The sequence below is a fragment of the Proteus sp. G2673 genome (genome assembly GCF_009915125.1).
Classification (GTDB): Bacteria; Pseudomonadota; Gammaproteobacteria; order Enterobacterales; family Enterobacteriaceae; genus Proteus; species Proteus penneri.
In genome coordinates this window covers 57,672-115,342 of sequence record NZ_JAABLT010000021.1, presented here as the reverse complement: position 1 = coordinate 115,342, position 57,671 = coordinate 57,672, and the positions used below count along the sequence as shown (strand labels likewise).

Here is a 57,671-nt window from a genome sequence, read left to right as displayed (position 1 = left end):
ATGATATTTTATTACAAGGCGCCCATTTAACTGTTGATGGCAAACAGTTACAGCAAAAGGACACCGATACCGACAATCGTTGGTTCTATTCTTGGCAATATGATGTCACTAAAGAAAAAGAGCTAGTACAGCAAGTTGGTAGCCATATTGAGGCGAAAAATAGTGCAACATTAACAGCGACTAAAGGTGATGTCACACTTGAAGGTGCAAAAGTTAATGCAGGCAATATTCTGGCAATTAATGCCAATAAAGATATTAATATCAATGGATTAGTTGAAAAAGAAAATCGTAGTGAAAATGGCTATAAACGTAACCACACTTCTCGTTTAGAGACAGGAAGTTGGAGCAATAGCCATCAAACAGAAACCTTAAAAGCGAGTGAGCTGACCGCAGGTAAAACACTAGGTTTAAATGCCGAAGGGTCTGTTACCGCTCAAGGCGCAAAATTACATTCTAATGAGAATGTTGTCGTCAACGCTAAAGAGAACATCAATCTTAATGTTCAAAATACCAACAATGATAAAACCGTAACCGACAATCATGTTGTTTGGGGCGGGATCGGTGGTGGTAATAATAAGAACAATAACAACAAACAAGAAGTCAGCCATTCAACACAATTAACGGCTAATGGACAACTGTTACTTGCAGCAGATAACAGTGTCAAAGTTACAGGCAGCCAAGTGAAAGGCAACCAAGGCGCATTTGTTAAAACGACTCAAGGTGATGTTGTTATTGATAATGCGATTAGCGAAACCATCACTAAAACAGATGAACGTACAGGCACTGCATTTAACATCACTAAAAACTCCCACAAGAATGAAACTAACCAACAGCATTCGACTGGTAGTGAATTAGTTTCAGATGCAGAGTTAACTGTGGTCAGCGGCAAAGATGTTAATGTGATTGGTAGCTTAATAAAAAGTGCCGACGAGTTAGGTATTGAGTCTTTAGGTGATATCAACGTTAAATCTGCACAACAAACCACGAAAATCAATGATGAAAAAACATCATTAGAGATCACTGGTCACGCTAAAGAAGTTGAAGACAAACAATATAGTGCTGGTTTTCATATCACTCATACATCCAATAAAAGCAATAGCACAGAGACAGAACAAGTCGGCTCTACCCTCAGTGGTGGCAGTGTTAAAGTTCAAGCGGATAAAGATGTCACTTTTGCTGGTTCTGACTTAAAAACAACAGCAGGTAATGCCACTGTTTCAGGTGACAATGTTGCTTTTGTTTCAACAGAAAACAAAAAAGAGACTGACAGTACAGATAGAACCATTTCAGGTGGATTTAGCTATACCGGTGGCGTTGATAAAATCGGTAACAAAGCTGATTTCCAATATGACCAACAGCATACAACAACCGAAATCACCAAAAATAAAGGTAGCGAAACGCAAGTTGCGGGTGATTTAACTATCACTGCAAACAATGATGTAACACACCAAGGTGCATCACACAAAGTTGATGGCACTTATAAAGAATCGGGTGAAAATATCAATCACCTTGCTGCCAATGATAGTGCAACATCTAAAACAGATACTTTAAATATCGGTATCGATGTAGGTGTTAATCTTGATTATAGTGGTGTTACTAAACCAATTAAGAAAGCTGTAGAAGACGGGATTGATACCACAAAACCGGGAAGTAATACGGATTTAGATAAAAAAATCACCGCTAAAGATGCCATTAACAATCTTGCTAACTTAAGTAGTTTAGAAGCACCTAATGTAGGTGTTGAAGTTGGAGTGAAAGGAGGCGGAAGCCAGAAATCACAAAACGATACCCAAGCAGTTTCAACATCAATTACTGCCGGTAATATTAATTCTGGCAGCAATAACACCTTACATGACCAAGGAACTCATTATCAATCAACTCAAGGTGATGTTGCGCTAACTGCTAACACTCATACTAGTGAAGCAGCGCAAAATAAACACCAACAGTCCTTCCATGAAACAACGGGAGGTGGTCAAGTTGGTGTCAGTACCAAAACAGGCTCTGACATTACCGTAGCAATTAAAGGTGAAGGTAAAACCACTGACACTAGTTTAACGACAACAAAAGCTGAAGGTAGCCAGTTTAATTCAGCTGGCAATATCAATATTAATGTACGTGATGATGCGCATTATGAAGGCACTAAATTTGACGCTCGCGATGGCAAAACTGTCATAAATGCAGGCGGTGATCTAACGCTTGCACAAGCAACAGATACTCATTCTGAAAATCAACATAATGTAAATGGTAGTGCAAACCTGAAAGTAGGTACAACACCAGACAGTAAAGATTATGGTGGTGGCTTTAACGCAGGTGGGACAAATCATCAAAAAGATCAGACAATAGCGAAAGCGGGTTCAGTGAATGGCTCACAAGGTATTGAGTTAAATTCAGGTCATAATCTGACTTTGCAAGGAACTCATTTAACCAGTGAAAATGATGTTGCTCTGACGGCAACGAATAAAGTTGATTTCAAAGCAGCAGAATCTCAACGTACTGAAACAGGTAAAAACTTATCAGGCGGATTACAAGCAGGATTTGGCCAGAAAACGGGAGAGAAATCCTCTTCTGTCAATGGGTTAGGTGGCGCTGAATTTGCCATTGGTAAGCAAGATGAGAAAACAGTTTCTCGTGACGGTGGAACAATTGCTAATCAAGGCAATTTAACCGTTAACGGTAGCTCTGTTAATCTTCAAGGAACTAAAGTTAATAGCAAAGATACGCAATTAACTTCTCAATCTGGTGACACCACACTGACATCAGCACAATCCACGGATTACAAAAGTAATTGGGGAACAGATATCTCTTTAAATGGCAAACAAACCAATACCACGCCAAAAGAAGTGACCGAAGAAAACCCAGCCACCTCTATCCATAATATTGGTGGCAAAGTTTTAGTACACGTTGAAGATCAACAAAAATCTACTCACCAAAATGCCTCCGTAGAAACTGGCTCCTTAACTATAAATAGTGACAAAAACCTCACTCTTTCTGGTGCAAATGTTTCCGCGGATAATATAACGGGTAATGTAGGCGGTGATTTTACGGTAACGAGTCAAAAAGACAGAGATCGCCACGTTAATGTTGATGTAAATGTTGGTTACAACCACAACAATGATCCTAAATCTAGCCCAGTTAATAAAACCGCTGAAGCAGGTGGATCACTATTAGAAGACACTATCAAAGAAACTATTGATTCAGGTATTAAATCTGCAACTGATGTTATCTCTGATAAATACAATTCTCTTTCTTCTGCTATCGCAGATAAAACGGGGATCAGTGGCGAAACAAAAACCAAAATTGATAAAGGCGTTGGAACAATAGGTAATGGTATCAAAAATATCGTAACAGGCGCTGAAGGCCATACGGCGAACGCGGATATTAAAGTTTCTCATATTGATAATGATGCAGTTACCCAAACTACAACCTTAACAAGCAAAAATGCTATTTCATTAAATGTAAGTGGTACAACTCAACTTACAGGCGCTGAAATTAAAAGTGAGCAAGGCCAGGTTGATTTGGGCGGTAGCAGCGTTCAATTAAATAATATTGAAGGCCATCAATATGAAGCCGGAGCAGATCTTGATCTGAAATCATCTGCTGTTGATCTCGTGAAACAACTTGCAGGTGGTGACTTATCATTAAAATCACCTGTTAAAGTTAATGAAACAATAAATACAAAATCGTCTATTTCTGAAAAGTAATAGACACATGATAAAAGAGTAATGCCTATTCTTTTGTAAACTAAACCCGCTTGTTATTACAATAAGCGGGTTTTATAGATCAATTCAAAATAAAAAACAGAATACGATCTGTAAATAACAAAAAAGACCCACTGATGACTGAGTGGATCTTTTTTAATCCGTGCATTACACACTTGTTATCAGGATAAATAAATTAACCTAACTGACCATGACAATGTTTAAATTTCTTACCTGATCCACAAGGGCATGGTTCATTACGACCCACTTTTTTACCTGCAGCCACTTGACCATCAACTGCTGACATTTGAGACTCTTTTGTCACTTCATGGCTTAATTGTTGCTGTTTAGCTAAACGCTCAGCTTCTTCACGACGACGACGTTCTAACTCTTCAACTTCTTCAGGTAAACGAACTTGTACTTTGCTTAGTGTGCTGATCACTTCATATTTCAGTGATTCTAACATATTAGCAAACATCGCGAACGATTCACGTTTGTACTCTTGTTTTGGATCTTTTTGTGCATAACCACGTAAATGGATACCTTGACGCAAATAATCCATTGCTGCTAAGTGCTCTTTCCACAGTGAATCTAGCGTTTGTAACATCACGCCTTTTTCAAAGTTACGCATCATTTCAGCACTAACGATTTCTTCTTTCGCTTTATAAACTTCGATAGATTTTTCTAAAATACGCTCACGTAATGTTTCTTCGTGTAATTCAGGCTCTTTATCTAACCACTCTTTGATTGGAAGATTTAAATCAAAGTCTTTTTGTAGACATGCCGTTAAACCTTCAATATCCCACATTTCTTCCAGTGATTGAGGTGGAATATAGTTATCAATCATTGAAGTGAAGACGTCTTGACGAATGCTATCGATAGTTTCGCTTACATCTGCCACATCCAGTAATTCATTACGCTGAGTATAGATTGCACGACGCTGATCATTCGCTACATCATCATATTCAAGCAGTTGCTTACGAATATCAAAGTTGCGGTTTTCTACTTTACGCTGTGCGTTTGCTATTGCTTTAGTTACCCAAGGGTGCTCAATCGCTTCGGTCTCATTCATGCCTAATTTACGCATCATGCCAGACACTTTGTCTGAAGCAAAAATACGCATTAAAGAGTCTTCCATAGACAAATAGAAACGAGAAGAACCTTCATCCCCTTGACGACCCGCACGACCACGTAACTGGTTATCAATACGACGAGATTCATGACGCTCAGTACCAATAATATGTAAACCACCTGATGCTAATACTGCATCATGGCGCTCTTTCCATTTAGCTTTGATTTCTTCGATTTGCTCTTCCGTTGGCTCTTCAAGTTTAGCCACTTCAGTTTGCCAACTCCCCCCTAACACGATATCAGTACCACGACCCGCCATGTTAGTTGCAATAGTTACCGCTGAAGGTAAACCTGCGTTAGCAATAATATCCGCTTCCATTGCGTGGAATTTCGCATTCAGCACGTTATGGTGAACATTCGCTTTAGTCAGCGCTTTAGAAATCTCTTCTGATTTTTCAATTGAGATAGTACCAACAAGTACAGGTTGGCCATTCTTGGTACGCTCACGAATATCTTCAATAATGGCCGCAAATTTACCTTGCTCATTCATATAAACTAAGTCAGGGAGATCTTTACGCACCATTGGACGATTAGTTGGGATAACAATGGTTTCTAAGCGATAGATAGAGTTAAATTCAAACGCTTCAGTATCCGCAGTACCCGTCATCCCTGCTAATTTTTCGTATAAACGGAAATAGTTTTGGAATGTGATTGACGCTAATGTCTGGTTCTCATTTTGGATCTTCACACCTTCTTTTGCTTCAACGGCTTGGTGTAAACCATCGGACCAGCGACGGCCTTGCATTGTACGACCAGTATGTTCGTCAACAATGATCACTTCGCCATCTTTAACGATGTAGTCAACATCTTTAGTAAATAGAGCATGAGCACGCAATGCCGCTGTCACATGATGCATGAGCATAATATTAGCTGGTGAGTATAAAGACTCGCCTTCTTTCATCATGCCAGCATCGGCTAATAACCCTTCAATTTTAACCAGACCGCGTTCTGTGATATTCACTTGACGTGTTTTTTCATCAACAGAGTAATCACCTTCGCCTTGGAAAGTATCTGAATCTTCTTTTTCTTGAGAAACCAAATGAGGGATCACTTTGTTCATTTGGATATAAAGCTCAGAGCTATCTTCTGCTGGGCCTGAAATAATCAGAGGTGTACGTGCTTCGTCGATTAAGATTGAGTCAACCTCATCCACTAATGCGTAGTGTAATTTACGTTGAACACGCTCTTGAGGACTAAATGCCATGTTGTCACGTAGATAGTCGAAACCGAATTCATTGTTCGTACCATAAGTGATATCAGCATTATAAGCTTCGCGTTTTACTGGTGGCGCCATATTTGGCAAGTTGATACCAACGCTTAAACCTAAGAATTCAAACAGAGGACGGTTATTTTCGGCATCACGTTGTGCAAGATAGTCATTGACAGTAACAACGTGAACCCCTTTACCTGATAGCGCATTTAAGTATGCAGGTAATGTTGCCGTTAATGTTTTACCTTCACCTGTGCGCATTTCAGCAATACAACGCTCATTTAGAACCATACCACCAATTAACTGCACATCGAAGTGGCGCATACCAAAGACACGTTTACTTGCTTCACGAACAGTCGCAAACGCTTCTGGTAAAATATCTTCTTCTTTTTCACCGTTTTTTAAACGCTCACGAAATTCATTTGTTTTCGCTTTTAGCTCAACGTCTGTCAGTTTTTCAAACTCTGGCTCTAGTTTATTAATTTCATTAACAACTTTTCGCATACGACGGATTGTACGATCATTACGACTACCAAAAATTTTGGTTACAATTTTACCTAACATAAATCTTTATTCTCATTTATGGCGTGAAACGCCGAAAAAAGCCTCTGTATCGATAAACAGAGATAATCATAATCTTATTAGATTAAGTGACCCAATTAAGCTGTTAGGTAAGGCCCTGCACGAATACCGCGGATTTGTGCAAGCCATAATCCGGTATGATAAGAATTTGTATTCTGTACTAAAACATAGCCAGAAAGAGGAAGGTTGCTTAATGCAGATGATGGAGTCTCTGTTAATAAGGCATACAGCGTATCAAGCATAACCGCTGCAACATTAGAAACAGGTAACGGTTCATCTTTTACTTTAACCATCAATTCTGGTGAATTAATGGTGAATGCAAAAGAGAGCTGTTTAATCACATTTTTTACTGCGTGTTGTTGCCAGTAATTAAAGGTGAAGGATGAAGCAGGATTCTGTACACTTTGACGTAAGAATAAGTTATCAAACGCAATAAGTGCCTGACTTTGACGGTTTTGAGATGAAGGGGTATCAGTTTGCTGTGGATTCTCGGCATGAGCAGACAACAGCGAAGGTATTCCAATACCTGCTGCTACCATCCCTAAAAGCAGATGCGACCAAAAATATCGCCTGCCAAACTGTCGCCAAAAACTTATAATGCTCATTAACCTTCGTTGCTCATTAATTTTTATTTTGTGGAGTCAAAATCTATGCGGGATAGTTACCCACAATCATTGGAAAAAATCTTCATTGAACTTGAAGGTTCCAACAAGAGTACATTACAACTTATACAACAGCGCGCAACAATTTTACTAAAATTAAATCGCGCCGTCATGGCTCTTTTACCCATTCCTTTACGAGATAAGTGCCGTGTCGCAAATTATCGCAACGCTATTTTAATTATTGAAGTTGCAAACGCAAGTTGGTTAACTCGCTTACGTTATGAAACCCCATCATTACTTTCTGCATTGAGACAAGAAATTTTACCATCCTTATCCTCAATAGACATCAAAATAAATCCCTCTTTAGGAATAAAACAGGAAAAAAGATCTTTAATATCATCATTAAAAGAGCAAGCACCGATAAAGAGACGTCACTTAAGTTTAGAAAGCGCACAGTCATTAAAGTATTTGGCAGAAAAAAGCCCGAAGAAATTAAGAGAGAAATTAGAACGGTTGGCTGCACTTGCCGGAGAGAGTACAAGTACAGCCAAAGATGAACGTTAATTAGAGATAATTAACGTACTTTCCTTCACAGGAATTAAGCAAAGACCATTGAGGGAGCTTTGAAGGCTACTGGCATTTGCGCTTCGTCTTCAAATGTGACAAATTCCCATGCAGATTCTTTTGCTAATACAGCTTGGAGCAATTTATTGTTTAGTGCGTGACCTGATTTAAACGCGGTGAATTCACCGATAATGTTATAGCCACACATAAATAAATCACCGATTGCATCCAACATTTTGTGACGAACGAACTCATCTTCAAAACGCAGGCCATCATCGTTGAGAACACGATAGTCATCAACTACGATTGCGCAATCGAAGCTTCCGCCTAAACACAATCCTTTAGATTGCAGATATTCGATATCACGCATAAATCCAAAAGTACGAGCACGGCTAATTTGGCTCATAAAAGATTCAGCGGAGAAATCTAGTTTATAACGCTGTGTACTTGAATCAATGGCAGGGTGATTAAAATCGATAGTAAAATCTAATTTAAACCCATTGTATGGGCGCATCTCTGCCCATTTATCACCATCTTCTACACGTACGGTTTCTTTGATTCGAATGAATTTCTTCGCTGTACGAAGTTCTTCGATACCTGCATCAAGTAACAAGAAAACAAAAGGTGCCGCACTTCCATCCATAATTGGGATTTCAGGTGCATTCACTTCAATTACAATATTATCAATGCCTAAACCAGCCAGTGCTGCGTTTAAATGCTCAACGGTTGATATACGCACATCGTCTTCGTTAACTAAGCAAGTACATAACATAGTGTCACGAACTGATTTTGCGTCTGCTGGAAAATCCACCGGTGGATTTAAGTCAGTACGACGGTAGATGACCCCAGTGTTTGCTGGCGCCGGACGCATTGTAAGCGTAACTTTTTTACCCGTGTGAAGTCCCACACCAGTTGCTTGTACAATTCGTTTTAATGTCCGTTGTTTGATCATCATTTTATCTCGCAATGTTATCCGTCCTACCAATCATTATACTTATAATTGGCAGGACAGTTTAGCACAAAAAGCGGAGATGCCAATCTTTTTGGCGATTAATCAGCCTGTTTTCTCAAGAACGCAGGGATATCTAAATAATCCGGTTCTTTGTTTGACTGAGTAGATTGTTCGTTAACGGCTTTTGCAGCAGGCTTACTTTCTTCTACGGAAGAGAAAGAAGACATGCTGTTTTGCATTTGCTGGTAACGATTCTCCATTGCGCTTTGCTGATTCTGTTTATTAGTTACTAGGGTAATTTCTGGACGTTTGTCCATGCCAATACCTGTTGCAACAACAGTTACACGCAATTCATCATTCATTTCTGGGTCAAGAGATGTACCAATAACCACAGTCGCATTATCTGATGCAAATGCACGAATGGTATTACCCACTGTTTCAAATTCATCAAGACGTAAATCAAAACCTGCGGTGATGTTGACTAACACACCACGTGCGCCAGATAAGTCGATATCTTCCAATAATGGACTTGATATCGCCATCTCTGCGGCTTCTTCAGCACGATCTTCGCCTTTCGCAGCACCTGAGCCCATCATGGCATAACCCATTTCAGACATCACAGTTCTTACGTCAGCAAAGTCAACGTTCATTAAACCAGGGCGAGTAATAAGTTCAGCGATACCTTGAACGGCGCCTTTTAATACATCATTAGCTGCGCCGAACGCATCTAATAATGAAATTCCACGACCAAGTACTTTTAATAATTTGTCATTTGGAATAGTGATTAATGAGTCAACGTGTTTTGATAACTCAGTAATACCTTGCTCAGCAAATGCCATGCGTTTTTTGCCTTCAAAATTAAAAGGCTTAGTCACCACAGCAACAGTCAAAATACCTAATTCTTTCGCCACTTCTGCGACAACAGGCGCAGCACCAGTACCAGTACCACCGCCCATACCCGCTGCGATAAAGACCATATCAGCACCTTCAAGTGCTGCACGTAATCCTTCGCGATCTTCCTCAGCAGCATTACGGCCTACTTCAGGATTTGCACCTGCACCTAAGCCTTTCGTAATGGCATTACCAATTTGGATAGTCTGTCCGACCGCTGTTTTACGTAGCGCTTGAGCATCCGTATTGACTGCAAAGAAATCTACGCCTTCAATACGTTCACGAACCATGTGCTCAACCGCATTACCGCCGCCGCCACCAACGCCGATGACTTTGATCACCGCATCGTTGGTTAATTCCATAGGTTCAAACATAATTTCTCTCCGTTTTGTGCCTTCTCAGGGCCGCTTGCTCAAACGACCTCTTTTAAAATTTGTCTGATTATTAAAACTCTCTTTTTAGCCAGCCAGTGAGTTTCTTAAATAAACCACTGACAGCAGAGCGTTTCTCGGTTTCAGTTTCCTCACCAAAGTGAGACTCTTTACCGTAATGCAAAAGCCCAACCGCTGTTGAGTAGTAGGGGTCCTGCGCATAATCTGTTAGCCCGGTAATATTTAACGGTTTACCGATCCGTACTTGTGTGTGAAAAACACGTTGAGCACATTCAACAAGTCCATCAATCTGTGCAGCACCACCTGTTAGCACAATACCTGCCGCTAAATGATGCTTAATCCCTTGCTGGCGTAACTGTTCTTGAACTTTTAAAATCTCTTCATTAACAAGATTAAGCAGTTCGGTATAACGAGGCTCAATCACCTCAGCAAGAGTTTGTCGTTGCAGACTTCTTGGTGGTCTACCTCCGACGCTTGGAACTTCAACATTTTCATCTTTACCAACTAAAGATCCTAATGCACAACCATGGCGAACTTTGATAGCTTCAGCATCATTTGGCGGAGTGCCAAACGCATAGGCGATATCACTGGTTACAACATTTCCTGCATAAGGAATAACGCGGGTATGTCTTAATGCGCCACCGGTATAAATAGCGATATCCATTGTACCGCCACCAATATCAACAACACATACACCTAATTCACGTTCATCTTCTGTTAATACAGCGAAACTTGAAGCGAGTCCCGCGAAAATCAGTTGATCCACTTTTAACCCACAGCGTTCAACTGCTTTTACAATATTCTTTGCCATATCGTTATGGCAGGTAATTAAATGAACTTTAGCCTGCATACGCACGCCCGATAATCCAACTGGGTTTTTGATCCCTTCTTGATAATCAATGGCATACTCTTGCGGTATAACGTGTAAAACACGGTGTTCATCTTTTACTTTGACGGATTTTGCGGTATGAACCACACTATCAACATCATCTTGAGTCACTTCTTCTTCTGAAATTGGCACCATACCAATCTCATTTTGGCAACTGATATGCTTGCCTGATAACGCCAAATATACTGAAGATATTTGACAGTCAGCCATCAACTCAGCCTGATCTACCGCCCGTTGCACACATTTTACGACAGATTCGAGATCATTAACGCCACCTTTATCCATGCCCCGAGATGGACAACTTCCCACCCCGATAATATTCACTACACCATCAGGCAGGATCTCACCGACAAGGGTGGCTACTTTGGCCGTACCAATCTCAAGACCAACTACTAATTTTCTGTCCGTCGCTTTGATCATTATTGTTCTGCCTTCGCCGTCATCGTGTCATCTGCCACGTCTTGTTTATTCATTCTCAAGTAATAAAGGAGCCCATCCGACTGCACCACCGCTGTCATAACGCAGATCTACGTAATCAACACGTTTATCTGTTTGTTGTTGCAGTATCGGATACAACTCAATAAAGCGAGCGATCCGTTTTTCGTTATCCTTACGTCCTAGCTCCAATCGAACATCATTGTCTAAAACTAATTGCCATCCTTGACGGGCAGACATTGACGCCGCTTTTAAATTCAGGTTACTTGCAAGAAGCTGATCTCTCATTGCCACATAACCTGATAACACCATTTTTTCACTTCCTTGAGGGCCGTATAACAAAGGATAGCTTCCTTTGTTTTCCAACTGAGTTGGCAGACTGAAAACGCGCCCTTCTTTATCAAGAAAGTAAGTATCATTCCAACGGGTAAAGGGAACATATTCTACCAGATGGATTTTAAGTTCATCAGGCCACTGTTTACGAACAGTGACTAGCCTAATCCATGGCATACGTTCAATCTGTTGCTGAATGATATTCACATCCTGTGTCATAAATGTGCCCGGCTGTCCTAAAGACAAAATGGCCTGGCGCACATCATCATTCGTTGTGTAATGCCTTTCACCGGTTAATACAAGTTTTGAAATTGGCAGGCGATCTGCGTCTTTCATCCAATTAACCACTTGTATCCCACCCCAAACGATGGTGGCAATCACACATAAGAAAAAGATTAATCCTGATAAATAAGTACCATTACTCGGTCTGTCAGAATGTTGCTTCTCTTTGTGTTCTTTTATATTTAGCGCTGCTTGTGACATATTAACCCACTAACTCCTGAGCAACGTTTAAACAAGAGAATCGCCCATCCTTTTGTCCGATATTCCAGCGATTAATGTTTTTCCTACATATATATACTTTATGAACACTTTTAGGTTTGATAATTAAATCACTAAATTGTTCAATCTGTTGAGAATTATTTACTTTAAAAGAAGAAATTGCGAATTTTTCTTCGTTTTTCTTACTTTTTAACTGAAATTTCTTCTCAACACCGATTTGAGCAAGCGAATTCTCGATCATTTTTTTCGCTAATATCGTGTTAATTTTCTCATAACACGCCATCATTACAGTGACTTTATTGACTGTTTCACGATAAATGATGTTCACTTGCTCAAACATCCGCCTTAATCCTCGCTGAAAGATGGCTGTAATTTTGTATCGGCTAAGCGACGCGCTATTTTACCAATATTTCCAGCACCTTGAACTAAAACAAGATCATTATCTGTTAATACACCCGCTAATATTGACGAAATATTAGACACATCAGAAACCCATATAGGATCGAGCTTCCCACGTTGGCGAATAGTTCGACAAAGTGAGCGACTATCGGCACCAGCAATTGGCGCTTCTCCAGCAGAATAAACATCTGTTAATAATAAAATATCAACCTGATTGAGAACTGTGGCAAAGTCTTCATATAAATCACGAGTACGTGTATAGCGATGAGGTTGGAAAATCATCACTAGACGTTTATCTGGCCATCCTGCTCTCGCTGCTTTAATCGTTGCATCAACTTCTGTTGGATGATGACCATAATCATCCACCAGCATCACTTCACCTTCTTGACCATTAACATGCTCAAGCCCGTAGTTACCTAAGAAGTCGAAACGACGTCCAGTACCTTGGAAGCTAAGTAATGCGGCTAAAATATGTTCGTCAGCAATACCTTCTTCTGTCGCTACTGCAACTGCGGCTGTCGCATTCAAAGCGTTATGGCGACCAGGTGCATTTAATACAACTTGTAAATCAGGCATACCTTCACGAGAAATCGTGAAAAAGCCCTGAGCACCTTTTTGTTCATAATGCGTAATACGAACATCCGCATCTTCACTAAAGCCATAAGTCGTAATATAGCGACCCACTTTAGGAATAATTGAACGAATAACATCGTCATCCAAACACATCACTGCACGGCCATAGAATGGTAGATTGTGCAAAAAGGTAATAAACGTCTCTTTTAGATTGTCAAAATTACCGTGATATGTGTCCATATGGTCTGCTTCGATATTGGTAACGACCGCAACCATGGGTTGTAAATGTAAAAATGATGCATCGCTTTCATCAGCTTCAGCAATTAAATAACGACTGCAACCTAAGCGAGCATGTGTGCCAGCCGATTTAACAAGCCCACCATTAACAAAAGTAGGATCTAAACCTGCTTGCGCATAAATATTTGAAATCATTGCCGTTGTTGTAGTTTTGCCATGTGTTCCGGCAATCGCTACACCATGACGATAACGCATTAATTCAGCCAACATTTCAGCACGACGAATAACAGGAATACGTGCTTCTCTTGCTGCAATAATCTCAGGGTTTTCAGCACTGATTGCTGTCGAAACCACAACAACACTTGCGCCACGAATATTTTCAGGGCGATGATTGAAATAGACTGTCGCGCCTAAGGCAACGAGCTGTTGTGTGACTACGTTTGGCGCTAAATCAGAACCGCTGATTTCATAGCCTTCGTTAGCCAACACTTCGGCAATTCCCCCCATACCAGCACCACCGATGCCGATAAAGTGAATATGCTTAACTTTTCTCATTTCAGGCACAAACGATCTTAATTTTGCCAGTTGTTGTGTATTCACTATTTACTTCTTCACTCTAAGTTAATGGTTACAAGTTACGTTTATTTTTTTGCCACTTCGATTATTACATTTGCTACGCGCTCTGTGGCATCCGTAATCGCAACACTTTTTGCTTTTTCTGCCATCGCTAATAAGGTTTCTCTATCCCAATTTTTCAGGGTTTGTGCAATGACTTCTGGAGTTAAATCATTCTGTTCGATAATTCGAGCGGCACCCGCTTTTTCTAGCGGCAGTGCATTCCAATATTGCTGTCTATCTTTGTGCTGGAAAGGAACAAAAATAGCGGGTAATCCCGCTGCGGCAATTTCGCTAACCGTTAATGCGCCTGAACGACATACAACAACATCAGCCCATTGGTAAGCTTGCGCTATATCATCAATAAATTCAGTAACTTTATATTCAGATTTAACTGAATTTTTTGCTAATTCGTTCTGATAGCGTGTTTTTGTATCACTTTCGCCACCTTTTCCTGCTTGATGCCAGATTGTAACATGTTCACCGAGTAAACCTGCAACTATGGGTAAGGTGTGATTTAAAATTCTAGCGCCTTGGCTACCACCAATAATCAATACACGAACAGGCCCTGTTCTCTTATTTAATCGTACTGAAGGTGCTTCAAGTGCCAACACATCTTCACGAACAGGGTTTCCAACCACTGGTGCATTAGGAAATGCTCCCGGAAAAGCCTGTAATACGCGTTTCGCAATTTTCGATAGCCAGCGATTAGTTAATCCAGCGATACCATTTTGTTCATGTAAAATAACAGGTATCCCACACATCCAAGCCGCAACACCACCGGGACCTGAAACGTACCCACCCATACCAAGCACAGCATCGGGTTGATAGCGCTTCATGATGGCACGTGCTTGAAAAATAGCTTTAATAATACGAATAGGTGCTGCGATTAACGCTTTAATACCTTTACCACGTAAACCTGAGATACGAATAAATTCAATTTCTATACCGTGTTTAGGGACTAAATCGGCTTCCATTCTATCCGCGGTTCCTAACCATCGGATTTCCCAACCTTGAGATTGTAGATAATGAGCAACAGCCAGTCCCGGGAATACATGCCCCCCAGTACCACCAGCCATAACCATTAAACGGCGTCTACGTTCGCTCATTTCGGGCTCCTTACAAACGCCTGAGCTCGTGCTAGACGTGTTTCATAATCAATTCGTAATAACATCACGATGGCGGTTGACATAATAATTAAACTCGAACCACCGTAACTAATAAGAGGAAGGGTTAATCCCTTTGTTGGCAACATGCCTGCTGCTGCACCTACATTGACCAATGATTGGAATGTAAACCAGATCCCAATAGAACAAGCTAAAAAGCCTGAAAAACGTTGTTCGAGGAGCAGCGCACGTCGTCCAATTTGCATCGCGCGAAAAGCGATGAAGAATACCATTAAAAGCACTAAAACCACACCGATATAACCAAGTTCTTCAGCAAGAATAGAGAAAATAAAGTCGGTATGCGCCTCAGGCAAATACTCTAGTTTTTGCACTGAGTTTCCTAAACCTTGTCCAAGTAAATCACCACGACCAAATGCCATTAAAGATTGTGTAAGCTGATAACCACTACCAAATGGATCTTCCCAAGGTTCTAAGAAAGAAGTAATACGTCGAACACGGTAAGGTTCAACAATAATCAACATAACAACAGCAGCAATACCTGAGCCGATAATAGCTAAGAACTGCCAAATTTTAGCACCGGCTAAAAATAACAGCGCTAATGTTGTTACGAATAAAACCACAACGGTTCCTAAATCTGGTTGTAATAACAATAAAACAGCCAGTACTAACATCACCCCCATCGGCTTACAGAAACCCCAAAAGTTATTTCTAACTTCTTCAACTTTTCGGACTAAATAGCTCGATAAATAGCAAAACAGTGCAAGTTTTGATAATTCAGCTGGCTGGAAATTTAATGGCCCCACAGCAATCCAACGTGAAGCACCATTAACTGAACTCCCGACCCCCAATACCATCAATAAAAGTAGTATTGAACCAAACAACATTAAGCTGCTATAACGTTGCCAAATTGCCATTGGGATACGCATGGTAACTAACGCAATAAAAAATGCGACAACGATATAGATGCCATCACGTTTAGCAAATAAGAAAGGATCTTCTGCGAGACGTTGACCAACAGGCATTGAAGCCGATGTCACCATAACAAAGCCGACAACCGCTAATCCGAAAGTAAACCAGAGCAAGGTGCGATCATACGGCACAAATGCTGTATTCTCAGTTTGATAACTGCCCACTAGCCACTGTTTTAATCTTCGCATTGCGAATATGCTCATCAGCCAAGCTCCCTTGCTAAACGTGCAAATTCATCACCACGTTGCTCAAAACATTTAAACTGATCTAAGCTTGCACATGCAGGAGAGAGCAACACCATATCACCTGATTTCACAGTAGGCGCTAAGGCTCGCATGGCTTCTTCCATTGTCACTGTTAATAAAGAGACATCAGGTCGTAGATTTGCCAATGCTTGTCCATCTTGTCCAAAACAGTACAGACGTATATTGTCACCACTGATATAAGGCAATAAAGAAGTGAAGTCAGCCGACTTCCCATCACCACCTAATAAAAGATGTAATGTACCTTCAACTTCAAGTCCTCGTAATGCCGCTTCTGTACTTCCTACATTGGTGGCTTTCGAGTCATTTATCCAACGTACATTTTGGTGTGAATAAACTAATTGAAAACGGTGAGCAAGACCGTGATATGTTTTCAGTACCTCGATTGTCGCTTTACGAGAAATACCCACGGCATCAGCAAGTGCTAATGCCGCTAATGCATTGGTATAATTATGCTGTCCTGAAAGATACATCTCAGCCGTTGAAAGGACTTTTTCACCTTTCACTTTTAAAATGCGATTTATATTATCAAGCTGATAATCACCTTGCCCAACACCAAAACTAACACAACGATTATCTTTACCCGCTAAAGGTAACGTTAATGCATCATCTTCGTTATAAACACAGGCTTTTGCGTTATCGTAGATACGCAATTTTGCTTCACGATATTGCTCTAATCCTAACGGATAGCGATTCATATGATCTTCGCTAATATTTAATACCGTTGCAGCTGCTGCTTTTAAGCTATAAGTCGTTTCTAGTTGAAAACTCGATAACTCTAATACATATAAATCATGAGGCTCGGTTAATAAGGTCAGGGCTGGGACACCGATATTGCCACCGACTCCAACGCGAATACCATCCGCACTCGCCATTTCTCCTACCAGTGTTGTCACTGTGCTTTTACCATTAGAGCCAGTAATCGCTACAATAGGTGCTTTGGCTTCACGGCAAAACAATTCGATATCACCAACAATTTCAACGCCATGATTTGCTGCTTCAACAAGCGCAGGTGTCGAAAGTGCAATCCCCGGACTTGAGATAATTAAATCGGCATCATTAAGCCATGCTTGATGAAAACTACCTGTATGATATTCAACGTCAGCAGGAAGCTTATCTAAGCCTCCTGGTTTTTGGCGTGTATCAATAACCTTAGGTGTAACACCTTGGCGGATAAAAAAGTCAACGCAAGAAAGGCCTGTTATTCCAAGCCCAACAACAACCACTTTTTTTCCCTGATAATTTGCCATCTTAACGTACCTTTAATGTCGCCAGACCAATAAGCACTAACATCAGTGAGATGATCCAGAAACGGACAATAACACGAGGTTCAGGCCAGCCTTTTAATTCATAATGGTGATGAATTGGGGCCATACGGAAAATACGTTGACCGCGCAACTTAAATGAGCCAACTTGTAAAATTACGGAAAGTGTTTCAACAACAAACACCCCACCCATAATGACTAATAGGAATTCTTGACGTAATAACACCGCAATCGTTCCTAATGCGCCACCTAATGCAAGAGAGCCTACATCCCCCATAAAAACTTGAGCTGGGTAAGTATTAAACCAAAGGAAACCTAAACCCGCACCGACGATAGCAGTACAGACAATCACCAATTCACCCGCATGCATCAAGTAAGGAATTTTTAAATAGCTTGCAAAATTAACGTTACCAGTCGCCCATGCAACTAATGCAAAACCCGCGGCAACAAAAACTGTTGGCATAATAGCTAAACCATCTAAACCATCGGTTAAGTTAACTGCATTACTGGTCCCAACAATGACGAAATAAGCCAGTAAGATATAAAGCATCCCCAATTGAGGCATGACGTCTTTAAAGAATGGCACGACCAGCTGTGTTGCTGGCGTATCTTTGCCAATGGCATACATACTAAATGCAACAACAAGCGCTAATACGGATTGCCAGAAATATTTCCAACGTGCGATTAAGCCTTTGGTATCTTTACGAACAACTTTGCGATAATCATCAACAAAGCCAATCACACCATAGCCAATTAAAACCAGTAATACACACCAAACATAAGGGTTATCTAACCTTGCCCATAATAGTGTAGAGATGGAAATAGAGAACAGGATCATAATCCCGCCCATTGTTGGTGTACCACGTTTGCTAAAATGCGACTCAGGGCCTTCACTACGAACCACTTGTCCAATTTGCATTTTTTGTAACCATGCGATGAGATGAGGCCCCATCCACAACGCAATAATTAATGCCGTCAATAAACCAACAATTGCCCTGAATGTCAGATAAGAAAACACATTAAAAAATGTATGGTATTTAACCAAATATTCAGCTAGCCAAACTAACATTCAAAGCACTCCTTTAATGCGTTCACGATATCTTCCATCGCGGAGCTTCGTGAACCTTTTACTAAAACTGAAACAACATCATGCTGCTGTAATAATGGAATTAATTGAGCAAGTAAGTCGGCTTTAAATGCAAAATGCTGACCACCTTGATTTTCATCACTAATGAAATGGCTGTGCTCCCCAACAGTAAGGACGCTATCAATCCCTGCATTGTGAGCAAAACGCCCCACATCACGGTGACATTTCTCTGAGTCTTTACCTAGCTCAGCCATATCTCCCGCAACAAAAATCTTATATCCTGGCAATTGAGATAAAACTTGTAAGCCAGCAATCATCGAGCCATCATTCGCATTATAAGTATCATCTAACACCATTTTCCCTGTGGTTAACTCCACAGGGTACAATCTTCCTGGTACTGCTTTTAATGTCGATAAACCAAGGCGAATATCTTCAAGTGTTGCCCCAGCAGATAACGCAAGTGCGCTTGCAGCCAAAGCATTCGCGATATTATGACGCCCCGGTAACGGAAGCGTGACTTCAACACAACCTTCCGGTGTGTGTAAGGTGAAGTTTGTGATAAATTGCTTAACTACGATCTCGGTAGGATAAAAATCTGCGTTGCGTTGTGCAGATAAAGAGAACGACCATTTTGTTTGGCGCGCATTTAAATGATGTTCCCACAGAGGTAAGTCATTACTATCAAGATTAATAATGGCTGTGCCTTGCTCTTTTAAATGCGTAAAGATTTCACCTTTTGCCTGAGCAATTCCTTCCAGTGAGCCGAAACCTTCGATATGTGCAGAAAATAGGTTATTTACCAACGCACTATCTGGTTTCACCATATTTACGGTATAGGCAATTTCACCAATATGGTTTGCACCTAATTCAATAACCGCAAAACGGTGTTCAGGTGTTAAACGAAAAAGTGTTAAAGGCACACCAATATCATTATTTAAATTGCCATGGGTATATAAGGTTTCGCCGCAATGACGCAAAATAGATGCGGTCATCTCTTTAACAGACGTTTTTCCGGAAGATCCCGTCAGCGCAACAATCTTGGCGTGGCTAAGCGAACGAATATGTGCAGCAATCTCCCCCATTGCTAGATGTGTATCTTTTACAATGAGTTGCGGACAATCAACATCAATTTCACGATTAACTAAAACCGCAACAGATCCCTTTTCTTTTACATCAGCAATAAAGTCATGAGCATCAAAACGCTCACCAGCTAATGCAATAAACAAACAATCTTCATCAATTTTACGGCTATCAGTTGAAATCGATTTGATAATAAGTTGGTCTGCTTGGTTTTGAGCGATATTGCTCAATTTACCTTTGGTAATTTGTACAATATTTCCTAAAGATAGAGGGATCACGCTATCACCCCCAATAACCGAGCAACGGTTAATCTATCTGAATAATCAAGGCGACGTGAGCCAACCAACTGATAATCTTCATGTCCTTTACCTGCAACTAAAATCATATCATTGGTATCCGCTTGCATAATCACGTTAGTGACCGCTTCTGCTCGGCCTTCAATAGCTATCGCACGACCAGGGTCCATTAAACCCGAAAGAATATCTTGAATAATGGCTTGTGGCTCTTCACTACGTGGATTGTCATCAGTGATAACAACTTTGTCAGCCAGCTCTTCTGCAACAGCCCCCATTAGTGGGCGCTTACCTTTGTCTCTATCTCCACCACAACCAAATACACACCACAATTTGCCTGTACAGTGTAAACGAGCAGCTTGAAGTGCTTTCTCTAAAGCATCTGGAGTATGGGCATAATCGACAATAACTGTAGGGCGATTATTCGCGCTAAATACTTCCATGCGACCGCAAACAGGTGTCAATGAAGATGAAGCATTTATCACCGCATTTAATGGGTATCCTAATGCCAATAATGTCGCTAAAGCACATAAAAGATTACTGACATTAAAAGCGCCCATAAGTGGGCTTTCAATTATCCCTTCACCCCAACTAGAACTAAAGTGGATCGTTGCGCCCGCATCATGATAATTAATACGGGTTGTTTTAACAAAACGACCTTGCCAGTTTTGTGGCAAGGTGTTCTCCATTGTCACAGCAACAGCGTCAGGTAAACGAGATAACCATTTTTGACCAACGGCATCATCCGCATTAATAATTTTTTCACCACTATGATGAGTGGAAAAGAGTAACCATTTTGCTTCTTCGTAATTAGCCATATCACCATGATAATCAAGATGATCACGGCTTAAATTCGTAAATACACTCGCCACAAAAGGCAACGCACTGACACGACCTTGAACTAAACCATGAGAAGAAACTTCCATCGCTGTCAATGTCGCGCCTTGATTTAATAATTGCTGTAACTCTAATTGAATATCAACTGCAGAGCCTGTGGTGTTCATCGCAGGAACAACATGATCTAAAAGCCCGTTACCAACGGTTCCCATCACAGCACTTATTTCACCTAAACCTTGCGCCCACTGTGCTAACAATTGTGTTGTTGTCGTTTTTCCGTTAGTCCCAGTAACACCTATCAGCTTCAGCTTTTCCGCGGGTTGATGATAAAAATGTCCCGCTAACTTTGATAACTTGGCATTAAGATTATCAATATAAATAATTGGAATACCGTGGCTTTCACGGATTTCACCATGCGTTGCAACATCTTGTGCTTCCGCTAATACTGCTGAAACACCTTGAGCAATTGCTTGAGGAATATAGCGTCTACCATCAGTTTCATGACCTTTAATGGCGATAAAAAGATCACCACTCGCCGCTTTTCGGCTATCGAGTGTCATGTCTTTGAGCATCAATGATGGTGCTTGTATCCCGAGTGCCCCTAATAGGTCACTTAAGTTAGGATCGGCCACTTGTATCCTCTTCTTTTTTAATTACAAATTCATTTTTATCGTCTGGCGTCAATGCATCAGGTTCTACGTTCATTGTGCGTAAAACTGCGCCCATGATTGAGCCAAACACCGGTGCGGATACTGCGCCCCCATAATACTTACCAGCTTTAGGTTCATTGATTATCACAACCAACGCAAAGCGAGGGCGACTTGCAGGCGCAACACCCGCTGCATAAGAGATATATTGATTGATATATTTTCCGTCTGGCCCTACCTTTTTCGCTGTACCTGTTTTAATCGCGATGCGATACCCTTTAATAGCCGCACTTACACCGCCCCCACCAGGCAATGCAACACTTTCCATCATATGCACGACTGTTTTCATTACTGGCTCAGGAAATACGCGCGTTCCAGGTACAGGAGGGTCAACTTTAGTAATAGAGAGTGGACGGTAAATACCAAAACTACCAATCGTTGCATAGACACGCGCTAATTGTAACGGTGTTACCATTAGCCCATATCCGAATGAGAAGGTGGCCCTTTCAAGATCGGACCACCGTTGTTTTTTTATTGGAAATATGCCACTACTTTCACCAACTAGCCCCAAGTTAGTTGGTTTGCCTAATCCAAACCGTGAATAAACATCCACAAGTTCAGATGCAGGCATCGCTAACGCTAGTCGTGAAACACCAACGTTACTCGATTTTTGTAATATTCCTGTTATCGTTAGCTCATTATATCGCCCTACATCTTTGATTTGATGTCCGCTAATACGATAAGGAACAGTATTAATAACACTATTTTCTTGAATGATATGATTATGAAGTGCACTCATCACAACCATCGGTTTTACAGTGGAACCAGGTTCAAAAATATCGGTAATAGCACGATTACGCATCGCATCTTTAGGTGTACCCGTTAGATTATTTGGGTTATACGACGGACTGTTAGCCATCGCCAGCACTTCACCGGTATTTACATCAACTAAGACAGCGGTTCCTGATTCAGCTTTATTCTTAATAACCGCATTAGTTAATTCACGATAAACGACAGATTGCAAACGTTCATCAATACTTAACATCAGATTATGAGCTGCTTGGCTGTCTGTTTGAGCGATATTTTCAATAACACGATTAAAACCATCTTTACGAACAACACGCTCACCAGGGGCACCTGTCAGCCACTGGTTAAAACTTTTTTCAACCCCTTCAATACCATCACCATCAATATTTGTTACACCGATGATGTGAGCGGTTACTTCACCTGATGGATAATAGCGTTTTGACTCTTGGCGCATATTAATCCCAGTGATTTTTAGCTTACTAATATAATCACTAATTTCAGGATTAACTTGTCGAGCTAAATAGATAAAACGAGCAGAAGGTGTTGCGACAATTTTTTGCTCGATTTGATTCACCGGCATTTTCAATGCATCAGCAAGTGCTAACCAACGAGAGTCAGTCATATCAGGATTAGCATCTAATACAACTTTAGGATCTGCCCAAATAGCGAAAACAGGTACGCTAACGGCAAGAGGTCTGCCCATTCTATCGCTGATCATACCTCTTGCTGTTGGGACTTTTTGCACACGTAGAGAACGCATATCCCCTTCACGAATAAGGGGATCTGGATTAATAATCTGTAAATAGGCAACACGGATTAATAGCGCGACTAAAGCGATACCAATACCACCGCAAAGCAACGCAAAACGCCAACTCACAAATCCTGTTTTTTCTTCAGGCTTGCGTAGTTTGGCATTTGACTTTGTTTTTGCTTTCGCTTTTGCCGAACGTGAAAATTTCATACTTGCCTTATTATTTAGTCACCACGATGTTCTCTTTTGTTGGGTCAACATGGATCATCCCCAAGCTATCACTGGAAAAACGTTCAACTCGGCTATGATCTGCCAGCGCATTTTCTTCAAGAATGAGATTGCGCCATTCGATCTCCAATACGTTTTTCTCCAGCACTAAACGCTCTTTCTCTGCTGTCAATAAACGTGTTTTATGTGCTGTTGTTACAACATAAATCGCAGAAATAATCACAGCGATCAGTAAAAATACAGGTAATTTGCCATGACGCAGTAAATCCTGCCCTATAACTCTCGGTAGTGAATGTCGTTCGGTAGACATTTATTCCTCAATACGTTGTGCTACACGTAATACAGAGCTTCGTGCCCGTGGATTTTCTTCAACTTCTACGCCTGTCGGTTTCATCTTGTGAATACTTGATAAGCGAGCACTTCCTAACTCTTTTATCTGCGCTTCTGTGAGAGGAATACCCGCAGGGACAACAGGCCCCTTGCTCTCATCTCGAATAAAACGCTTCACCAATCTGTCTTCTAACGAATGAAAACTAATTACTGACAAACGTCCTTCAGGTGCTAAAACAGAAACCGCACCTTTTAATGCTTTTTCAATTTCATCTAATTCACTATTAATATAGATGCGAATTGCCTGAAAACTTCGTGTTGCTGGGTGTTTATGTCGCTCTTTTACCGGGCTTGCATCGCTAATTAAATCAGCCAATTGCTTGGTTCTAGTCAAAGGCTCTTCTGTTTTATTACGTGCAACAATGGCACGAGCGATACGCTTAGCAAAACGCTCTTCACCAAACGTTTTTAATACCCATGTAATGTCGTCTTCTTCTGCTGTCATTAGCCATTGCGCAGCAGATTGTCCTGAAGTGGGATCCATACGCATATCAAGTGGCCCATCTCGCATAAAAGAAAAACCACGTTCAGGATCATCAAGCTGAGGTGAAGAAACGCCTAAATCCAGCAAAACACCATCAATCTTCCCAACTAAACCTAACTCATTGACATACTGTTCAATATTTGAAAAAGGCCCATGAACAATAGAGAATCGTGCATCACCAATTTCATTCGCAACTGCTATAGCTTGAGGATCTCTGTCTATCGCAATCAATCGTCCTTGTTCCCCTAATTGCGATAAAATTAGACGCGAGTGACCTCCACGACCAAATGTTCCATCGATATAGATACCTGAAGGCTTAATATTCAGCCCATTCACTGCTTCATCCAGTAATACACTGGTATGACTAAAATTATTTGTTGTCATTATTTAAAGTGATAAATCCAATAGTCGTGTCGATAACGGTTCCTGTGAGGTTTGCTCGGCTACAATGTCTTTTTCGATCTGTTTGTACCAGATCTGTTCATCCCACAATTCAAATTTATTGAATTGACCGACTAACATGACCTCTTTTGTTAACCCCGCATGCTGTCTTAGCGTACTAGCTAACAAAAGACGTCCTGCGCTATCCATTTGGCATTCGCTGGCGTGACCTAATAACAAACGTTGAACTCGACGTTCCGCAGGGTTCATGGAGGACAAAGCCGCTAATTTTAACTCAATCTTTTCCCATTCTGGAAGGGTATATAGCAATAAACATGGCTGGTTGAGATCAATGGTACAAACCATTTGACCTTCAGAAATCTCACTCAGCGTTGTTCGATAACGGGAAGGAACTGTTATTCGCCCTTTGCTGTCAAGATTAACGAGTGTTGCTCCACGAAACATCCTCATTACCCCCAGCGTTATAATTTACACCACATTATCCCACAAATCCCCACAAATAGAGTTTACGGATGGTATGAAAACGTTGTCAAGCCGGATATAGGAAGCTTTATTTATATTTACAGTAAATTGATAAGCACACAGAAATGTTCAAATGATCGACAAAAAGAAAAAGGGGAATATTAACACTATGATTAATAGAGGTTATTTTTTAAATTCTATAAACAATCACGAAAAGTAATTATTTATAGCGATTACAAGCAAGAAAACCAGATAAAGAAATCATAATAAGTAAATCATGATTTTTATGATAAAAAACTAATTTATTGCAGTTCATTTACCTTTAGCCAACATAATAATTTGGGGTCGCTTTTATATAAGCAATAATAGCAAGACGAGAAAAAAATAATTCAATATCATAAAGATAGTTATTTATTTTTTTCTTACATTTTTCAAAATAAAATTAATTACTCATTAAATTTAAGCAGTACCACTTATAGATATGTCAAAATTTAATCTACTAACCTAGTAAAATTCGAAAAACAGTAAAAAGATGCTTAAGATTAATCTCAAATTTAATATTCTCTAAGCAATTCGACATTCTTAAATCCATAACTCATCCCCGCTTTAATTTAATAAAACGGGGATGAGTATAAACGTAGATAATTACCAATAAAGTGAGAGCAATTAACGAGTACGTCCTAAACTACCTCGACGACATAAATCACGACGAATACGTGTAATTCCTGCTTGTGGTTTTTGTTCTTCTTCAAGACTCGCAAGCACAAGTTCTAATACACGTTCAGCAATATCACGATGTCGCTGAGCAACAGATAAAACAGGACACTCAAGGAAATCCAATAACTCATGATCACCAAAAGTCGCAATAACCAATTGCGTTGGTAAACGACCACTACGTTGTAATGTCACATCCATAACCCCTTGTAATAAAGCAAAAGAGGTAGTGAATAGCGCATCAGGCATTGGATTGTTATTTAACCATTCAGAAAAAGCAGCCGCTGCAGCTTCTCGTTCATAACTATTTGCATATAGGTAGGTGACTTCTCTAGGATCATCTTTCCATACATTACGGAAACCTTGTTCACGTAAAAAACTCACAGAGAGTTCAGGAAGTGCGCCTAAATAGAGTACAGATTGCGAAGGAAATGCTTTTAATTCTGTTGCCAACATTTTGGCATCTTCTAAGTCATCGCCAACAACACTGATAAAATGTTCACTTTCTAATGCTCGGTCTAACGCAATAATTGGTAATGAACGATTTGCCCAGCGCTGATAGAAAGGATGCTCTGGTGGCAACGCAGTTGAAACAATAATGGCATCAACTTGACGTTGCAGTAAGTGCTCAACACAACGAATTTCGTTGTCTGGTTGGTCTTCTGAACAGGCAATCAATAATTGATAACCGCGTTGACGCGCTTGCCGTTCAAGGTAATTTGCAATCCTGGTATAACTGGTGTTTTCCAAATCAGGAATAACCAAACCGATAGAACGCGTACGACCAGCACGTAATCCCGCGGCAACAGCGTTCGGGTGGTAATTATGCTCTCTGACCACCGCCATCACTTTTTCGACAGTCTTGTCACTTACACGGTACTGTTTCGCTTTACCATTAATGACATAACTTGCTGTTGTTCGTGAAACACCAGCCAAGCGGGCGATTTCATCCAGTTTCACATTAGCCTCTTTTAATTATTAAATGTGTTATTTATTACATATTGCTATAAATTTCAGTCATCATGCTGATCTGAGTTTGCATTTTAACACAATTTACTGATAAAACCGTATGCGTCAACGTTTCCGTTTATGTCTTTTATCAATTATTTCAATCATCGTTATCTATCAATATGTAATTTTAAAAGAAAAAAGCACCAATCAGGTGCTTTCTCATCAATTAAAACTAATCTTGATACATTAATTCGATTTCGTTTCGATAGCGTTCAGAAATAATTTTACGGCGAAGTTTTAATGTTGGTGTTAATTCACCTGATTCCATTGAAAAACCTTCAGCAAGCAATGTAAAGCGCTTAACTTGATGAAAACTTGAAAAGTTTTTTTGCATTTCACGTAAACGTTCATCAAACAGCTCTTTAATTTTAGTATGACGTAATAATTCGATGCGATCATGGTACTTTAGATTTAATGCTCGGGCATGTTCTTCAAGAGCATCAAAACAAGGCACAATTAGTGCAGAAACAAATTTACGCGTATCAGCAATCACCGCAATATGCTCAATAAAGCGATCTTGCCCTAATGTTCCTTCGATCATTTGTGGCGCAATGTATTTACCATTTGACGTTTTCATTAAATCTTTTAAACGTTCCGTGATAAATAACATACCATCACTATCAAGTGCGCCTGCGTCTCCAGTGCGTAACCATCCATCTTCTGTAAAGGCAGCTGCAGTATCTTCCGGCTTATTAAAATATCCTTTCATGACAATGCTACCACGTACTTGAATTTCGTTTTCTGCACCAATTCGCACTTCAATGCCTGGCAATGGGGTACCAATAGAACCTAACTTATATTTATTCTCTTCCCAGCATGAAACTGTGGCACAAGTCTCTGTCATACCATAGCCATATTTAATATTAATACCGGTGGCCAAAAAAAAGCGGATAACAGCATCATCTAAACGAGCACCAGCTGCAGGTAAAAAGCGAACTCGCCCACCTAAGATTTGACGCAATGGATTTAACACTTTTTTATCTGCAAAGCGATAGCATAAGCGGGAAATAAAGCCCTGTTGGCGCTGATTCAGTTGTGCTTCACGCCTTTTTTCACCCTGCTTTATCGCCCATTTAAAGATAAGTTGACGAAATACTGAAGCTTGAGACACTTTATCTTGAATAGCGCTATACACTTTTTCATAAAAGCGAGGAACAGCACACATCACAGTAGGTTTAACCTCACTCATTGCTTCTCTAACAGCATGAGTGTCCGTTAAATAGACGTTAACCGCGCCTGTATGCATGACATAAAAGCTCCATGCGCGCTCAAAAACATGAGAAAGAGGTAAAAAACAGAGCGAAACATCTTTATCAGATAATGAGAGACGCTCATCATGTAGATAAAGCTGTGATGCTAGGCTTGTGTAGTCGAGCATCACACCTTTAGGTTCACCGGTGGTGCCTGATGTATAAATCAGAGTAAACAGATCATCTAAACTGCATTCATTAATACGTTGCTTTAACACGTCATCATGCTGAAAATGCGTCTGATTAATTAAATCTTCCAGATAGCACGAAGGTGTATTTGCGTTTAACACAACATCGGAGTTAAACACAATAACATGTTCAAGCTGAGGACATAACGCTAATAATTCAGAAGCAATATCATATTGCTTCTGGTCACCAACAAAAAGAATGCGAATATTCGCATCATTTAAAATGTAAGTGGCTTGTTCAACACTACTTGTTGCATAAAGAGGAACGGTTACTGCGCGTAGTTGCAAAGAAGCAATATCAGCTAAAGACCAATCAATGGTATTTTGAGAAAAGATCCCAATATTTTCTTGAACATCTACACCCATTTCTAACAATGCATTTGAGAGCGCGTGTGTTTTCTTTTCAACCAACGCCCATGACATTTCGATATTGCGCTTAGCATCCCACTGACGATAAGCAATTTTATTCCCGCTGTGTAAAAACTGTTTTTGCAATCGTCTAATTATATGATAATCATGAAGATTATTATTATTTATCATAATTTTCCTGCTATTTATGGAAAAGCGACCCTGTTCTGAAACCGAAATAGAAAAAATGTCTCTTTTAAAATTTCAGCTTACACTTGTTCGCTGACTCGAATAAAAGTCTAAGTGATCCGCCAAAATAAAGGAATTCAATTTTACATAAATTTGTAAAATTGTGAGTTATGAAAAGTTTTGTCAAAAAAGGCTATCCCATCATAGTGAGAAAATGAATTATTGTGTTCTTATTTTTTATGGAAAGCTAAAAAGAAAAACTGATAAATAACAATAGGTAATTATAATAACTTAATCAATGACAATATAAAGAGGGGGATATTATTGCAAAAAAACAAGCCTAATATAGTTATAATACGAATAAGAGTCATTATTACAAAGAAAGGGCAAAAATAGTGACAGCAATCCAATTGAGTTTACTTAACTGTATAAACGCCATTTTGGTCATCAGCCGAATAACTAATGCTATCTGCCACTATTTCTGCATAATTAGTAATAAATACTAATTATGAGCAAAAAACTCTAGTTTTGACAAACTTCGCTTAGTAAATTTTTCATCCATAAATGGCCTTTATCGCGCGCAGTTGACTCGTGCCAAATCAAATAACATGGACTTGCTATTTTTTCCCAAGGTAACGACACGGCTTTAATATCTAATTGTTCAGAATAATTCTCAACTAACCATCTTGGTGCAATAGCAACTAAATAAGTTCTAGATACAATATTTAATACACTATTTAAATCTGTTCCTTGATAAGTGATTAAATCTTCCAATTGAGTATCTTTATAATAAGGCGCACTAAATGAACCAATATCATCTAAAGAAACAATCGAATGTTGCTCATTTAATAACATTTCTTTGGTCACACTCTCTTTAATACGAGGATGTTTATTAGAAACGACCAAAACAACTTCGTCATTAAATAGTGGTTGTGAATGAAACTCCGCCTTTTCAAATTCCTTATAGCTAATAAAGAATTCAATCTCTTGATATTTTAATTGATGTTCTATATTACTATTTAAATAAGACTTAATATTAACGTTAATATTAGGCGTTTCATTTTTAATTTGTTCAACTATTTTTGGTGCTAGTTTTATATCGAGAGGACTACAAATAGATAAATTAAATATACGTTCACTTTGTTCTGGTTCAAATCCTGCGCCAGGAAGTTCGTTATGAACCAATTGTAAAGCTTGTCTGACTGGACCAAAAAGTTGTTTAGCTCTTAATGTAGGTTGAATTCCTCGTCCATAGCGAACAAATAATTCATCATTAAACATAACCTTAAGGCGAGATACAGCATTACTTACTGCGGGTTGTGACATGCCCAGTACTTGTGCAGCACGGGTAACATTTTGCATTTGCATAACAGCATCAAATACCGTTAATAAATTAAGATCAACATTACGTAAATGCATATCTGTTGATTCTCTACTGGTAACTGTTGCTGATGTGTAATCCGTCATTTCTTACTCCACTATGTTATCATAATAGACAAACAAATATTATTAACCAAGAAATTGTTAATAATAGATAGGCTTTAACTATTACTTAAACTATTTATTAAAATTTATTATTCATCATCCATGCATACAACTAAACACATAAATTTCATATCAATAAAAAAATACATTTCATATAAAAATAAAATTGATATTGAAATTACATGTCTAGAAAATGATTATATCAATATATATTACAACCTGTTTTACTTTCTGCCTTGCAAATAATAAAACAAAGTATGATAAAAATCATAATAAAATAGTGCACCTTCATTCCTAAAATAGATATCCGATATCTATTTTTTATCATAATACAATGATTTTTATTCTTACATTCAAAACGTTGCTCACATTTATCAATCATCCCTTCCCTAACACCCTCTTTTTTATCAATCAACCAGCTGATTAAAAAAAAAGCAAACAATCGTTTAATTTTCCATTTCACTCTTTTTTAAACAATGTACGGAACATTAACCCAATCAATGAATTGCTGATAGTCATAATCATTAGTAAAAATTTAGATATTAGTCAGAATCACTTTGAAAAATTTATAAATAATACTGCTAAATGATTTTAAAAATTTCAACGCTTGACATCTTTATTGGTATTATGTATCAATAAATACAGATTATTGAGAACCTATCTAAGGATGTTTCATGTTGAACGCAATTTTACTATCAAGCCTACTACTACTCGCAACTTTTATGCGCGGTCGGCTTATGGGTAAAAAGTGAAACACACCTGCCCTTAGAGAGAAAACCCGCGCTAATCGCGGGTTTTTTTATACCTGGGAGAGCGCAAACAGCAAATAAAAAGAGAAAGGAACAGATTATGAGCAATGACGTGATTATTTTTGATACCACATTAAGAGATGGCGAACAAGCATTGCAGGCGAGCTTAAGCGTAAAAGAGAAGTTACAAATTGCTTACGCCTTAGAACGCTTAGGTGTGGATATCATTGAAGCGGGCTTTCCTGTTTCTTCTCCAGGTGATTTTGAATCCGTACAAACTATTGCGCGCGAAATCAAAAACAGTCGCATTTGTGCATTAGCACGCTGCGTTGATAACGATATTGATGTTGCAGCAGAATCCTTAAAAGTCGCAGAAGCTTTTCGTATCCACGTATTCTTGGCAACCTCGGCATTGCATGCTGAACATAAATTGAAGAAATCGTTCGAAGATATTATTGAAATGGGCGTGAATGCAATAAAACGAGCTCGTCGCTATACCGATGATGTGGAATTTTCTTGCGAAGATGCGGGTCGTACTCATATCGATAATTTATGTCGAATTGTTGAAAGCGCAATTAATGCTGGCGCAACCACCATTAATATTCCAGATACCGTAGGCTATACAACGCCTTATCAGTTTGGAGGCATTATCACCAATTTATTTGAACGTGTTCCCAATATTGATAAAGCCATTATTTCTGTTCACTGTCATGACGATTTGGGCATGGCTGTTGCTAATTCGATTACTGCGGTACAAGCAGGTGCAAGACAAGTAGAAGGGACGATTAATGGCTTAGGCGAACGTGCAGGTAACTGCGCATTAGAAGAAGTCATTATGGCGATAAAAGTCCGTGAGCAAATGATGAATGTTCAGACACGGATTAATCACAAAGAAATTTATCGTACCAGTCAATTAGTCAGCCAATTATGTAATACGCCAATTCATGCTAATAAATCTGTTGTTGGCTCCAATGCATTCGCGCATTCATCAGGTATTCACCAAGATGGTGTTTTGAAGAACCGTGAAACTTACGAAATCATGACTCCGGAATCTATCGGATTAAAAGAAGTGCAATTGAATTTAACTTCTCGCTCAGGTCGTGCCGCAGTTAAACATCGCATGGAAGAGATGGGTTATCGCGAAACAGATTATAACTTGGATACTTTATATTCTGCCTTCTTACGTTTGGCAGATAAAAAAGGCCAGGTCTTTGATTACGATTTGGAAGCTTTAGCATTTATGGGACAACAACAGCAAGAACCTGATGAGTTTGTAATGAATTATTTTAATACTCAATCTGGTTCATCAACCGTTGCTACCGCGAGTGTCAGTATTACTCATGGTAATAAAGAAATTACTGAAGCGGCAACGGGTAATGGCCCTGTCGATGCGGTTTATCAAGCCATCTCTCGTGCAACAGGTTATCCATTGAAATTAGTCACTTATCAATTAACAGCTAAAGGCGAAGGCAGAGACGCTTTAGGGCAAGTTGATATCGTCGTTGAATATCAAGGACGTAAATTTCATGGAATGGGCTTAGAAACGGACATCGTTGGTTCATCCGCAAATGCCATGATCCACGTTATTAATAGCATTTGGCGCTCAGAGCAAGTCGAAATAGAAAAACGCAAACAACATACAACACAAGAAGCGGTTTAATTATGTCAAAAAATTATCATATTGCAGTATTACCCGGAGATGGTATTGGCCCTGAAGTCATGACTCAAGCACAAAAAGTGATGAAAGCTGTTAGCGAGCGTTTCTCACTCAATATCACAACAAAAGAATACGATATTGGTGGCATTGCCATTGATAATCATGGCACACCGTTGCCCGCAGATACCTTAGTCGGTTGTGAACAAGCTGATGCGATTTTATTTGGTTCCGTCGGCGGCCCTAAATGGGAACATTTACCTGCAAATGAACAGCCAGAACGAGGTGCGTTATTACCTTTACGTAAACATTTTAAATTGTTCTGCAATTTACGCCCTGCTCGATTATATGAAGGTTTAGAAGCTTACTGCCCATTACGTGCTGACATTGCACAGCGTGGTTTTGATATTTTATGTGTACGTGAATTAACGGGCGGTATCTATTTTGGTCAACCTAAAGGCCGTGAAGGTGAAGGCGCTCAAGAGCGTGCTTTTGATACTGAAATTTATCATCGTTATGAAATTGAACGTATCGCACGCTTTGCGTTTGAATCAGCGCGTAAACGTCGCCATAAAGTAACTTCAATTGATAAAGCGAACGTATTACAAAGTTCTATTTTATGGCGTGAAGTTGTAACAGGGATCGCAAAAGAATACCCAGATGTTGAAATTCAACATATGTATATTGATAACGCAACAATGCAGTTAATTAAAGATCCTTCTCAGTTTGATGTGTTGCTGTGCTCCAATATTTTTGGCGATATTTTATCTGATGAATGCGCAATGATCACTGGCTCTATGGGAATGTTGCCATCTGCTAGTGTTAACGAAGAACGCTTTGGTTTATATGAACCCGCTGGTGGTTCAGCACCAGATATTGCAGGTAAAAATATCGCAAACCCTATTGCACAAATTTTGTCTGCTGCACTGTTATTACGTTATAGCTTTAATGAAGATAATGCAGCTCAAGCCATTGAAGATGCTATCACACAAGTATTAGCAAAAGGCTATCGCACCGCAGATTTAGCGGGTGATGGTAACGCAATCACAACTGCCGAAATGGGTGATCGTATCGCTCAGTATATTCGTGAAGGGGCATAACATGGGTAAAACATTATATCAAAAAATTTATGATGCACATGTTGTCAGGGAAGTGAGTGATGAAACACCCATTTTGTATATCGATCGACATTTAGTGCATGAAGTGACATCACCTCAAGCTTTTGATGGATTAAGAACAAAAGGTCGTCCTGTTCGTCAACCGAATAAAACCTTTGCAACAATGGATCACAACGTATCAACACAGACTAAAGATATTAATGCTTGTGGTGATATGGCGAGAATTCAAATGCAAGAGCTGATGAAAAACTGCCAAGAATTTGGCGTTACGCTGTATGACTTAAACCATCCATATCAAGGGATTGTTCACGTAATGGGACCAGAACAAGGCTTAACCTTGCCCGGAATGACGATTGTTTGTGGTGATTCACATACAGCAACTCATGGCGCTTTTGGTTCATTAGCTTTTGGGATTGGTACTTCTGAAGTTGAACATGTTTTAGCAACTCAGACGTTAAAACAATCACGCGCTAAAACATTAAAAATTGAAGTTCAAGGCAAGACTGCCATTGGGATCACCGCAAAAGATATCGTATTAGCCATTATCGGCAAATTAGGTAGTGCTGGTGGTACGGGCTATATCGTTGAATTTGCAGGTGAAGCTATTGAAGCCTTAAGCATGGAAGGTCGAATGACTTTATGCAATATGGCAATTGAAATGGGAGCTAAAGCAGGCTTAGTAGCGCCAGATGACACTACTTTTAACTACTTAAAAGGACGTCAATTTTCCCCTAAAGGCCAATCATGGGATGAGGCTATCGCTTATTGGAGAACCTTAAAGTCTGATGATGATGCAACTTTCGATGCCACAGTCACGATAAATGCGGCCGACATTGCGCCGCAAGTTACATGGGGCACCAACCCTGGGCAAGTTATTGCTATTGATCAAATAGTCCCGTTATTAAATAGCTTTAATGATCCCGTTGAACGCGCTTCTGCTGAAAAAGCTTTGGCTTATATGGGATTAAGTGAAGGCGTTAACTTAACAGACGTCGCTATTGATAAAGTCTTTATTGGCTCTTGTACCAACTCACGTATTGAAGATTTACGAGCCGCCGCTGAAATTGCCAAAGGTCATAAAGTTGCGTCTCATGTTCAAGCCATTGTCGTTCCGGGATCAGGCCCCGTTAAAGCCCAAGCAGAAGCTGAAGGCTTAGATAAAATCTTTATTGAAGCAGGTTTTGAATGGCGCTTACCGGGTTGCTCGATGTGTTTAGCCATGAATAACGACCGATTAAATCCAGGCGAACGATGTGCATCCACCAGCAACCGTAATTTTGAAGGCCGCCAAGGTCGTGGAGGTCGAACACACTTAGTCAGTCCTGCAATGGCAGCCGCCGCGGCGATTAATGGTCATTTTGCAGATGTTCGTACATTTGCAGTGGCATCCTAAGGAGAACATGATGAATAAATTTACTCAACACACGGGTATTGCGGTTCCTTTAGATGCAGCCAATGTGGATACCGACGCCATTATTCCTAAGCAATTCTTGCAGAAAGTAACACGTACAGGATTTGGTAAGCATCTGTTTCATGATTGGCGTTTTTTGGATGATGAAGGCACTCAGCCTAACCCTGCGTTTATTTTAAATCAGCCAATTTACCAAGGTGCTTCAATTTTATTAGCACGAGAAAACTTTGGTTGTGGATCATCTCGTGAACACGCACCTTGGGCATTAACAGATTATGGTTTTCACGCCGTTATCGCGCCCAGTTTTGCTGATATTTTTTACGGTAATTCATTTAACAATCAATTATTACCAATCAAATTAAGTGATGATGAAGTCTCACAATTATTTGATTGGGTAAAAGAACATGCTGGTACACCAATTACCGTAGATTTAGTGGCACAAGAGGTCAGAGCGGGTAAATTACATTTCTCTTTTGAAATCGACTCATTTCGTCGCCACTGCATGATTGAAGGATTAGACAGCATTGGATTAACGCTGCAACACCAAGATGACATTAGCGCTTATGAGGCAAAACAACCGGTCTTTATGCGCTAATAAAGATAATTTCTTACCGTCTTCTACTTTCTGTGATGTTTACTTTGTTATTCTTGCCGTAAATTCATTTACGGCTTTTTTTATCCCAACAAAACTATTCCTATAAATCACCAATAAAAAAGCCAGTGACTAATCATCACCGGCCGGTAATCACCGAATGCTCAAATGGGGGAGTCTGTTAGTATTCCTAATTTGTGATAACTAACATGAGAGCTAACTTTAAACGTAGAGATTATCGGTCTAATATAAGGAAATTAAAATTGATCACTTTATCAAGGAATTTCCTCTTTTATGACTTCACCCCGCTTAGAATTACAATTTATTCGCTTATGGCAAGCCTTTCAGGGAAAAACAACCGAAACAACGTTACAAGAATTAGCACAAACCCTGCATTGCACACGGCGTCATGTCCGCTCCTTATTAAATAAGATGCAAGAAATAGGTTGGATAAATTGGCAAGCAGAAGTCGGTCGAGGTAAAAAATCCACGCTTACTTTTCATTCTAATGCATTTGAAATCCAACAAAATCGCGCAGAGAAACTAATAGAAGAGAATGATATTGAAAAGCTTGTCGCACTAATGGGTGATAAAGATTCTGTACGCCAAATGGTGCTCTCTCAAATTGAAAAAAGTTTTCATCCTGGTCAACAATTGCTACGCATTATTTACTATCGCCCCTTTAAAAATTTATTACCTGGAACACCGTTAAGACGCTCTGAATTACATTTAATGAGTCAGATATTCAACTCATTAGTACACCTAAAAGAGGAAAATGGGGAAATCGAAGCCGAATTAGCTCATCATTGGCAAATGATCACAGAGCAACATTGGCGATTTTATTTACGTCCTTCTATCTATTTTCATCATGGTCGTGAGCTTACTCTTGAAGATATCAGCACTTCATTAATGAGAATGAAGCATTGCAATCCTCTTTATGCACATATAGAACAAATTTCTTCACCTCAACCATATGTGCTCGATATTTTCTTAAGCGAGGCTGATAAACAATTTGCAACGTTATTAGGTAGTCCACAAGCTGTTATTTTGCCACAAGAATGGGCCTCACTCCCTTCTTTTGCACAACGCCCTATTGGAACTGGCGCTTATCAAGTTATCGCTAATGATAAACATAAGTTACAAATCAAAGCCTTTAATCGCTACTTTGGCTTACGAGCATTATTAGATGAAATTGATATTTGGGTAGTTCCTGAACTGAATAAAAAGATGGTTTGTTCAACTATTCATTTAACAGATGATGATACCAACAAAGATTCACTAGAAAGCCGTAAAGAAGAAGGATGTTATTTCCTACTCTATGACAGTCGCTCAAAGCAGTGCCAGCAGTCTGAAATAAGGGAATGGTTAAGCAGTGTATTAACCCCTGTTAATATGCTGGCGCATTGTGATCCTTTCTATCAACGCCATTGGTCTCCTGCTTATGGATTATTACTTCATTGGCATCACAGTAAATTAATACGCCACCACCCTAAACCAACTTCATTAACAAAACTAACCGTTACTCTTTATAAAGAGCATCATGAATACAGCACTATTGCAGATTTAATAGAAAGTATTTTATCTCAATATGATATTGAACTAACCATCCAAGTACTTGATTATGAACAATGGTATTACGGTGAAGCTAATAGTGATGTTTGGTTAGCGACAGTGAATTTTTATAAGCCTTTAGAGTTCTCAATTTTTGCTACACTTTATGAATTACCACTCTTTCACCAGTGTTTAGGAGCATCATTTTCACAAGAGCTCACATTATGGCACCAAAAATCTTTGCCACTTGAAGAGTGGTGCCGCAAACTAACACAAGATATTTGGCTTTATCCTCTATTTCACCATTTACTAGAGCTACAAGGGCAGAGAACCATACGTGGTGTTAAAATGAATACTTTTGGTTGGTTTGATTTTAAATCAGCATGGTTTACACCTGATATCGATACTCCTAGGATAAAATAGGTTATCGCCTCTTTTCAGTATTAAGAGTAGCCATAGTTTGCGTTAATTCACAGAAACCTTGAAAGTTATAAACACCTATATAAACCCGTAGGGGATTTATTCACTTTTTCTGTGGATATCCATGTGAAAAAGAGAGAGATAATCAGGGTATAGTTTTTATATTGTTAGAAAGGCTGTTGATATAAATTTTAAAATATCACTTATAATTCAAATTAATAGCAACATTATAATGCCTATTTCAGCGATTGAATAAAACAATTAAAGCCCCCCCTCGCTTAAATAGTACAAAAAACAACCACAGAGCATTTTATCCACAGGTTATGCCGATTAGTTAGACAAAACAGAGTAATTTTGGTAAATATCTGCAAAAGTCAAGGCTGTAAATCAGAACAGTGATCTCACTTTCTGTGAGTTATCCCATAAAGCTGTGGATAACCTAGTGTAAAAGCCTGTTTATGATTTCAGGATAACCGTGCACAACTTGGAATTATAAATATCAATTGGCGAATTAACTCAAAAAAATGATGATATATCATGCTATTATGATTTAAATAAAATAAAGCTAAATACATTATCAACGACCTGTTTTTTCTGTCTATTATTTATACAAGAAGATAATAACTATGTTTACACCACCAGTCGCCCCCGAAAATGAGCAAGTTCTATTCGAGCGAGCAAAAGCGCTTGCGGGTTATACTTTTGGTGAACTAGCCGCTTTTGCACAACTTCCAATCCCAATTGATCTTAAAAGAGATAAAGGCTGGGTTGGTATGTTGTTGGAATATTATTTAGGTGCAAGTGCCGGTAGCAAACCTGAGCAAGACTTCAGTGAATTGGGTATTGAGCTCAAAACAATTCCAATTGATAAATTAGGTATGCCTTTAGAAACTACGTTTGTCTGTGTCGCAGCATTAACCGGAAACTGTGGTATTACATGGGAAAATAGCCATGTAAAACGTAAACTCTCAAAAGTGTTATGGGTGCCTGTTGAAGGAGAAAGGGAAATACCATTAGCGCAACGCCGTGTCGCCTCTCCGTTACTTTGGAGCCCTAGCCGTACAGAAGAAGAACTATTACGTCATGATTGGGAAGAACTAATGGATATGATTGTGTTAGGAAAAGTAGAAAGTATTACTGCCCGCCACGGACAAGTGTTACAAATTCGCCCCAAAGCCGCAAATAGCAAAGCATTAACAGAGGCTATTGGTGAACATGGACAACGTATTATGACATTACCCAGAGGCTTTTATTTAAAAAAGAATTTTACTGCACCACTGCTTGCTCGTTATTTCCAGCTTTAACATTATCTTATATATTTGTTATCTGTAAAACAGCTCCAAATCCAAATTGGAGCTGTTTTTTAAGTTATGTAGTCTTAATGATTAAAAAATCACAATTGTTTTTTCACTACTGCCAAAGGTGACCATGTCGATAACGAAATCGCTTCATGATTATTCACAGTAGTAAGTTGTTGCTGATTGAATATTGCCATCTCTTGGATAATATTAGCCACCCCTTGTAATGAAAGCTCTGAGGATGTTTTAGTAATCGAAATAACAGATTTTTGTTCTTGTTCATTAACCTCATTTTCCGCCATTTCTACAATTAACGTAAATTGCTTATCTTGAGTTTGATATTGTGTATTATTTCCAACTTGAGACGAAATCAAAGTTTCATTTTCCGCTAATCCTGTTACTAAAATATGGCTGTTTTTTCCTCCATCATAAATCGTCACACAACTTTGGCGCTTTTGTACTACATATACATTGTTACCTTCACCGCCACTCAGATAATCATGACCAAATTGAGAAATTAACAGATCGTTACCTTCACCGCCAATCAAGCGATCATTACCTTCTCCTGCAATTAAAATATGATGCCCTGTATTGACAAGAATATTGTCATCCCCTTTCCCACCATCAATCACTGAGCTCACATTATTATTATTAGCAATAATGTCATCGCCATCATTCAATTCAATAATAGGCAATAAATCAATAAGTTCTTTGGGCTTATCTGCAAGTGCTTCTGACAATAGTGTTGAATAAGACGAATTAACCACATAGGTAGATAATGCTTCTTTATTTAAAATAAGTGATTCAGGGATCACCAACAAATCATCACCTTGACTTATATTTAAATTCAAATTAACCATAGGCATAAGTAAGTTTGAATGACTATCTTGAGTAGGTAATGTAAAAACAACATTATCTTTATCTATTAATCGAATAGTCACGTTTATATCGACAATTTTATTTAATAATTCTGGATCAAAAGATAGCGTTAAATAATCATTTGGAAGGTAACGATGAGATAAAAGGCCATCTTTAAATGTTAAGTCAAAACCACTTATATCTGTTAAAAAGAAATAGTTCACATCATCATTAGTTAATTTATCTATATGATCAGAAAGTGAGATATTCACCCTTTCATTCTTATTTTTTATTAAAAATGTTTTTATTTGATAACTATCATTTCCCTGGCTTAATTTAATGTATGAATTAGCCTCAATACCAAAATAACTATTGTTTTGGTTATTCCCTTGAATACCAAATCGTAAATTTGTTCCAGATGATAAACCACTGTATTTTAATTCTGGTAATAATTTTATACTTCTACTTTGATCTTTAAAAACAGTAATAAATAAATTACTATCCTCATTAATATAAAAATCTTTAATAGCTAGATTTGATTCATTATATTTTTCTAAATAACTAAATTTGTATAATACTTTATCTTTAGTGTTTTCATCCAAAGTGAGTGCAAAACCATCTTGAGTGATTAATGTATAATGATGTAAGGGCGTATTATTTACAGAATCATTATAAACATTTTTTAATGTTACAGAATGATAAATATGTTTTCCTTCTTGGTTTTCATTATCAATTTTAAAATCAAAAATAATATCCTTTTTATTACGTTTTATTGAAATAATTTCATCAAAATAATAGTTAAATCTTACAACACTAGATTCTAATTTATTATTCTCATTAATAATAGTTTCAAATAATTTATTATAATTTTGTTCTAAATAAGATCGTAAAATAATATAACTATCATTACCTTCACCACCTTCAGCATAACCTTCATTTAATACCAATGTATCATTTCCGCCTTTACCATATAAATGATCAACACCACCAGCACCATTTAAATAGTTAGCTTCTTCATTCCCTAAAATATAATCATCCCCAATTTCACTGCCAATAACATTTTCAATACTGTCTAAATAAGCAATGACTTTTTGATCTTGTAACTCAATATTTGGCATGGTATCAACAAGTTTTTTAGAATAAAGATTCCCTTTATTTTGATAAAGATAAAGCTTTGAATGAAAGTTTTGGCTATTCGTTTTATCTTCTGAATCTTTAAATTTAACGTAATTATGTTGTAAATTGACTTTATAACCTGTGTATTTACCCGTGCTTTTTATCAGGCAAAGTGTGTCATTTCCTTCTCTACCATAAAAGCGGCTCGCATAATGAGGTGACTCTGATGTAAATACATTAAATACATCATCTTTTGAACCGCCACTTAATCGCTTAGTACCATTATAAATATCAAATGTATTTTGAGTTATTGAAGGTGCTGAAATAATATCATTACCATTATGTGTATTAAAATAAAGCACTGAATTTTCATGCCAACCTGAAGTATAATATTTTTCAATATCATTGACTTTTATTAATCCATTCTCTAATTTACTTTCTCCTAATTTATCAATTACATAATTTTTAGTTGTTTTACTATTCTTAAAAAAATCCTCATCCACCATCTCACCAAAAATAACATTTTCATCCTCAGAAGCAACTTTTATTGTATACCTGTTTAACTCATTAGCATAAAAATCAACATCAAAAATAAGTTTTTCATCTGTGGCAATCGCTTCTTTAGGTAAATAATATTTATATTCTGTTTTTTTTGCATATAGGTGAGAATTAAGCGATGCAATTTCTTCAGCTTCTTGTTGGCTCATATTTTTAGCCATATGCTGTATAATAAAATCGCTTGACGGCATTAACATAGAATCAACTGTTTCTCCTATTAATATAGGAATAACTCTATAATAATAATATTCTTGATAAATCTGTTTTTCATTTGTATAAAAATAGAAACTATTTGAATTTTGTTTATTTATCTCTTCAAAATAAGTTAGTGCCTTTTTATCAATCATCTCTTCAAGTTGATTTTTAGTGTCTAAATATATTATCTTATTCTTCTTATCTGGCTTAATATCCCCCATAAGAAAAGCATAAAAACCATTATCTAATTCCTCCATAGGTGTAAAACTGACTTGCTTTTTTGCTTCTTCAATTAATCTTACAGCATTATAAATTGAAGTTGCCAATGCAATCAAAGTACCCGCGACAATACCAATAGGTCCTGCAATAGTTGAGCCAGCAAGCATAGCAATAGAAATTCCTACAGTAACAAGCCCTGAGACAACAGCTAATGAACCATTAACGATATAATCAATTTTCTTTTTTTCATCAGTTTCGCCAGAAATACGGCTGAAATTATCATAAGCATTATAAATATCAAATCCAACAGAAAGAATATTAAGCGCAATCCCCACTCGAGTGCTTATCTTACTTATATATTCCAAAGGATTGTTTCGATATCGCAATAATCCTTTTGCTATTACAATTTCAATTATTTCAGAAGCTCCATTAAATGCCATTTCAGACCACATTAATGACAAGTTAGTGATTATTTCTTTTCGTTGTTGCAACGATATATTGGGATTATTGAGTTGTTCTGCCAAAGAAAAAGTATTATTAACAGATTGCCATATAGAATACCCAATATGGGTATAACCTACCTTACTCAATATTTTCATATGTCTAGGTATTTTTAATGAAGGTTTTCTGACGCTATCCCAATAATATTTATTAAATGGCGTTTTTTTTAATTCTAGAATTTTAACCAATCGCTCATAGCTTGCAAGATAATCAATACGTTCAGCATTCATTGAAATTAATTTTTTTATATTTTTCTCTTTATTTTTTAATAACTTTTTAATAATAAGAATAGCTTTTTTATCATCATCTGTTCCAGAAGCACTAAAAAAATAATCATTTATCTTATCTGCATCGAATGTAAGATTAGAATAATCATGTTTTTTTTCAAAAACATCAATATCCTCTATTTTTTTGTTATTAATTCTCACACCTAAACTGATAAGTAATCTTTTTTCCACTTCGATGCCATAGATCTTTATTTTATTCACTATAATTTTATTGTTATTAAGCCCTAAACTTAATTCAAATAAATTATCATTTAATTTTTTCTCATGTGATACTTTCTTAATTAGTTCTCGCAACTCTTTTATTTCAACCGATGATGAAATTTTTTTATCGTTATTTAATGTGATTAAATAATCAATATCATTAATAGCAACATTATACTCATTTTTATTTAAGGCTATTTTCAGCAGATCAATTGTCAATTTATTTTTATCAAATTCATTAAAATAATGAGAAAGTAAATTGGTTGATGCATCATTTAAATGACGAACCGATTCCGGAACATCATGAATACAATTTATTAATGTTTTAACTCTATCTATATTATTAGTTACAGTATCGTTTAAATAGTTAACATTATAATTATTTATCCACTCATCTAAGGTTATCTTTTTATTCACATACTGATTAAACGATTTACTTATTAATGGATCATTAATAGCAATATATAACTTATTAGATAATAAGGTGCTATTCTCACTAGAGAAAACCTTTGAAATTTCTTTAAAATATTTATGTGTTGCATATTCAACTGAAATTTTTCCTTCGATAATTTTATCTATTATATTTTTAATAGTTACCGATTTTAGTGATTCACCACGACAAGATTCAAAAATATTATTCAATTTGGAAACATTTAGATTTCTTTCAATTTTTTCGCTAAATGTCGTTCTATGTTTGTCAATACCAATGCCTTTTAATTCCCCGTCATATAAATCAAACACGGGCTCTTGATAATGTATTTCATTAGCAATTTCTAATACAACGTAATTTTTATTATTGATAATTTTATTTTTTATCACACGAAAGTGTGTTCCCGGAACAATAATTGCTCTTTCTGAAGAACCTGAGTTAAGACTTGTTAATGGTTTCGCATTATGTTTTCCAATAATAGAAATATACACATTATCAGAGGATATTTTTTTTACTTTTTCAATATTACTAAAACCATAAAAAACACCATCAAAAGCGAGCAATTTTCCTTTTTTATAATTATTTTTTAAAACATTACTGTTTTCAACACTAAATGATTTGTATATTGGTGTATTAATATTAGGATATTTGGATAACAAAGAAAAAAAACTAATTAATTTTTTTTCATTCGTTTTATTCAGAAAAATCCCATCTTTATTAATCAATGACTTAAGCAATTTATAACCCGTTCTTTTAAACCACTGTATATCTCTTTTTTTAGAATAAAATTCTCTTTGCACTTTTCTAGGTAGAAGATGATTTACATTATTCATCTTATTAGAAAGATCATTTTTACGATTATATTCCGATGATAATAAATTTATTTCATTATTATCAAATTCTATTTCTGGTAAAAGTGAATTATTTTCAACATAAGAACCTTCATTAAACTTATTAAGTGAAGATTCATATTCTAACGTATATTTATCTTTTTTATCTATACTAAATTTTCGTCCTATTTCTTTTTTCGTATCAACAAATTTGCTAGAAATTTTTTGTTTTTTTGTAAAATAGTTATTATTGCTCCCATCGTTCCATTTTTCGTTTAAAGGAGCAATATAACCTAGATCAATCATAAATTGCTGAAACTTTGAAAATTCATCTGGTGATTTTAATACAACGGTGCCATTATTATTAATATAAAACAAATCATCTAATGTTTGATTTTTGGAATTAAGTGGTTTATCCAACAGTGATTTAGGAACAAAAAAAGTAGCAGGAAAATTGTCATGAATTACCGCAAAGGGGTTAGCATCATCGGCACCATGATGAACTATTTCCATCCCTGTTGATCTTCCCAATGCTGTATTTAATTCTTTTTTTAGTTCTTTTATTTGCTGACTGATAAATCCTAATTGATGCCCTTCATTTTTTTCGTATAATAATTTATCGTTATACAATATTTTTTGCTTATCAGTTAACTCAGCATAATTCACACTTTGTTTCCATTCCTCCCAAGATACAGGCTTGTTAACTCGTGTATTTGTTCCTAAATGACTATAAGGATAAATCACCGTAAATAAATCATAGTCTGCAATCATCGGTTTATTTGATATAGGATCAGACATCACCAATACAGGCTCTGTTCCACTATGATTATAGTATTGAACTAAATAATACTGTTTATTTTCTATTATTTTTGGCTCTAAAAAAAACTCATGCGTTTTATTATTGTGTATAACTTCAAATTTTATAGGTGAATTTTTATCATAAAGATAATCGATCACTTTATTCTCTACCAATTCGTTTACTCTTTCGGCTGAAATATAAAGCTTACTCACAGATGCAGCCCCAGAATTTATTGCTTCTTCTACTGCTTTATTGTATTTCAATAGATTTTTTTGTGCCGATGCTTTAGCCAATGATTGATCGACCGGAATAAAGCCAGCCATAGGCCCCCAATCAGAACTTTTCGCCTTAATAGCTAAGTTCTTACTACTATATTCTCCCGATGAAATTAATGAAGTTGAATTAACATCTATAGGTCTTACGCCAATAATAATCCCTTTTTCTTCTGCTATCTGAGAAAATATTTTTTGATCTTTAATTGGCATACCTATCTTTATTTTATTTATCTCATTTTTCTTATTGTTATAACCTAATGATTTTAGTGTTTTCTGTTGTTCTATTTTATTTAATTCTGAAAAACTATTATATTCCTCCCTATTAGTGAAACTAAATTTTTTTACTTTTTTATTTTTATTTAATAATTCTTTGTAGATAATATTATTATTATAATCCTCATTAGGATTTTCATAAGAGAAATAAATAGTTGTATTTATTTCTAAATCTGATGGAAAAATAAATTCATTTTTTGGAAGATAACTACTTAATATAACACCTTTTATTTCATTATTTTTAGCAATATTATTTTTGGATAATAAAAGTGCATTTTCCCTTTGATCGTTATTTCCATGAATAAAAATATTTTGAGGTAATTGCCCCCTATGCTGTAACCAAAGATGTTCTAATAAATCAAAACCTGCATTTTTATTTTTTGATACATCAACAATAAATAAATCATATCCAGCTGCATGATATTCATCTACATATCTAATATAGTTCTTTTCTATTTCATCCGTTTCACTCAGAAGAATAATGATATTTTCATTTCCGTTAATACTCTTTTTTTTATTATATAATGAATAATATGCATTTATTTTATCATTATTTACTTTTTTTAAGGCATCTCCCTCTATATTTATAAGTGTAAAGCTATATGATTCATCATGACTTATTAATGATTTATTTTTTTCCATTTTATATTTTCCATTTAAATAATTTATTTATCTGAAAAATAATTACATTATTATACTAATGTAAATATAAAAAATAACACACATTAAAGTAAGATTTATAATTATAATAACGCGAATTAACATAATGATTTTATTAAAAAAGTAGCTTCATATTATGAAGCTACTTTTCTTTAGTTGAATCTAATTTATTTTTTAATATTAGTGATATAACGTTCTTGAATAAAAGTGTTTTCGTACCTAACTAATTTATTAGCATCAAACAACGTTATTTTTTAGCCGCCTGCAAATAGAGCATATCAAGTGCAATAGTCGCTCCTGCAAGTGCGGTTATATCTGATTGATCGTAAGCTGGAGAAACTTCAACTAAATCCATACCAACAATATTCAACGGTTGTAATGCACGTAAGATCTTCAGGGCTTTATCGGTTGTTAAACCGCCAACAACCGGTGTTCCTGTTCCTGGAGCAAACGCCGGATCAAGACAATCAATATCAAAAGTCAGGTAAACAGGTAAATCGCCAACAATACCTTTGATTTGATCAACAAGCTCGGTTACACCACGATCGTTAACTTGTGCTGCATCCAATACAGTGAAACCATTGTCACTGTCATGATCAGTACGAATACCAATTTGTACTGAGTGGTTAGGATCGATTAATCCTTCATTTGGTGCATGGAAGAACATTGTACCGTGGTCAAATTTACTGCCATTACCATAAGTATCGGTATGCGCATCAAAATGAACTAATGCCATTTTGCCAAAGTGTTTTGCATGGGCACGTAATAAAGGTAATGTGACAAAATGGTCACCACCAAACGTTAAACATTTTTTACCTGCGGCTAATAACTTCTCTGTATGAGCTTGTAATTTATCGCTCATATCTTGTGCATCACCGAAGTTAAAAACTAAGTCACCGCAATCGACAACATTTAAACGTTCACGCATATCGAAATCCCACGGCCAGCGGTTACCTTCCCACGCTAAATTGGTTGAGATTTGACGAATCGCGCCTGGTCCATGACGAGTTCCTGCTCGACCCGATGTTGCCATATCAAAAGGCACACCCGTAATAACCCAATCTGCATCACTGCTGTAAGGCTGAAAATTCAGTGGAAAACGTAAAAAACCAAATGCATTAGAGATCAATGAATTATCAGTCTCATTACCTAACGTACTATTTTTCATGCTATTACCTCTGTTACTTATTTAAAATAAGCAACATACAATCAATATGATAGATAAAGAGTGATGTTTAAACACATCACTCTTGCATTGGAAAGTGAAGAATTACTCTTCTTCTTCCAGATACGTATAACCGTATAAACCACTTTCAAATTCAGTCAGGAATTGCTCTTGTAATGCTTCATCTAACTGTGCATTTTTTACTTGAGTGCGGAAACGTTCTAGTAGCACGGCAGGATTTAACTTAACGTATTGAAGCATATCAGCAACCGTGTCACCCTCTTCACTGAGTTGATAAGTCAGATTTCCTTTTTCATCAAGATAAACGTCTACAGCTGCAGTATCACCAAATAAGTTGTGCATATTACCTAAAATTTCTTGATAAGCACCCACCATAAAGAAGCCAATCATCGGTGGATATTCAGGATCATAAGCTGGCATTGGCATAGTTGTTTCAACACCATCACCATCAACATAGTGATCAATAATACCATCAGAGTCACAGGTGATATCCAACAATACTGCACGACGATCTAATGGTTTATCTAAACCTTCTATTGGTAAAACAGGGAAAAGCTGATCTATTCCCCATGCATCAGGTAAAGATTGGAACAGTGAGAAGTTAACATAGAACTTATCTGACATACGTTCTTGTAACTCATCAATAATAGGACGATGAGCTCGATTACTGGGATCGAGATCGTATTGAATACGACGACAAATATTCAAATACAGCTCTTCTGCCCAAGCACGCTCTGTCAGGCTTAACATGCCATGAACATATTGAGTATGCACATCATGAAGATCTAATTGGCTATCATGTAGCCATTCACGTAGTGAACGACTATGTCCTTTAGTTTGCATCTCTTCCCATGTTTCCCAAAGGCTTGCAATAGGTCTTGCAGCATCTTCCTCTGGTGGTGTAATAGCTGTAAATTCATTACGCTCAACACCAATCACATTAGAAATCAGTACAGTATGGTGTGCTGTTAATGCGCGTCCTGATTCCGTAATTACCGTTGGATGAGGTAAATCATTTTCATCACAAGCGTCACCAATCGCCCAAATAACATTATTCGCATATTCATTAAGACCATAGTTAACCGAGCAATCAGATTGTGAGCGTGTCCCTTCATAGTCCACACCTAAACCACCACCCACATCGAAATACTGAATATTTACACCCAATTTATGCAGTTCAACATAAAAACGGGCTGATTCACGCACACCGGTTGCAATATCACGAATATTTGCCATCTGTGATCCCAGATGGAAATGTAATAACTGTAAGCTATCTATGCGACCAGCTTGGCGTAACATATCAATTAATTGCAGAACTTGTGTCGCAGCTAAACCAAATTTTGATTTTTCACCACCACTTGCCTGCCATTTACCTGAACCTTGAGAGGCGAGACGAGCACGAACACCTAAACGAGGAATAACTTCTAAACGCTCAGCTTCTTCTAATACCATTTTTATCTCAGACATTTTCTCAATCACTAAGAAAACTTTATGTCCAAGTTTTTCACCGGTAAGCGCTAAACGAATATATTCACGGTCTTTATAACCATTACAGACAATCACCGAACTTGTCATATTGGCATGCGCAAGCACAGCCATCAGTTCTGCTTTAGAACCTGCTTCTAAGCCTAAAGGTTCACCTGCATTGATCAATGATTCAATAACACGGCGTTGTTGATTAACTTTAATTGGATAAACCAAAAAGTAATCACCTTTATAACCATAAGCTTCACGCGCACGATGAAACGCCGCATTAATAGAACGCAAGCGATGTTGTAAAATCTGAGGAAAACAAAAAAGCGCAGGAAGGCGCAAATGTGAATACTCTTCTTGCACTTGCTTAACTAATTCAGTTAAGTCCAACGTTGCCTCTGGCACATCAGGATTAGGGCAAACACTAATATTTCCCCGATTATTCGCTAAATAGTACCCACCACCCCAATATGTAATGTTATAGGTGTGCTGCATCTTGCGAGCGATGTTATCATTCATGACATTCTCCTTAGGGAGTATGAGTTTATACCTTGCCTGTCACTATAGTAGTCAATTATCTGACAAAAATCTGAAACGACTGATAAATAACAGTTGGAAGTAATGACTCACTATATGTTTTTATATAATTATCCAGCTATACACCGGACATAATAGTAGAAAGTTCTTGAGTTAACCCATAATGAATTAACACAATTACCTATTGGCAAGTAACAGACAACTTCGCTCCAAAGAGAAAGAGCTCAAAGAGGAGATTACTCTAGATATACTACGTGTGTAGTATTGGCGAGTACTGTTTTGGTTTTTGAAAAGACTAACCTGTAGACAATGGATCATTACCCATTCACTCCACACATGGCTTAAACCTATAAGCCATTTCCCTAACAGAGAAACAGGATCAGAAATCCTGCGGTTTACACTGTGTTCAGATTTCACAGTAACCGCGAGGTTATACCTTTAGTTAATTAAAAATGCAAAGCAAAAAGTACAAAAAAATTATTTTTCTCTAATCCCTATTTTTTCAACCTCCAAATAGCGGGCAATAAAAAATAAGATCAACTGTTTGATTCTACTTTCTCCCTATATTTGATTAAAAAAAGCTGGAATTAAGGAGAGAAGGGTCGTAAAATAGACGTCTAGATGTTAAAACATCCATCCTTAAACCGTTTGTATTAAGGTAACGAGATATAATGACTACACACCTATTTACTTCTGAATCAGTCTCAGAAGGTCATCCAGATAAAATTGCAGATCAGATTTCTGATGCTGTTCTGGATGCGATTTTAGAACAAGATCCAAAAGCACGCGTTGCCTGCGAAACTTACGTTAAGACAGGCATGGTTATGGTAGGCGGAGAAATTACCACCAAAGCTTGGGTCGATATCGAAGAAATCACACGTAATACCGTTCGTGAAATCGGTTATACCAGTTCCGATATGGGCTTTGATGCTAATTCCTGCGCAGTTATCAGTGCGATTGGTAAACAATCACCAGATATCAACCAAGGTGTTGACCGAGCTGATCCTTTAGAACAAGGCGCTGGCGACCAAGGTTTAATGTTTGGTTATGCAACCAACGAAACTGACGTATTAATGCCCGCACCAATTACTTATGCTCACCGCTTAGTTCATCGTCAAGCACAAGTACGTAAAAGTGGTACTTTACCTTGGCTACGCCCTGATGCGAAAAGCCAAATTACCTTCCAATATGACAATAATAAAGTTGTCGGTATTGATGCAGTTGTTTTATCAACTCAACATTCTGAAGATATTTCACAAAAAGATCTGCATGAAGCCGTGATGGAAGAGATCATTAAACCAGTTCTACCCGTAGAATGGTTAAATGAACAAACTAAATATTTCATCAATCCAACAGGTCGTTTTGTTATCGGTGGCCCAATGGGCGACTGTGGTTTAACGGGCCGTAAAATTATTGTCGATACTTACGGCGGTATGGCGCGTCACGGTGGCGGTGCTTTCTCTGGTAAAGATCCATCGAAAGTAGACCGTTCAGCCGCTTATGCAGCACGTTACGTTGCTAAGAATATTGTTGCTGCTGGTTTAGCTGATCGTTGCGAAATTCAAGTTTCTTACGCAATCGGTGTGGCTGAGCCAACATCAATTATGGTAGAAACATTTGGTACTGAAAAAGTCCCAACAGCACAACTTATTCTGTTAGTACGTGAATTCTTTGACTTACGTCCTTATGGATTAATTCAAATGCTAGATTTACTGCACCCAATCTACCAAAAAACGGCTGCTTACGGTCATTTTGGTCGCTCTGAATTCCCTTGGGAAGCAACAGATAAAGCAGAGATCTTACGTGAAGCTGCGGGTTTAAAATAATCCTCTGCCATTAACATCACACTATTAACTAAATGTTCAATGCATTAAATACACAAACGGGAAGCACTGGCTTCCCGTTTAATTAATTCATTAAGAATATCAGTATAAAATAGTTTGTTATTGTGGCTTACGCACCAATCCAATTAACAGCCAACCCGCAATCATCGCAAGGACAAATAAAATACCTTGATAAAACCCTGCACCCGCTAATACCAAACCTGGGCCTGGGCAAATCCCCGCTAATCCCCAGCCAATACCAAATAACACACTCCCCAACACGAGAGGTTTATCAATAACCTTATTGGTTGGAATATTCAAAGGGCATGCTAATACACTTTGTTGTCTACGGCGTGTTAGTTGGTAACCTATCACACTGACAACCAATCCAGCTCCCATGATTATCAATAAAGAGGGATCCCAATCTCCAGTAATATCCAGAAAACCTAGAATTTTTTGCGGATTGCTCATTCCCCCCACGATCAACCCTGCACTAAATAGAAGACCACAAAGAAAAGCAACGAACTTTGTCATTTTATTAGCCTCCTATTACATGACGCTGAATATAAACAGTGATAAAAGCCGTCACCATAAACACTATCACAGCAACGATAGAACGACGCGATAATCGAGCTAATCCACAAATACCGTGACCGCTGGTGCAACCATTACCTAAACGTGTACCCGCTCCCACCAGCACACCTGCAATGATCAACATCCAAGGTGATGTTTCAATCACTGGCGCTAAAGGTTTATCAAAAAAATAAAACAGTGTAGGTGCGATTAGCATGCCAATTAAGAATGCCCAACGCCAGCCATTCCCCTGCTGTTTTGTTGATAAAATACCACCTAAAATTCCACTTATTCCTGCGATGCGACCATTAAATAACAATAAAATAGCGGCAGCCGCACCTATCATTAGTCCACCTATTGCCGCACTTAAAGGCGTAAAGTAAACCCAATCTATATTCATAACTTAACCTGCTATAGGGCAATAAAGCTGATAAAGCGTATTAAGAAGCACTAATACTTTTTCATCAGCAATAGAATAGAAGATACGTTTCCCATCACGACGAGTATTCACTAATCCTTCATTGCGTAAAACAGTCAGTTGTTGAGAAAGTGTTGGTTGACGTATACCTAAACTTTCTTCTAATTCACTCACACTTTTTTCGCCCTGACTTAATTGACACAATAATAAGAGGCGATCGCCATTTCCTAGCGTCTTAAGCATGCTAGACGCTTCATTAGCCGCCAATTTCATTGCATCTAATAAATCAGGTTGAACTCGTTGTGTCATGGTAAACTCCATAATCAATATACTTTTTAATAATATGTTAATTTATATATTGTGCAAGTTTTCTTTTTATTGCGTGTTTGTATAAGGCGCTATATGCTCTGTAACATGAAAACGGTAAGAATCCCCATCGCCTTAGTGCAAAGCGTTATGCGAACACTGCGTGAAAAATTGCAGCAGGCTAATCTTTATCTTAATACAAATTACCCAGAACCTACTCTACATTATAATCAGAGAGGAACTATTGCAGGCAGTGCCTATTATGCAAATTGGGAAATCCGTATTAATCCTACATTATTGATTGAAAATAAACAGAATTTTATTGAAGAAGTTATTCCCCATGAACTGGCACACTTATTAGTTAATCGCCATTTCGGTCGTGTAGCGCCTCATGGAAAAGAGTGGAAATGGATGATGGAAACAGTATTAGGCGTTTCGGCTAAACGTACCCATCATTTTGATGTTAGTACCGTTAAAGCCAAAACTTTTCGTTATGCTTGCCATTGTGAAGAGAAACATCAGCTCACTATTCGTCGTCATAACAAAGTATTACGCGGAGAAACACAATACCGTTGCCGCCATTGTCAGGCTATATTGAAATTTATAGGAAATTAAAACAAATAGATAAAAATAAAGCCGATGCGTTAGTTAAATCACATCGGCTTTATCTTGAGAATGAATATATAGGATTGTCTTAGGCAAACTCGCTCATCACATGAGATGCGATTTCAAAGTAAATAATAAGACCTGTACCATCAATTAGCGTTGCAATAAACGGTGCTGACACAACGGCTGGATCAATACCTAAACGCTTTAATACCATTGGAATAACCGACGAAACAATTGCACTCCAAACCGTGATTGAAATAAGCGTTAAACCAACAACAATCATCACTTCCATGCCAACGCCTAAGAACCAAGCTCGTACAAAGCCCGCAATCCCCATGGTTAACGCAACCATGATAGATGTTGTTATCTCTTTTCTTAAAACAGACCACACATTGCGTAAGCTAACTTCACCTAACGCCATCGCACGAACAAGCGTTGAGGTGATTTGTGTTCCGCTATTTCCGCCAGTACCAATCAATAATGGAATAAAGAATGCCAATGAAATAGCGGCTTCTAATCTATCTTCAAAAGCATGTAATACCGTACTGGTATACGCTTCTGCCACGAACAACATCAATAACCATACAACTCGTTTACGCCATAATGTTACTGGGCTGGTTTCTAAATAAGGCTGCTCTAATGGTGACGTTGCCCCTTGCATCTGGGCGTCAAGGGTATTTTCATCTTCAATCAATTCTGCAATATCTTGAGGACGTAACACACCCACTAATTTTCCAAAATGCATCACAGGTACACTGTCTAAACCGCTATGGCTAATCAATTGATACACATCATGTCGATTCTGTTCAGGTGATACAGAGAAAAAAGTTTGACGCATAACATCAGACACAAATAGATCATTTGCCGCAGTTAATAATGATTTAACAGGTAAAATCCCATTAAGATAATTATCTTTATCAACAACATAGAGATAGGTTGGAATTAATTCATCTTTTAAATCATTAACCAGTTGGGCTTTTACATTCTCAACTGAATCGGCAACAGAAACCGCAATATAAGATTGGCTCATATACGCGCTAACCGTTGAATCATCTTTTAAACGATTGTATTGATCTTGTGTTGAATGATTTTGTGGTGTGTTTAAGGATGCATCTGCAACTAAGACAGCATCCATTTTGTTTTGAGTATTGAAAGTCATTTTTGTGGTTCCCTATTACTGTTTGTGTTTAGCAAATCAGTTCTCCATAGGGGCGAAACCAGAAGCGAGAATGCAAAAGCTATCTACACGTCTCGGTTTTAGCACTATACAACGTATCCGATGAATACTGGAAGTTACATGGGGATATACCTTCGGTCGATATATCCTGTCCTAATCTTGGGCGTCTCTCGACGTCGTCAGATCAGTAACCTGTGTTTGTATAGGAGCCTCGCCTAACGAGATACTGCACTTTTCTTGCGAATGCGCACGCATTATAACCACTCACACTATAATGAAAAGCACGATAAGGATTTTGTTTAAGTTCTATTGAAAAACAGCCCGTAATATTCATTATGCAATTAAATAATACAATTACATTCGAAACTGATATATAAAAAAGAAATGAAGTTCTCCTACAATATCAAAAATCATATAGTAAAAGATAATCTGTTTATTAATTGATTATTTAAATGCTAATTTTTGTACTCTTATTTCTTCTGCCTGTGAAAATATTTCTTTTACTGTTTTACCATCTAATGATTGGCACATTTTACGAGTAATAATATCCGAATTTTTATGACGACCAGCGATCACTAAATCATTAAAATTAATATCATTAAGGATCGCTAATTCTATTGCTTCATCAAAACGCGCTTGTTCATCAAGGGGAAGTGAATTGCGCATTTCAACAATTGAGATACGTAGCGACTCTACATTAGAACCATCAAGGGTTTGTTGCGGTTTTTCACAACCAGATAACATGACACTAAACAAACAAATAACTAACATTTTTTTCATATATCCCCCCTTATCCAGTCAATAGTTTAAATAATAGCAGAATGTTTATAAGGAAACTCCCACTAACTAAAATATATTTTTAATTAGTCATCGTTGACAATATTTTTATTATTCTGAATAAATAAAAACCTTCTTTAATTAAAAATAAAGAGAAGTATTTTCCAGATTATTCGTTTTTTAATGCGAAGAATAGACATAAAAAACCCTGTTAATAAATTAACAGGGTAAAAAACAGGAAAGTAGAAGGAAATATTTAATGGAAAAAAGAGGTTAAGCGAGCTCAACATCTCCTTTTAAACGACAACTGCATGCTAAGACATAACCTTGAGCTATCTCTTCAGCCGTTAATGTACTGGTGCTGGAAACATCATAATCACCACTAACAATTCGCGTTTTACAACTACCACAAACACCTGCACGACAAGCAGCAAAAACGGGTACTTTATTCTCTTCCATTGCCGTTAACAAAGTGACACCAACAGGAACTTTAATTTGCGATAATGGATGACGAATAGTCATGGTTAATTGTTCATTTTCATCAACACAAACAGGTTCATCACCAAAACGTTCCATAAAGATATTTTCAGCCGGTACACCAAGATTTCTTGCAAAACGTCCTGTATCTTCCATGTAACTATTTGGGCCACAACACATAACAGTACGACTCGCAATATCAGGTACTAACGCTGCTAGTTTTTCTTGAGAAATGCGTCCACTAAATAACCCTTTATTGTCAGGTAATTTAGACATCATAATAAAATTGAGATTATAGGGATACGCATTGGCTAATTCGATCCACTCTTTCTCAAAGATAAACTGGCTTTGTTCACGAATATTAAAAATAACCGTGATATCTGCTTTTGGCTGATTATTTAGCAACCAACGTGTCATCGACATTACAGGGGTAACACCACACCCTGCGGCTAACATTAAATAGCGCGCATCTTCTTTACCTGCACAAGTAAATTCACCTTGGGCATCAGATAACCAAAGATAATCACCCGGTTTTACTTGTGATGTTAACCAACCTGAACCGATACCATTTTCTAAACGGCGAACAGTTAAAGTGACAAAAGGGCTTAATCCTGGAGAAGATGAAATGGTATAAGCACGCATTATTTCATCACTATTATTGATACTAACCAATGCAAATTGGCCTGGTTTGTATGAATAAAAGTCATGATTAATTAAATTTAGTGTCCACACTTCAGGGGTTTCCTGAACAATTGAGTGAACCTGCATACGATTAGGACAAAGGGAACTTGGCATCGTCATGGATATTTATTCCTTACCGAAGCCCGTAAGCCTCGGCAATGATGATGAATTAAACGATTAAGCTGAAAGGATCTCTTTAAGATCTTGTTCTGGTGTAGTAATTGAGCGCATACCGAACTTCTCATTTAAGACCGCCAGCAGATTGTCTGTTAAGAACGCAGGTGCTGTAGGGCCGGTATAAATGTTTTTTACGCCTAATGAAAGCAGAGTTAATAAAATAACAATCGCTTTTTGCTCAAACCAAGACAAAATTAAGGACAGTGGTAAATCATTGACACCACAGCCTAATTTTTCAGCTAGATTAACTGCTAGCATAATCGCAGAGTAAGCATCGTTACACTGACCCACATCAAGTAAGCGTGGTAACCCTTCTAAAGTACCAAAATCTAATTTATTAAAGCGGTATTTACCACACGCCAATGTCATAATTAAACAATCTTGTGGGATTTCTCTTGCTAAATCAGTGTAATAACTACGCTCACCACGGCTACCATCACAACCACCCACTAAGAAAACGTGACGTAATTTTTTCTGTGAAACTAAATCAATCACTGTATCAGCCGCATTTAATAGTGTTTCACGACCAAAACCAACCGTAATTAAATGCTCAATTTCGCTATATGGGAAACCTTCTAGTGATTGTGCTTGGTCAATCATTTCAGAGAAATCATCACCAGTAATATGTTTTACGCCCGGCCAGCCAACAATACTACGCGTCCAAATACGATCACCGTAATTACCCACATTAGGATCAATAATGCAGTTTGATGTCATTAGCACAGGGCCTGGGAATTTCGCAAATTCAATTTGCTGATTCTGCCAACCACTACCATAGTTACCCACTAAGTGTTTGTATTTTTTAAGTTCTGGGTAACCGTGAGCAGGTAACATTTCACCATGGGTATAAATGTTGATGCCTTTACCTTCTGTTTGCTCAAGTAGCATTTGTAAATCTTTCAGGTCATGGCCCGAAATTAATATTGCTTTACCCGCAACAGGACGCACATTAACCGCAACTGGCGTTGGGTTACCATAAGCTTGTGTTTCACCTTTATCCAAAATTGCCATAATGCGGAAATTCATTTGGCCAATGCCCATCGCATTTTCTAACAATTCATTCATATCAGCAGGATCAGTTCCTAACCACGCCATATAACGGTGATACTCTGCATAAATTTCATTATCGTATTGACCTAAAACATGCGCATGTTCCATATAAGCCGCCGCGCCTTTTAAGC

Annotated in this window: 41 protein-coding genes and 1 riboswitch (2 of these 42 cut by a window edge); of the genes, 10 read left to right on the top strand and 31 right to left on the bottom strand. The window is 37.7% G+C overall.

The features are described from left to right. On the top strand, positions 1–3,701 hold the 3' portion of the coding sequence (gene hpmA, locus GWI59_RS12240) for a calcium-independent hemolysin HpmA (RefSeq protein ID WP_161724773.1). It extends 1,033 nt beyond the left edge of the window; 3,701 of the gene's 4,734 nt are visible here — the last part of the coding sequence; its start codon lies beyond the left edge, outside the window; it ends in the stop codon at positions 3,699–3,701. Between the two features lie 193 nt (positions 3,702–3,894). Here hpmA and secA read toward each other — a convergent pair whose 3' ends face one another. Both secA and secM read right to left on the bottom strand, forming a co-directional pair. Then, complete coding sequence (secA, locus tag GWI59_RS12235; protein ID WP_072063376.1) at positions 3,895–6,603, bottom strand: preprotein translocase subunit SecA; 2,709 nt, start codon at positions 6,601–6,603, stop codon at positions 3,895–3,897. A 95-nt stretch (positions 6,604–6,698) separates the two neighbouring features. Beyond that, the gene (secM, locus tag GWI59_RS12230) at positions 6,699–7,226 is read right to left on the bottom strand and encodes a secA translation cis-regulator SecM (RefSeq protein ID WP_006533743.1); all 528 of its coding nucleotides are present in this window, start codon (positions 7,224–7,226) and stop codon (positions 6,699–6,701) included. A 45-nt stretch (positions 7,227–7,271) separates the two neighbouring features. Here secM and GWI59_RS12225 point away from each other — a divergent pair, with 45 nt between their 5' ends. Further along, the gene (locus GWI59_RS12225; RefSeq protein ID WP_161724771.1) at positions 7,272–7,787 is read left to right on the top strand and encodes a DUF721 domain-containing protein; all 516 of its coding nucleotides are present in this window, start codon (positions 7,272–7,274) and stop codon (positions 7,785–7,787) included. 34 nt (positions 7,788–7,821) lie between these two features. On the opposite strand, the gene lpxC is transcribed toward GWI59_RS12225, so the two are convergent. The 19 genes from lpxC to leuO form a co-directional block, all read right to left on the bottom strand. Next, positions 7,822–8,739 carry a UDP-3-O-acyl-N-acetylglucosamine deacetylase gene (gene lpxC / locus GWI59_RS12220; RefSeq protein ID WP_072063495.1) on the bottom strand — a complete coding sequence of 306 codons (918 nt, stop codon included), beginning with the start codon at positions 8,737–8,739 and terminating at the stop codon, positions 7,822–7,824. Between the two features lie 98 nt (positions 8,740–8,837). Then, positions 8,838–10,004: a cell division protein FtsZ gene (gene ftsZ / locus GWI59_RS12215; RefSeq protein ID WP_072063378.1), complete on the bottom strand. Its 1,167-nt coding sequence runs from the start codon at positions 10,002–10,004 to the stop codon at positions 8,838–8,840. 70 nt (positions 10,005–10,074) lie between these two features. After that, entirely contained in the window at positions 10,075–11,331 is a 1,257-nt protein-coding gene (ftsA, locus tag GWI59_RS12210; protein WP_006533748.1) for a cell division protein FtsA, read from the bottom strand. A 45-nt stretch (positions 11,332–11,376) separates the two neighbouring features. Next, on the bottom strand, positions 11,377–12,162 hold the full coding sequence (gene ftsQ / locus GWI59_RS12205) for a cell division protein FtsQ (protein WP_006533749.1): 786 nt from the start codon (positions 12,160–12,162) through the stop codon (positions 11,377–11,379). A gap of 1 nt (position 12,163) precedes the next feature. Next, entirely contained in the window at positions 12,164–12,520 is a 357-nt protein-coding gene (locus tag GWI59_RS12200; protein ID WP_006533750.1) for a hypothetical protein, read from the bottom strand. 5 nt (positions 12,521–12,525) lie between these two features. After that, positions 12,526–13,989, bottom strand: coding sequence for a UDP-N-acetylmuramate--L-alanine ligase (murC, locus tag GWI59_RS12195; RefSeq protein ID WP_006533751.1), 1,464 nt, complete (start codon positions 13,987–13,989; stop codon positions 12,526–12,528). A gap of 41 nt (positions 13,990–14,030) precedes the next feature. Further along, complete coding sequence (gene murG, locus GWI59_RS12190) at positions 14,031–15,113, bottom strand: undecaprenyldiphospho-muramoylpentapeptide beta-N-acetylglucosaminyltransferase (RefSeq protein WP_072063380.1); 1,083 nt, start codon at positions 15,111–15,113, stop codon at positions 14,031–14,033. After that, positions 15,110–16,303, bottom strand: coding sequence for a cell division protein FtsW (gene ftsW, locus GWI59_RS12185; protein WP_072063381.1), 1,194 nt, complete (start codon positions 16,301–16,303; stop codon positions 15,110–15,112). The genes murG and ftsW overlap by 4 nt, the downstream gene beginning before the upstream one ends. After that, on the bottom strand, positions 16,303–17,613 hold the full coding sequence (gene murD, locus GWI59_RS12180) for a UDP-N-acetylmuramoyl-L-alanine--D-glutamate ligase (protein ID WP_006533755.1): 1,311 nt from the start codon (positions 17,611–17,613) through the stop codon (positions 16,303–16,305). Before murD ends, ftsW begins: the two co-directional genes overlap by 1 nt. Before the next feature lies 1 nt (position 17,614). Next, entirely contained in the window at positions 17,615–18,697 is a 1,083-nt protein-coding gene (gene mraY / locus GWI59_RS12175) for a phospho-N-acetylmuramoyl-pentapeptide-transferase (RefSeq protein WP_023581493.1), read from the bottom strand. Beyond that, on the bottom strand, positions 18,691–20,073 hold the full coding sequence (murF, locus tag GWI59_RS12170; protein WP_161724764.1) for a UDP-N-acetylmuramoyl-tripeptide--D-alanyl-D-alanine ligase: 1,383 nt from the start codon (positions 20,071–20,073) through the stop codon (positions 18,691–18,693). The genes mraY and murF overlap by 7 nt, the downstream gene beginning before the upstream one ends. Next, positions 20,070–21,557 carry a UDP-N-acetylmuramoyl-L-alanyl-D-glutamate--2,6-diaminopimelate ligase gene (murE, locus tag GWI59_RS12165; protein ID WP_115065526.1) on the bottom strand — a complete coding sequence of 496 codons (1,488 nt, stop codon included), beginning with the start codon at positions 21,555–21,557 and terminating at the stop codon, positions 20,070–20,072. The genes murF and murE overlap by 4 nt, the downstream gene beginning before the upstream one ends. After that, complete coding sequence (ftsI, locus tag GWI59_RS12160; RefSeq protein WP_072063385.1) at positions 21,544–23,340, bottom strand: peptidoglycan glycosyltransferase FtsI; 1,797 nt, start codon at positions 23,338–23,340, stop codon at positions 21,544–21,546. The genes murE and ftsI overlap by 14 nt, the downstream gene beginning before the upstream one ends. A 10-nt stretch (positions 23,341–23,350) precedes the next feature. Next, positions 23,351–23,668 carry a cell division protein FtsL gene (ftsL, locus tag GWI59_RS12155; RefSeq protein ID WP_006533761.1) on the bottom strand — a complete coding sequence of 106 codons (318 nt, stop codon included), beginning with the start codon at positions 23,666–23,668 and terminating at the stop codon, positions 23,351–23,353. Further along, positions 23,669–24,616 carry a 16S rRNA (cytosine(1402)-N(4))-methyltransferase RsmH gene (rsmH, locus tag GWI59_RS12150; RefSeq protein WP_161671294.1) on the bottom strand — a complete coding sequence of 316 codons (948 nt, stop codon included), beginning with the start codon at positions 24,614–24,616 and terminating at the stop codon, positions 23,669–23,671. Between the two features lie 3 nt (positions 24,617–24,619). Then, complete coding sequence (mraZ, locus tag GWI59_RS12145) at positions 24,620–25,078, bottom strand: division/cell wall cluster transcriptional repressor MraZ (protein WP_109847798.1); 459 nt, start codon at positions 25,076–25,078, stop codon at positions 24,620–24,622. A gap of 684 nt (positions 25,079–25,762) precedes the next feature. Beyond that, complete coding sequence (gene cra, locus GWI59_RS12140; protein ID WP_072063387.1) at positions 25,763–26,770, bottom strand: catabolite repressor/activator; 1,008 nt, start codon at positions 26,768–26,770, stop codon at positions 25,763–25,765. A 223-nt stretch (positions 26,771–26,993) separates the two neighbouring features. After that, the gene (locus GWI59_RS12135; RefSeq protein WP_006533766.1) at positions 26,994–28,799 is read right to left on the bottom strand and encodes an AMP-dependent synthetase/ligase; all 1,806 of its coding nucleotides are present in this window, start codon (positions 28,797–28,799) and stop codon (positions 26,994–26,996) included. 519 nt (positions 28,800–29,318) lie between these two features. Beyond that, positions 29,319–30,263 (bottom strand): transcriptional regulator LeuO, encoded by a 945-nt coding sequence (leuO, locus tag GWI59_RS12130; protein WP_072063389.1) that lies wholly within the window; start codon positions 30,261–30,263, stop codon positions 29,319–29,321. Positions 30,264–31,130: 867 nt separating this feature from the next. Between leuO and leuA the strand changes: the two genes are divergently transcribed. From leuA to mutH, 6 genes are all read left to right on the top strand, one after another. Next, entirely contained in the window at positions 31,131–32,690 is a 1,560-nt protein-coding gene (leuA, locus tag GWI59_RS12125; protein ID WP_006533771.1) for a 2-isopropylmalate synthase, read from the top strand. Between the two features lie 2 nt (positions 32,691–32,692). Next, positions 32,693–33,784 (top strand): 3-isopropylmalate dehydrogenase, encoded by a 1,092-nt coding sequence (gene leuB / locus GWI59_RS12120; RefSeq protein ID WP_006533772.1) that lies wholly within the window; start codon positions 32,693–32,695, stop codon positions 33,782–33,784. A gap of 1 nt (position 33,785) precedes the next feature. Further along, positions 33,786–35,195: a 3-isopropylmalate dehydratase large subunit gene (leuC, locus tag GWI59_RS12115; RefSeq protein WP_161724762.1), complete on the top strand. Its 1,410-nt coding sequence runs from the start codon at positions 33,786–33,788 to the stop codon at positions 35,193–35,195. Positions 35,196–35,202: 7 nt separating this feature from the next. Then, entirely contained in the window at positions 35,203–35,808 is a 606-nt protein-coding gene (leuD, locus tag GWI59_RS12110) for a 3-isopropylmalate dehydratase small subunit (RefSeq protein ID WP_109399756.1), read from the top strand. Positions 35,809–36,099: 291 nt separating this feature from the next. After that, complete coding sequence (sgrR, locus tag GWI59_RS12105; protein ID WP_161724759.1) at positions 36,100–37,779, top strand: HTH-type transcriptional regulator SgrR; 1,680 nt, start codon at positions 36,100–36,102, stop codon at positions 37,777–37,779. A gap of 623 nt (positions 37,780–38,402) precedes the next feature. Then, positions 38,403–39,080: a DNA mismatch repair endonuclease MutH gene (mutH, locus tag GWI59_RS12100; protein ID WP_006533777.1), complete on the top strand. Its 678-nt coding sequence runs from the start codon at positions 38,403–38,405 to the stop codon at positions 39,078–39,080. Between the two features lie 89 nt (positions 39,081–39,169). Here mutH and GWI59_RS12095 read toward each other — a convergent pair whose 3' ends face one another. The 3 genes from GWI59_RS12095 to speA form a co-directional block, all read right to left on the bottom strand. Then, on the bottom strand, positions 39,170–46,258 hold the full coding sequence (locus GWI59_RS12095; protein ID WP_161724757.1) for an anthrax toxin-like adenylyl cyclase domain-containing protein: 7,089 nt from the start codon (positions 46,256–46,258) through the stop codon (positions 39,170–39,172). 265 nt (positions 46,259–46,523) lie between these two features. After that, the gene (speB, locus tag GWI59_RS12090) at positions 46,524–47,444 is read right to left on the bottom strand and encodes an agmatinase (protein ID WP_161724754.1); all 921 of its coding nucleotides are present in this window, start codon (positions 47,442–47,444) and stop codon (positions 46,524–46,526) included. Between the two features lie 102 nt (positions 47,445–47,546). Further along, complete coding sequence (speA, locus tag GWI59_RS12085) at positions 47,547–49,454, bottom strand: biosynthetic arginine decarboxylase (RefSeq protein WP_109399752.1); 1,908 nt, start codon at positions 49,452–49,454, stop codon at positions 47,547–47,549. A gap of 689 nt (positions 49,455–50,143) precedes the next feature. On the opposite strand from speA, the gene metK reads away from it, so the two are divergent. Then, positions 50,144–51,298: a methionine adenosyltransferase gene (gene metK, locus GWI59_RS12080; RefSeq protein ID WP_006533789.1), complete on the top strand. Its 1,155-nt coding sequence runs from the start codon at positions 50,144–50,146 to the stop codon at positions 51,296–51,298. 117 nt (positions 51,299–51,415) lie between these two features. On the opposite strand, the gene GWI59_RS12075 is transcribed toward metK, so the two are convergent. From GWI59_RS12075 to GWI59_RS12065, 3 genes are read right to left on the bottom strand one after another with little or no spacing between them, the layout of a single operon-like run. After that, on the bottom strand, positions 51,416–51,829 hold the full coding sequence (locus GWI59_RS12075) for a YeeE/YedE family protein (protein ID WP_006533790.1): 414 nt from the start codon (positions 51,827–51,829) through the stop codon (positions 51,416–51,418). Positions 51,830–51,833: 4 nt separating this feature from the next. Next, complete coding sequence (locus GWI59_RS12070; protein ID WP_161724751.1) at positions 51,834–52,268, bottom strand: YeeE/YedE family protein; 435 nt, start codon at positions 52,266–52,268, stop codon at positions 51,834–51,836. A gap of 3 nt (positions 52,269–52,271) precedes the next feature. Then, the gene (locus GWI59_RS12065) at positions 52,272–52,595 is read right to left on the bottom strand and encodes an ArsR/SmtB family transcription factor (RefSeq protein WP_036912417.1); all 324 of its coding nucleotides are present in this window, start codon (positions 52,593–52,595) and stop codon (positions 52,272–52,274) included. 105 nt (positions 52,596–52,700) lie between these two features. On the opposite strand from GWI59_RS12065, the gene GWI59_RS12060 reads away from it, so the two are divergent. Further along, entirely contained in the window at positions 52,701–53,207 is a 507-nt protein-coding gene (locus tag GWI59_RS12060) for a SprT family zinc-dependent metalloprotease (protein ID WP_147280391.1), read from the top strand. Positions 53,208–53,286: 79 nt separating this feature from the next. On the opposite strand, the gene mgtE is transcribed toward GWI59_RS12060, so the two are convergent. The 4 genes from mgtE to hcp form a co-directional block, all read right to left on the bottom strand. Continuing rightward, the gene (gene mgtE / locus GWI59_RS12055; protein ID WP_006533794.1) at positions 53,287–54,360 is read right to left on the bottom strand and encodes a magnesium transporter; all 1,074 of its coding nucleotides are present in this window, start codon (positions 54,358–54,360) and stop codon (positions 53,287–53,289) included. A gap of 76 nt (positions 54,361–54,436) precedes the next feature. Then, positions 54,437–54,608, bottom strand: a riboswitch (M-box (ykoK) riboswitch). 214 nt (positions 54,609–54,822) lie between these two features. After that, a complete protein-coding gene (locus GWI59_RS12050; protein WP_006533795.1) occupies positions 54,823–55,158 on the bottom strand; it encodes a DUF6694 family lipoprotein in 336 nt (111 codons plus the stop codon). A gap of 270 nt (positions 55,159–55,428) precedes the next feature. After that, the gene (gene hcr / locus GWI59_RS12045) at positions 55,429–56,433 is read right to left on the bottom strand and encodes an NADH oxidoreductase (RefSeq protein WP_109399750.1); all 1,005 of its coding nucleotides are present in this window, start codon (positions 56,431–56,433) and stop codon (positions 55,429–55,431) included. Positions 56,434–56,490: 57 nt separating this feature from the next. Beyond that, positions 56,491–57,671: the 3' portion of a hydroxylamine reductase gene (gene hcp, locus GWI59_RS12040; protein WP_115065532.1), read on the bottom strand. 472 nt of this gene lie beyond the right edge of the window; only the last 1,181 of its 1,653 coding nucleotides appear in the window; its start codon lies off the right edge, out of view; its stop codon occupies positions 56,491–56,493.

Bases quoted from the DNA above. Each gene is read 5' to 3' on its own strand.
- ftsA (WP_006533748.1), bottom strand. From the start codon at position 11,331: ATGATCAAAGCGACGGACAGAAAATTAGTAGTTGGTCTTGAGATTGGT.
- leuB (WP_006533772.1), top strand. From the start codon at position 32,693: ATGTCAAAAAATTATCATATTGCAGTATTACCCGGAGATGGTATTGGC.
- mutH (WP_006533777.1), top strand. From the start codon at position 38,403: ATGTTTACACCACCAGTCGCCCCCGAAAATGAGCAAGTTCTATTCGAG.
- speA (WP_109399752.1), bottom strand. From the start codon at position 49,454: ATGAATGATAACATCGCTCGCAAGATGCAGCACACCTATAACATTACA.
- ftsL (WP_006533761.1), bottom strand. From the start codon at position 23,668: ATGTCTACCGAACGACATTCACTACCGAGAGTTATAGGGCAGGATTTA.
- mraY (WP_023581493.1), bottom strand. From the start codon at position 18,697: ATGTTAGTTTGGCTAGCTGAATATTTGGTTAAATACCATACATTTTTT.
- GWI59_RS12135 (WP_006533766.1), bottom strand. From the start codon at position 28,799: ATGATAAATAATAATAATCTTCATGATTATCATATAATTAGACGATTG.
- mgtE (WP_006533794.1), bottom strand. From the start codon at position 54,360: ATGACTTTCAATACTCAAAACAAAATGGATGCTGTCTTAGTTGCAGAT.
- ftsI (WP_072063385.1), bottom strand. From the start codon at position 23,340: ATGAAATTTTCACGTTCGGCAAAAGCGAAAGCAAAAACAAAGTCAAAT.
- ftsQ (WP_006533749.1), bottom strand. From the start codon at position 12,162: ATGTCACAAGCAGCGCTAAATATAAAAGAACACAAAGAGAAGCAACAT.
- metK (WP_006533789.1), top strand. From the start codon at position 50,144: ATGACTACACACCTATTTACTTCTGAATCAGTCTCAGAAGGTCATCCA.
- speB (WP_161724754.1), bottom strand. From the start codon at position 47,444: ATGAAAAATAGTACGTTAGGTAATGAGACTGATAATTCATTGATCTCT.
- leuC (WP_161724762.1), top strand. From the start codon at position 33,786: ATGGGTAAAACATTATATCAAAAAATTTATGATGCACATGTTGTCAGG.
- ftsW (WP_072063381.1), bottom strand. From the start codon at position 16,303: ATGAGCATATTCGCAATGCGAAGATTAAAACAGTGGCTAGTGGGCAGT.
- hcr (WP_109399750.1), bottom strand. From the start codon at position 56,433: ATGACGATGCCAAGTTCCCTTTGTCCTAATCGTATGCAGGTTCACTCA.
- GWI59_RS12200 (WP_006533750.1), bottom strand. From the start codon at position 12,520: ATGTTTGAGCAAGTGAACATCATTTATCGTGAAACAGTCAATAAAGTC.
- GWI59_RS12060 (WP_147280391.1), top strand. From the start codon at position 52,701: ATGAAAACGGTAAGAATCCCCATCGCCTTAGTGCAAAGCGTTATGCGA.
- GWI59_RS12075 (WP_006533790.1), bottom strand. From the start codon at position 51,829: ATGACAAAGTTCGTTGCTTTTCTTTGTGGTCTTCTATTTAGTGCAGGG.
- leuA (WP_006533771.1), top strand. From the start codon at position 31,131: ATGAGCAATGACGTGATTATTTTTGATACCACATTAAGAGATGGCGAA.
- secA (WP_072063376.1), bottom strand. From the start codon at position 6,603: ATGTTAGGTAAAATTGTAACCAAAATTTTTGGTAGTCGTAATGATCGT.
- GWI59_RS12050 (WP_006533795.1), bottom strand. From the start codon at position 55,158: ATGAAAAAAATGTTAGTTATTTGTTTGTTTAGTGTCATGTTATCTGGT.
- GWI59_RS12225 (WP_161724771.1), top strand. From the start codon at position 7,272: ATGCGGGATAGTTACCCACAATCATTGGAAAAAATCTTCATTGAACTT.
- secM (WP_006533743.1), bottom strand. From the start codon at position 7,226: ATGAGCATTATAAGTTTTTGGCGACAGTTTGGCAGGCGATATTTTTGG.
- leuO (WP_072063389.1), bottom strand. From the start codon at position 30,263: ATGACGGATTACACATCAGCAACAGTTACCAGTAGAGAATCAACAGAT.
- sgrR (WP_161724759.1), top strand. From the start codon at position 36,100: ATGACTTCACCCCGCTTAGAATTACAATTTATTCGCTTATGGCAAGCC.
- leuD (WP_109399756.1), top strand. From the start codon at position 35,203: ATGATGAATAAATTTACTCAACACACGGGTATTGCGGTTCCTTTAGAT.
- rsmH (WP_161671294.1), bottom strand. From the start codon at position 24,616: ATGACAACAAATAATTTTAGTCATACCAGTGTATTACTGGATGAAGCA.
- ftsZ (WP_072063378.1), bottom strand. From the start codon at position 10,004: ATGTTTGAACCTATGGAATTAACCAACGATGCGGTGATCAAAGTCATC.
- GWI59_RS12070 (WP_161724751.1), bottom strand. From the start codon at position 52,268: ATGAATATAGATTGGGTTTACTTTACGCCTTTAAGTGCGGCAATAGGT.
- lpxC (WP_072063495.1), bottom strand. From the start codon at position 8,739: ATGATCAAACAACGGACATTAAAACGAATTGTACAAGCAACTGGTGTG.
- GWI59_RS12065 (WP_036912417.1), bottom strand. From the start codon at position 52,595: ATGACACAACGAGTTCAACCTGATTTATTAGATGCAATGAAATTGGCG.
- GWI59_RS12095 (WP_161724757.1), bottom strand. From the start codon at position 46,258: ATGGAAAAAAATAAATCATTAATAAGTCATGATGAATCATATAGCTTT.
- mraZ (WP_109847798.1), bottom strand. From the start codon at position 25,078: ATGTTTCGTGGAGCAACACTCGTTAATCTTGACAGCAAAGGGCGAATA.
- murD (WP_006533755.1), bottom strand. From the start codon at position 17,613: ATGGCAAATTATCAGGGAAAAAAAGTGGTTGTTGTTGGGCTTGGAATA.
- murG (WP_072063380.1), bottom strand. From the start codon at position 15,113: ATGAGCGAACGTAGACGCCGTTTAATGGTTATGGCTGGTGGTACTGGG.